Consider the following 55,345-nt stretch of genomic DNA (forward strand, 5'->3'; position numbering starts at 1 on the left):
CCTTTTTCTCTAAGAAAATTAATGGCCAAATATACGGCATCTATAAACTCTTTTGTTGAATTTTTATCTATAACAACGATCTTTCCGTCCGGATCAACATACCGAATAGGATTATTTAAACAATACGCATACGGACTTATCCCATGATATTTCTCAACCAGCGGATCCACGCACATCCAACGGCCGATGGAAGCGTCAAAGTGGCGGGCACCGTAGTCGTACCAGTCCAGCCCGTGCATGCGGTCGAGCTCCTTGCCGTTGTACTTATATCGTTGGGTGGAGGCAATATCTTGGCTCTCCCCCATCAGCCCGCCGAAGGGATAGTAGTGGTTCACCTGCTCAATCGCTCCGTGCTCGTCCACTACCAACCGGTTGTTGCCCAGGTGGTCCCGTACATAGAAGTGATAGGTCGGCGTGAGCTGGGAGATGCCTGTCGTTGAGGCCGGTGGATTTGGGCCTTGCGGATACGCATACGAGATATACCCTCCCTCTATGAGCGTCTGCTTCAGGGAGTCGTTCTCATAGACGAAGTTGCCGCAGTAGTCAGTCCAGGTATGCCTTAAATCAACATTCCCGGCCGTGCCCGTGCCGCCGCTGACTTGTGGGACGGCCTCTAATTTCACGATTATAAAACTGGCACTTTGCATGATAATATACTGAATGACATTCTGAGATAGTTTCTCTTCTAACTGGTTGCTCGTTTCATTAATATCTGTGGCCCCTTTATGCCTTCACTCTTAAGGTCTGTCAGACTATTTTATATGGAAGCGTTGAAGGTATGCCAAGAGTTTTTCTTACCCTATTATAATTTACGAGATAATGGTCCATAAGAAACATGTTCCCTCTTTGAAATTATCCAGAAATATATTCCTTCTTGGTTATTGTCGTATTTGTATGTATTTCTGTATAATAAATCTTGTGGTATTTTGGGGCGTTGTTTTGCAATAATATTTTTTTCATTATAGGTAAAACCGCAAATCATTGAAGGTAACTCGCACCCCTTAGGATTTTCGCATAGAATATCCTTTATGTTGCCACCCTCATCTCTATAATAATAGCCACACCCTAATTCTTTTGTGGTATCAGAAACACAACTTTGTGTTTCTAATATAGAAATACATAATGTAATTATCAAAATAAATCGAATCATTTTATCCATGGTAATATAGGAGTCAATTTCTTGTTACCGTATATGCTAATTTCAAAAGGTTTCCCTTTACCTGCAAGCTTTCTTCCTATCAGCGTTTCTATACTTCTTCCCCAATTAAGCGGATTCCTTGGATTATGCATTTCAAAGTTATATTTATCACTACAATTGACGACAAATCAGGCAAAACTATTCTGACACATCTTGCGATTTGAGTATTGGAAGAAATAAAGGACTGATGTCATTCTTAATATATAACTTATCATTTTCGTAATATAAAAGAGCTGCTCTCTTCATATAGTTTAAGCCTGGATCTATTGTATATACATTGTCGTAGGCGATGCAACTATCCGGAGAGCAGTATGATATCGGCGATTCGACACTCGACGACTTATAGAATTCTCTATTTCTAGAATATATATATACCGTCTTGCCATAGTAAGACATTAGTCGTATAATATATGCTGATTTAATATTGCTATATAAAGGTCCAACCAATAAGCCTTTGGGCTGTTTCGTTCCATTATAAGGTAACCCGTCCACTGGCAAGATTAAATACGATACATGAGAGGAAGCATCTTCCCTGATATACTTTTTTATAGCCCTTATAAAATCTTGTTTAAAGACAGACTCCAATGACATTTTGCAGGTGCAAGATGCCATTAAAATGAAATATATCACTATCGCGATTTTATTCTTGTTCATAATCTTATTTTACTATTTTTGGTAATCGTTTGATTATATCTGAGAGGGTAGTTTTACCTTGTAAGAGATTCGACCTGGACGAATCTCTTTTCATGAGATTCATGGGTAATCCTATCACTTGTCCATTTACATCTGTATATCCACGGATACCATGAATCTGTCCATCGTTTCCTATTGTGAAGACTGGCAAGCTCCCATTATTTTTCGAATAGCCTAAATCTCCATAACTGTTGTCTTCAGGGATATAATAAGAAGGTGTAGACATTCCATCTTGATGTGTATGCACTTGTCCAATTACGACAAATCTTTCATTACCCTTCCTTAGCGTTCCACCAATCAATTTATACCCACCTACATCCATTTTTGTTGTAACATCATCATTCAAATAATCTGGCAAAACTAAAACCTGATTGTTAGATAGAACAAATCCTCCAACTTCTCGACCTACTCCATTGGTCTTATAACGATAATGTTTGTCAGCTTGATTCCACATACGAGAATATCCATCTGTCTCGTTCGAGAACAAAATACTTCCATCACTTCTATATGAAGCAATCCCTCTATGTGTTCTTGATTTAAAAGATTTTCCGATATAGCGCTGTCCCTGTGCCAAATCCTTTTGAGAATGCACATTTGGGCTATATTGAAATGTATCATCTTTGTCCTTATACCAATCTACCCTCATTCCATCAGGATCAATTAACGACACAGGATTATCCAGGCAATACGCATACGGGCTGACATGATAATATTTCTCCGCCAGCGGGTCCATGCTCATCCAACGGCCTATGGAAGCGTCGTACATGCGGGCGCCGTAGTCGTACCAGTCCAGCCCGTGCATGCGGTCGAGCTCCTTGCCGTTGTACTTATATCGTTGGGTGGAAGTGAAGTTCTGGCTCTCCCCCATCAGCCCGCCGAAGGGATAGTAGTGGTTCACCTGCTCAATCGCTCCGTGCTCGTCCACTACTAATCGGTTGTTGCCCAGATGGTCCCGCACATAGAAGTGATAGGTCGGCGTGAGCTGGGAGATGTCCGTCGCTTGGTTTGCCGGACTCGTGCCTTGCGGATACGCATACGAGATGTATCCTCCCTCTACGAGCGTCTGCTTCAGGGAGTCATTCTCATAGACGAAGTTGCCACAGTAGTCAGTCCAGATATGCCTTAAATCAACATTCCCGGCCGTGCCCGTGCCGCCGCTGACTTGCGGGACGGCATCCGGCAATGGGTTGATGTAGTAGTCAGTCCTCAACTTCCGTCCTCCTTATGATTTAATATTAATTTCTATTTTCTGGCAAATATAGGAAAAAATAACAGAAAAAAGCCTTTTCGGCTTGCAATATTAAAAATTTATTGTATATTTGCCGAATAAGATTTGGCGTCAAGTTATACCGCGCACGCAAGTTGATTTGCCGCTGCCGGCAATAGATTTAGGGGTAGATATTATTAACATAAGACTATCGGGGAGCGTGGAACGACGCCTCACTCACACCCCCCCTTAAATATTCAAGAAGCCATGAAACCATTTTTTGCGACATTGATTCTTATCCTATTGTTGCCATTCGGTTTTGCGGAAGCCCAGACAACAAATCCTGCATGCAAGATTACAGGAACCGTGGTGAGCGGAGAAAGCGGTGAGGGGGAAGAGTTCGTAACCGTCAGCATCATGCCCAGCTCGGATGCCAGCAAGGCGATAGCCAAGTGTATAACCAGCAAGGACGGAAGTTTCTCCGTGAGCATTCCTGCCGTGAAGGGCAGCTATACGCTCATGGCGTCGTACCTGGGGAAGAAGGCCGACCCGCTGACATTCAGCCTTGAGGGCGGCGAGAGCGAGAAGAAGATGGATACCATAGAGCTCTTCGACGATGTGAAGATGCTGAGCGGCGTGAACATCGTGGCCCAGAAGCCTCTCGTAAAAATGGATGTAGACAAGCTCTCGTATGATGTTACCGCCGACCCGGATGCCAAGATGGCCAATATTTCCGAGATTTTGCGCAAGGTGCCGCTCGTGGATGTCGACGCCGACGGCAACATCAAGATGAATGGAACCACGAAGTTCCTCATCCTGCAGAACGGACGGAGGTCGTCCATCACCCGCAATCCGAAAGAGGTTTTGCGCAGTCTTCCAGCCCATCTCGTAAAGAACATTGAAGTGATAACCACTCCCGGGGCGAAATACGACGCCGAGGGCATCGGCGGAATCATCAACATCGTGATGCAGCCCAAGTACGAAGGACATCTCACCACTATCAGTACGGGGCTAAACACGCTGGGATACAATGCCGGCGCATACTCTACCACCAAGATAGGAAAGTTCGCCCTCGACGGCTCGCTGTCGTATAACCGCATCACGAACCCCACTGGAGAAGACAACACCCTGCGCGAGAACTACGGGTCGGAGCAGCAGAAATGGCTCAATAGCACCAACGCCCAGAAACAGAAAGACCGCACGGAGTTTGCCAACATCAATGCCAGTTACGAGATCGACACGCTCCGCCTCCTCACCCTTTCCCTGTCCGGAATGGGCGTCCAGCGGCACATGCCTTCATGGGGAACGACCGAGATGCTCAACGCCGACCGCTCGATGCCTGCCTATTCATACACAAGAAACTCCACTCCCAAGAACTCTGTCGTCAACGGCACCCTGGGCCTTGACTATCAGCGCACGAGCCGCAGGAACAAGCGGCGCGTGCACACGCTGTCCTATCAGCTCTACACCTCGCCGTCGCACGACAAGAGCACCACGCTCTACAGCGACCTCGTGAACAACACCCCGCAGGACATCATAGAGGAGATGCAGCTCTACGACAACCGCACCGACGGCCGTAACCGCAGCATAGAGCATACCTTCCAATACGACTTCACCACGCCCATCGGCAGCCGGCAGACCTTCGAGGCCGGCATGAAATACATCCTGCGCAACAACGAGAGCACCAACGATGTGTTCGATGCCAAGGCAACGACCAACGACTATGTGTTCAACGCCTCACGCAGCAACCACTACAAGAACCGCAACGACATCTTCGGCGCCTACCTGAGCTATGTCTTCCGGGGCAAGGTGTTCTCCGTCATGCCCGGCCTGCGCTATGAATACACCTATCAGAGCATTGAATACCTGGCGGGAGCCATCGGCTCCGAGGCCGACTACGACGGCCATTACGCCAACCTCGTGCCGTCGCTGAAGCTCAATTTCACGCTCGGAAAGACCGAGTCGCTCAGGCTGGAGTATGGCATGCGCCTCTCCCGGCCGAGCATCTATTACCTCAACCCCTACTTCAACGACATCAATCCGCAGAACATCAGCCAGGGAAACAGCGACCTCGACGCAGAGCGCAGCCAGTCGGTAAGCGCCACCTTCGGCAAGTTCACCCGCAAGCTCAACCTCAACCTGTCGCTGTCATACACCTTCCTCAACGACGGCATCGAGCGCGTCAGCCACATCGTGGGCGGCGACGGGGAGTATTTCGACAACCGGAAGCACTTCGCCTCGCCCGGTGCCATGTATTCCACCTTCCAGAACATAGGGCACACGCAGCGCACGGCCTTCAACTATTACCTGCGCTGGAACATCCTGCCGAAGCTGAACTGCACGATAAACGGCAGCGTGGCCTATCTTGACACCGAAGACCCTGCCCGCCGATTGCGCAACAACGGCTGGATGGCAAGCGAGTATCTCAACCTCTCCGGACGGTTGCCGGCCGACATCTCCTTCTCCGCAAGGATTGGAGCCAACACGCGCAACATCACGCTCCAAGGCAGCTCCAGCAGCTTCTGGAGCCACAGCCTCTCGCTTTCCCGGGGATTCCTGAAAGAGAAAAGGCTGACCGTAGGCATCAGCGCGAGCGACCCCTTCCGCAAGTGGGTCAGGCGGGACATCGTTACCGAGGGGACAAACTTCCGCAATGTGAACCACCAGAGATACAGCCGGCAGGTCTTCGGCATCAGCGTGAGCTATCGCCTCGGCAACCTCGGACAGTCGAAGACGCGCAGGGCAGCCCACGGAATCAATAACGACGACCTGAAGCGAGGGGAGCCGTAGCAGGCTATCAGACAGGGATGAGCCCGGCACACCGCTGCTGGACGGCCGAACGATAACGGATTCGGAATCTGCCCTTCCACATGTCTTAAGTCCGATTTTATTTTACAAAGTGCTCTAAAATAAGGCCTGTTTCCTCTCCAAGGACAGCCTTGTGGGCGAAAACGGGCTGAATTTTGCGATTTCCGCAATCGCTTGGTTTACAGCATCTTATTGCAAAACATCGATTTCGCAATCACCTCCCGAAAAGCTTTTAGCCGCCTTTTACTTTCCTTTTAGCCACCTTTTACTTTGCTTCTAACGGCTTCCGACCCGCCTTTTAGCCACCTTTAGGTGTGCAAAAAGCCGCCTTTTGTCCCGCAGGAGGTCGCCGTTTAGCTCCAAAAAGGCACTCATAGGTAGCCTCAAGGGGTGTTTCCCGACCCTATTCGGGCATTTCCCGAGGACAGGATTTTTAGACTTTATTTTTACAAACTGCCACCTATGAGAAGGCTTGCGACCTCTTCAGACGGCCTTGGTGGCCGCAGCCAGCCATGCCGTTTCTTCCTCGTCAAGATACGGGGAGAGGCGGTCGAACACCAGTCTGTGGTACTCATTCAGCCATTCCCTCTCCTCCCCGGTGAGCAGACTCATGTCTATCGGCTCGGTTTCGACGGGACAGAGCGTCAACGGCTCAAACTCCAGGAAGGTACCGAACTCGCTCTTCACGGCCTCCCTCGTCAGCAGGGTGTTCTCTATGCGCACCCCGAAGCGGCCCGCCAGATAGATGCCCGGCTCGTCGGTAACGGTCATGCCCGCCCGCAGGGGCGCCGCCACATGCTCCATGCGTATCTGGTGAGGCCCCTCGTGGACACTCAGATAAGAGCCTACACCGTGCCCCGTGCCGTGCAGGAAATTATAACCCTCCTCCCACATCGCCGCCCGTGCCACGGCGTCGAGCTGCGTGCCGCAGGCTCCGTCGGGGAAGCGGAGCGCCTGCAAACGGAGGAATCCCTTCAGCACGAGCGTGTAGACATGCCGCTGCTCGTCGGTTACGGGCCCGAGGGCGATGGTGCGGGTGATGTCGGTGGTGCCGTCCTGATACTGTGCACCGCTGTCTAAAAGGAGCAGCCCCTCGGCCTTCAGCGGCTTGTCTGATGCCTCCGTGGCCTCATAGTGCACGATGGCGCCGTGCTCCTGATAGCCTGCTATCGTGTCGAAACTAATGTCTCGGAAGAGCGGCTGCTGCCGGCGCAGCTCCGTGAGCTTGCGGTCTATGCTTCGTTCGGTCTCCCCGCCGCCCGCCACGGCGGGCTTCAGCCACCGCAGGAACTTCACCATAGCCACCCCGTCGCGGGTCATGGCCCGGCGGAAGCCCGCTATCTCGGCGGCGTTCTTCACCGCCTTCAAGTCTAGAACGGGAGATTTCGCGAAAACCACTCGTGTCCGCACGGGCACAAACTGCGGCAGCAGGGCGTTCGTCTCGTCGGGATCCATCAGGATGTTATACTCGAAATAATCCTTCAGCCCCTGCTCCACCTCCTCATATCCGCCGATACCCACTCCCTCGGAAGCGAGATACTCCGCCACCTCCCGGGGCACTTTCTCCTTATTTATATATAATGTCGTCTTGTCGGAGGCGATGAGCAGATAGGCCACGAACACCGGCACGCAATGCACATCCGTGCCGCGGAGGTTGAGCGTCCAGGCTATGTCGTCGAGTGCCGACAGCAGCATGCCGTCGCAATGCGCCTTGCGAAGCTCGCCACGAATGCGCCGGAGCTTGCTCCCCGTGGTCTCGCCGGCATATTCCAGCGGCTGCAGCTCCACCTTGTTGTGGGGTATCGGAGGCCGGTCGGGCCATATCCGGGTGAGCGGGTCGAAGTTGATGCGGAGGTTGATGCCGCCCCGGGCACGCAGTTCCATGGTCAGCCGCTGCACCGTCGCATAGGAGTTCACGCTCCCGTCGAGCCCCACGATGGCGCCGTTGATATTCTCAAGCTCCGTGCCCAGCCATTCCGCTATCGAGGGCGTGCCCGCCATCTTCAGCCTCATTAGCTGGAACTCCGTGTCCGCCAACTGTTCCTCGGCCGCCAGGAAATAGCGGGAGTCGGTCCATAGGGCGGCTTCCGCCATCGTAACCACCGCCGTCCCGGCACTCCCGTCGAAGCCCGAAATCCACTCGCGGCCCTTCCAATGGTCGGCCACATACTCACTCTGGTGGGCGTCGGTGCTGGGAAAGATGAAGGCATCGAGCTTCTCCATCCTCATCACCTCCCGCAAGGCCTCAATCCTACGACAAATTTCTTCTTTCATGATAGTTTTGCTAAATGGACTTTACAAAGATAGGAATTTTAAGAATTTATCACAAATTTAATGCTGGATAAATGTTTGACATCAAACTTTTTTTGCTAATTTTGTGGGTGAAATACTAAGATGCCTCCCGGCAACGATGTCCTTCGACATGATTTTTGCAGGGAGGCTGAATTACAGAAGATTAAATCTTTAAATATCAACAGTTATGAATTATCTAACAAACGACAAACTCCTCATCGTCGGAGCCGGAGGCATGATCGGTTCCAACATGGTTCAGAGCGCGCTGATGCTCGGTCTTACGCCCAATGTATGCCTGTATGACATCTATGAGCCGGGCGTTCACGGCGTGTTTGACGAAATCCAGCAGTGCGCCTTCCCGGGTGCCAATGTTACCTATACGGTAGATCCCGAGGTGGCTTTCACGGGTGCCAAGTACATCATTTCGTCGGGCGGAGCTCCCCGAAAGGAAGGCATGACGCGTGAAGACCTGCTCAAGGGCAACTGCAAGATTGCGGCTGAATTCGGCGAGAACATCAAGAAATACTGCCCCGAGGTATGCCATGTGGTGGTTATTTTCAACCCCGCTGATGTTACGGCACTCACCGCCCTCATCCACTCCGGCCTGAAACCCAACCAGCTGACATCGCTCGCAGCCCTCGATTCCACCCGCCTGCAACAAGCTCTCGCCCTCGAGTTCGGCGTTCAGCAAGACAAGGTTACCGGCGCGCACACCTTCGGCGGCCACGGCGAACAGATGGCCGTATTCGCCTCACAAGTGAAGATCAACGGTAAGCCATTGGCAGAAATGGGTCTTTCCAACGAGCGTTGGGAGGAAATCAAGCACCACACCGTGCAGGGAGGCTCCAACATCATCAAGCTGCGCGGCCGCAGTTCGTTCCAGAGCCCGGCCTATAACGCAGTCAAGATGATTGAGGCTGCCATGGGCGGAGAGAAGTTCACCCTGCCGGCAGGCTGCTATGTAAACGACGACAAGCTCGGCTTCAAGAATGTAATGATGGCCATGCCTACCACCATCGACGCCACCGGCGTTCACTTCGTGGAGCCCCAGGGCACCCCGGAGGAACTCGCAGAGCTCCAGAAGTCATACGAGCACCTCTGCAAGATGCGTGATGAAATCGTAGACCTGGGCATCGTTCCCGCCGTAGAAGCGTGGAAGAACGACAACCCGAACCTCTAATCAGGCTTAGAGACCGATATCACAAAGGGCAGAATCCACGAAGGTTCTGCCCTTTTTACATGGATATCGCTCATGCCGGCACGGGCAGGAAACCCCAGAAAACGCTAAAACTTGAAGGTTATCGTGCCATAGGGCACACAGTGGTTCTTGATCTTCACCGAGAAGAACAACGCCATGTCTTCTTCCGACGGGTTTCCCATGATATTGTAGAGACCAAACCGCAACAGCAGTTTAGAGCGCCGGAACTCCTTACGGAAGGAATAACTGGCGTCTATGCGGTAACGAAACGGCTCACGGGCGGTGCGGAATGTTTCCAGAGAAGGATTGTCGCCATCGGAGGAATCATAGAGAATCAATCCTGAGCGGAGGTTGCCGCCCAAGGTAACAAGCGACGACTTTCCTATATTATAGGACAAAGCCCCGTTCAGAACATGGGGTATATCATAGGCCGAAGGTATCTTTCCGCGCTCCTTCAGCTCGTCAAACCGCTCATAACTCCTGGACAGCGTATAGGACAGCTGCCAGTTGAACCGCCGCCAGCCATCGTAATAATACAGGCTTACACCGTGGCTGTCGCCCGTGCCCGTCATGATATATTTAGACCAGTCGCTGTCTTCTATATAGACGGAAGGGCGCAAGGCCAGCACATTGACGCGGCGTTTATAGTATGCGGAGAGTTCGAGAATGCCTTTCGGCGTATAGTGTTTCCAGCCTATTTCGAAGTGAGTGGCCGTACTGGGCCTGAACCCTTCTATGCTCGGCATGATGAAATCAAAGGGCGTGGCAACATCGCTTACCCGGATATGATGGAAGAATTGCTCCATGCGCGACAGGTTCGCATACAACAGGTCGTTGTTTCCGAAAGCCCACTTCAACGATATTCGTGGCTGGATACTATTCACATGCCGGTAGTTCCGGGGGATATAGCTTACATAGTTGACGCCGACCAATGCCAGAAGACGCGGCGTGATGCGGATGTGGTTGTCATAGAAAAGGGAGAATTGCTTCGTGGGCTGCCACCGGTTGGCAAGCCCCAGGCCGAAAGCCGTGAGCTCGTACTTCTCCAATACACCCTTCATTCCCCAATGCATCGTATACAAATTCCCCGGCCGATAGGTAAACTGCGTGTTGACATAGAGGCTCCTGATGCCGTTCCGGATATTCCCCACGCTGTCGGCAAGATACTCGTCTGCATAGGCGCGGATGGTATGAAGCGAGTAGGCCAGCGAGGTGGAGTTGGCTATTTTGGGGCTGATCTGGGTATTAAAGTGCAAGGCATAGAGTTGGTTCTCCCAATGCAGGATCGACTGTTTACGGCCATTCTCGGGCACATGATAGTCGTCCGTCGAGTTATAGGCCGACAGTCGGAGGGAGGTTACGGAGTCTAAATCGCAGGAAAGCTTAAGGTTGAAGTCATAGAAAGAGTGATTCATACGGTCGTCCTCGGAAACAAGACCGTCGAAAAAGTCAAGCCAGCTATGCCTTCCGCCTACCAGATAGGAGAGTCGATTCTTGATGACAGGCCCTTCGAATACCGCGGAAGCCGAAGGCATATCCAGCGAAAGCGTATTGACAAACTCCTGTTTGTTGCCGTCGCGCAAGTGTATATCCGTTACGGAAGACAGCCGCCCGTCATACTGCGTGGGAATGAAACCGTTATAAAACGATACGCTCTTCAATGCATCACCATTGAAAAGGGTCAGCATGGAGTTGATGTGTCCGGGGTCATAAATCGGGAATCCCTCCAGCAAGAACAGATTTTCGTCGGTGGCCCCGCCAGAGACGGAAATATTCATGTTGGCAGAAGTCGCCGACACGCCGGGCAAGATGCGTATCTGAGAGAACAGGTCGGCATTGCTGAACGACACCATATTAGACGGCGCCCCTTCTTCCATGTCTTCCACGCTCTTGCGACGATTCACCTGAACGGTCTTTATTTCAAACGGAATGGACGCCAACGGTATATTCACCAAACGACCGTTGTCTTCTACATCCGTGCTGGTTTCATAGGGCGCATAGCCCACATAGCTCACAGACACCTTGCAACGGCCGCGCCTGACACCCACATTAAACATCCCGTTGCGGTCTGTTACGACAAAGGCTTTCCTGCCTACATGGTCAGTGACCATGACCGTTGCGCCGAAAAGCCTTTCCCCGCTGCCTTCCTCGCGTACGATTCCCATGAGGTCAAAAAGCCTCGTTCCAAGGATTTGAATCAGGATTTTCCGTCCCGGCATGGGTATTAAACGATATTCATAGTCTTTCAACACCATGCCGAGAAGCTGACCTATCGTGGCAGATCCCGACACCCTGCAGGCCACATGCCTATCCATCTCGATAAGCGAAGCATTATAAGAGAGTACGACTTTTCCCTCTCGCTCTATCCTGTCGAACCATATACGCACCGTGGCAGGAGAGGCGTCCACCTGAACAGCCTCTTCTGCCACCGAACCCTGGCCACTGGCACCCAGGGCGGCAAATGCCAATAGGATAGTCAACAGTATCTTACGCAAACCCTCGTGCTCCTTAAACCCTGCTTACTTATGTATCCTATATTGAAGTGGGGAGATGGAATCGTAGCGACAGTTGCAGAGCAGGGCGAGCTCCCTGACGGCATCCACGGGCTCCCGTATGTTCATTTTCGTGGTGATCGCATTGTCGCCGACAAGGGCGACATCCACATCGATACGGACATCCATCTCCCTTTCAATCCGGCCGACAGCCTCCCGGATGGGCGTATTCTCAAAGACAAAGGTGTGAACGGCTTTCTCTGGGTCCAACTGAACCTTATAGCCCAGGTTCTCATCCTTCACGGACACCTGTTCTCCCTCCGTGAGTATCACGACCTGATGACCGAGCGAGACCTGCACGCGACCCGTGCTCACCGTTACCTGCTCTTGGCCCGTGGTCTCCGCATCGATGGTAAAAGAGGTACCCAGCACATCCACCCGCAGACGGCCGGCATGCACGGAGAACGGCCGGCCGGCATGCTTCACATCGAAGAAGGCCTTACCCTTCAGGGTTATCTGCCGCCCCGCCGTCTCGCCCTCCTCGGTATATTCCACGGAGGCATCGGGCGAAAGTATCACCGTAGAGCCATCCGGCAAAGTCTTCTCCTGCCTCACGGAAGTATCATTAGCATAGAGCTGCCCATGACTGGAGAACAAACCACCGTAGGTAAAGACCCCTAACAGCAACAGCACCGATGCCGCTATGGCAAGCACGGGATACAAGCTGCGCACGAGCGGTTTGCGCCGGGGAGCCTCCAGACGAGGCTCCACCTTGCGCCATGCTGCCGCAATGTCTAACTTCAGGTTCCTGTCGTCGGAAGACAACTTGACCACCAGCTGGCTCAATCGCCGATACTCCTCTCCGTTCTCTGCCCTGTAAGCATCAAGTTTTTCCTGCTCTCCGGGCGTCAAAGGCTCGTCGGAGAAGTGGCGTGCCAGTATTTCATCTATGTTTATCGCAGTATCCATAAGCTGGTTTTAATTAATTGTGGCAACAATAGGAGGGTGAACGGATGCTTGGCAGAATAGTTCCGGATAATCCTGAAAGCCTTACCGATATGATTCTCCACCGTTTTTTCCGAAATGCCGAGGGCCTCGGCAATCTCTTTATATTTCATTTTCTGCAGTTTGCTCATCATGAAGACATCACGGCATTTCGGCGGCAAGGCCGCAAGCACATGTTCGAGCAGCGACTCATAGTCGGTTCCGGGCTCCTCATCCTCCGGTTTTCCGGACACGGCGATATACTTGTCGTCGATGGAAACGATTGCCATCCGTTGCCGCTGGCGCAGGAAACTGATGCTGTTGTTCCTGACCGCAGTCTTCAGATAAGCCCCCAGTTCCTCGTCGGGAAGCTGATCCTTTGCATGATTCCACACGCTTACGAACAAGTCCTGCACGATATCCTCGCAGTCGTCAGGGTCGGAAACATATCCGTGTGCTATATGGCATAGCACCGGATAATATTTCTCGAATTGCGCCTTGAAATGTTTCTTTCTGTCTGTCTTCATGAGAGTTTTTCATATTTCTTCCCACCTTAGAACTTCAGGCTTACGCCTGCCGTCAGGAAGCCCTTATAGCCCAAGCCGGCCTCTACGAAGCCGCCGACACGGTCGTTACCGACGCGAAGGGCGATAGGATTTACCTGAAAGGCGAAGTCGGTGGAAGTCTCGGCCTTGGCCTGAGCCTTGGTCTTGCCGAGCTCGGTCAGCCCTTTTTCCTTGGTACGGGTGAAGTCTACGCCGGCAGCCACCGTTCCATAGAGCTCTATGATGCCCTTCTTGAAATATACCATTTCGCCTACTGGCATCACGAGGAAGTTCTGCTGCGTCTCCTTCACATCTTTTGTTACCTCCGCGTTCTTGCCGCTCGCATAGCTCACCTTGCTGGACACAGAGGCAAAACCTAAGTCCAGACCTACACGGAAGCGGTTGATGTGATACCTGTAACCCAGCCCGAACACGCCGCTCGACTGCTCGTCCGTACGCTGTGTTCCCGTCAAGGCATCCCCCAGGCCAATGCCCCAGAAGCTTGCGGTACCGAGCGTGAGCCCGTCGCTATATCCGAGCCTGAACTCATTGCGGTTTGCCGAGCCATACTTGCCATCTGACTGGGCTGCCGCCTGACCTAAACTTGCCAACAAGCACAAAGATAGTGCAAAAATCTTAATTTTCATTGCTTTTTATTTTAAATTTGAGTTATTCTGCCAGAAACATCCTTTTTCCAGAGGGTTCCGCCTTAGTAACTCTCACCAATGCGAAAACCCCTATTCAGGAAACTGCCTTTTCTTGAAATCAGGAAATACAGGACTTTTATCATCCGGTTATCCCCTGCCGACCAAGCTATGGATTCCCGAAAAAAGAAAGACGGCCTTCCGGCTGATAAAATCGGCGAATTTGAACGACAAAATCGGCGAAATTGTGCCACAAAATCGCCGATTTTGTCAACCGACTGGTATCCATGAGCATCGTAAGACCTCACCTTCTGCCATCCGAGCCACAACATCCCTCCAAACACACACACCCGGACAAATCTTCTTTTTTCACCTTTTTTAAAAGCGTTTTCCCATTATAATCCGTGGTTTATGCGTACCTTTGCAGGACGAACAAAAAGGTAAAGGCAAAAAGAAAATGAAAATCATCAAGAATAAAAACTACGGAGGAGAACGCCCCTTGTTCGGCATTCAGGACACAAGATTAGAAAACATCATTATCACCGACGGCGAGTCGGGCATCAAAAGCTGCCGGAACCTGGAGTGCGACAACTCCAAGTTCTATGGCAAATACCCCTGGTGGCATGTAGACGGGTCGGTCATCACCCACTGCTACTTCGCCCCCGAAAGCCGTAGTGCCATCTGGTATTCCGACAACATGCAGATGAAGGACTGCGTGATAGACGGGCCGAAGTTCTTCCGCGAGATGCACAACCTCGAGCTGGAGAATGTAAAGATCAACGACGCAGATGAGACTTTCTGGAAGGTAGACGGCCTGAAGCTGAAGAATGTGGAGCTCCACGAGGGCACCTATCCCTTCATGTTCTCGACCGACATCTATGTCGACGGGCTCAAGAGCGATGCGAAATATGTATTCCAGTATTGCAGGAATGTGGAAATCCACCATGCCGACATCCTCACGAAGGACTCTTTCTGGGAGTGCGAGAATGTCGTCGTCTATGACTCCAGCCTCAACGGGGAGTACCTGGCATGGCATTCCAAGAATGTAAAGCTCGTGCGCTGCCACATCAGCGGCGAACAGCCTCTGTGCTATATGGACGGTATCACGCTCAAGGACTGCACCTTCGACGCTGCCTGCGACCGCGCCTTTGAGGACAGCCGCAACATCCAAGCGGAAATCAAGGGAGCCATTACCGAAATCAAGAACCCCGTCAACGGCCGCATCGTGGCCGACGAAGTGGGCAAGATTACCTACGACGAGTTTGCCAAAGGCCACGACTGCACAATAGAAACACGATAGATGAAATACGATTTTGACAAGGAAACCATCCGCCGCGGCACCCAATGCGTGAAATGGGACGAAGCCGCCGACCCTGAGGTGCTGCCCATGTGGGTGGCCGACATGGACTTCGAGGTGGCACCCTGCATTGCAGAAGTGCTCCAGAAACGCGTTGCCCACGGCATATTCGGCTATGCCCTGGTGCCGGAAAGCTATTATGAAGCCGTCATCGGCTGGTTCTCCCGCCGGCACGGGTGGAACATCCAGCGCGACTGGATACTCTATACCTCGGGCGTAGTACCCGCCATGAGCTGCGCCATCAAGGCTCTCTGCATGCCCGGCGAGAAGGTGCTCATCCAGACGCCAGTGTACAACTGCTTCTTCTCGAGCATCCACAACAACGGCTGCCAGGTGGTGGAAAATGAGCTCCGGCGCACGGGCGACACCTACGAGATAGACTTCGAGGATTTCGAGCGGAAGTGCGCCGACGAGAAGACCACGCTCTTCCTGCTCTGCAATCCCCACAATCCGGCCGGACGGGTGTGGTCGAAAGCCGAGCTGCAGCACATGAACGACATCTGCATGAGGCACGGCGTGCGCGTCGTCAGCGATGAAATCCATTGTGAGCTGGTGATGCCGGGCTGCGTTTACACGCCTTTTGCCGCCGCCGCCGACGACTGCCAGCGCAACTCCATAACGCTCTCCTCGCCCTCAAAGAGCTTCAACACCGCCGGACTTCAGATTGCCAACATCGTCTGTCAGGACGCGGAAGTCCGACGGAGAATCGACCGCGCCATCAACATCAACGAGGTCTGCGATGTCAATCCGTTCGGCCCCATCGCGCTCGAGGCGGCCTATAACGAGGGCGAGGAGTGGCTCGACGAGCTCAACCAGTATCTTTACCAAAACTATCTTGCGCTCAAGGAGTTCTTTGCAAACCGCCTGCCGCAGCTTCAGGTGATGCGCCTCGAGGGCACTTATCTGGTCTGGGTAGACATCAGGAGCCTCGGCCTTTCGTCCGACGGGCTGACGGAGAAGCTGCTCAACGAGGGCAAGGTATTTGTCAACAGCGGCACGATGTATGGCCGCAAGGCGGGCGAAGGCTACATCAGAATCAACATTGCCTGTCCCCGAAGCCGCATGCTGGAGGGACTGGAGCGCATCGCCACCGTGATTGGAAAGTTGAATAAGAAGTAAGGAACAAGAAGTAAAGAATATGCTCAATCGCAAAGATTTCCGTTTTGAGATATGCGCCAACGGCGTAGAGAGCTGCATCGCCGCACAGGAAGGCGGCGCCGACCGTGTGGAACTGTGTGCCGGCATTCCGGAGGGAGGCACCACCCCGTCGTATGGTGAGATAAAGCTTGCCCGCAAGGTGCTCACGAGCACCCTCCTACATGTCATCATCCGTCCGCGCGGAGGCGACTTCCTCTACTCCGAATTGGAATTGCAGCGCATGGAGGAGGACATCGACATTGCCCGCGAGCTTGGTGCCGACGGCGTGGTCTTCGGGTGTCTGCAGGCCGACGGAAGCATCGACATGGAGGCCAACTGCCGTCTGATGGCACACGCCAAGGGACTGAACACCACCTTTCACCGTGCCTTCGACCGCTGCAACGACCCCGAAAAGGCCTTGCAACAACTCATAGGTCTCGGATTTAACCGGGTGCTCACCTCCGGACAAAGGCCTACCGCTGCCGAAGGAGCCGACCTCCTGCGACGCCTCAACAAGCAAGCCGCCGGAAGAATTACGATTCTTGCGGGCTGCGGAGTCAACGAGAAGAACATCAAGGAGCTGCACGACAAGACCGGAATCCACGAGTTTCATTTCTCCGCCCGCGAACGGCGGAAAAGCGGGATGCAGTACTCCAATCCCGAAGTGTATATGGGTGCCAAGGGTGCCGACGAGGAATCGCTCGACTACACCACGGCCGCACGGGTTAGAAAGACAATAGCCGCATTGCTCGATTGAGCCCGCGGCTATTGTCCTTGGTTATTTTTCCGTGAAATAATTCACTTTCACTTCCTGCCCATTCTTATCCAGCACCCTCAGCCGGAGCTGTCCGCCATTGTGGTCGAAGTAGCGCACATAGAGCGGATGGAGCCCCCGCTTCATGGCATGCTGCCCTATAATCTCGCGCGCAGAATGCTCCCCGTCGTTGTCTACGACCATCTTATCGTCAATTTTCAGGTAGCTCCCGTCATCGGAAAGCAGGGCAAAAGTATAGATATCGTCGGCCGGCACCTCGACATATCCGGTTATAATGAGCCCGATATTGCCGCTTGCCTCCTTGGGGATGCTCACTTCCGGCACCTCATAATGCCCGTTGAGCTTCACCTTGTCTATGCCTGCACAGTCCGCGCCATCGTAGTCATACCACGCGGCCTTCAGTCCTGGCTTCACGGACGGCATACTCACGGCCGGCGCAAAGTCCTCGCGAATCCAGCTGGCTTTTACGAAATCGCCCTTGCGTCCTTCCTTCGTGAAGGTGCGGAAGGTGAAGTCGATAGGCTCCGTAACCGCAAAGGGGCCGGTATAGAGCTTGGAATCTGCCTGCGGAATGCTGCCGTCGGTGGTATAGCGGATGACGGCCGACGGATCCTGACATTGCAGGTTCACCTCCCCGCGGTCGGTAAACACATTGGTATTATAGAATCCGGTGAGGTCGGGCGTGCGATAGTTCACGCCCAGAAGGTGCAGGCGGTCATAATGGCCGGCCAGTCGGTGCTGAAAGTCTTGCAGGTTCATCACCTCCGGACGGCTCCATCCCAGCTCCGCAACGGCTATCATCCGTGGGAAAGCCTGATACCACATGCGCTCGAAAGTGGGCACCCACTCCGTCCAAAGACAGCCCTGCACACCGAGCACAAGGCCTTTTTCCGCATCGGTAAGCCCTCCGCCCAAGGGGTTGAAAGCATAAATCTTCGGAATGGAGTTCATGTCTTCCTCATAATCTATATAGAATTCTTTATTAGGCGCACAAATAAAGCGATTGCCGTGGGAGGTTGCCTGCTTGGGAGCCAGCGGCTTCCAACTGCGCCACCACATGATGGTAGAGGTGGGCGTAAGGCCTCCCTCAATGACATCATCCCATGCCAACATCTCCTTTCCGTTGGCATTGAAGAACTGCTCCATATAGTTATTGAACCAGGTCTGTAACTGCGGCTCGGTCGTCAGGCCGTTTTCCTTCATGCGTTTCTGGCAATCGGGGCATTCTTTCCAGTACTTCATGTCCGCCTCGTCGCCGCCGATATGCACATATTTTGAGGGGAAGAGCCCGAAGACCTCCCGCCATACATCCTTGCAGAAATCGAGCATTTTGTCCTTGCCCGGGCACATCGGCGTGGTGAAGAGCTTGCCCCAGCCCGTCTTCTTGAAGCAGGAGATCCCGTCGTAATTGGCTATGGCCGCCAGACTATGCCCCGGCATGTCGATCTCTGGGATGACCTCTATGCCCCGCACGGCGGCATAGTCTACGATTTCCCGAATGTCCTGCTGTGTGTAATAACCGCCATACTGCTGCTCGCCGGCAGCGGTGCGGCGGATTTTCGAGGGCTGAATCTCCAGTTCCGGATTGTCCTCCGCCTTGGCACGAGCCATGCAGATGGAGTCTTGATTGTTGAAGGTGCGCCACGCCCCGTTGCTCGTTAGCAGCGGATACTTCTTTATTTCGACGCGCCAACCTTGGTCATCGGTAAGATGCCAGTGGAATTTATCAATCTTGTAGAGAGCCAGTACATCAAGCAGAGCTTCCACCTCGGCCTTCGTGAAGAAGTGGCGGGAGCAGTCGAAGTGCATACCTCGCCAGTCGAAACGCGGTTCGTCGGTAATGGATACATAAGGCAAAGTCCAGCGTTTACCCGCAACAGGCGATAAAGACTCTATCTCCCCGGCAAACAACTGGCGCAGGGTGGCAATGCCGTTGATGACTCCCCGATAGGTGTTTCCCTCTATCCGCACGCCGTTCTTATGCACCCGCAGAGTATAAGAACCCTTCTTACCCGCAGCAGTAAGTGCCAGCTGGATGGTGCCCTTACCCTTCTTCAGCTTCATCGGATAGCCCGTGGCCTTGCCGATCATGCGCGACAGATAGTCGGCAGCCGGCCTCAACTGTGCGTTCTCGTAGCTGATGGTAGCACCTTTCGACAATACGAACTCGCCTGTTCCCCACTCCACCTTGACGGGCTGGGGAATCAACGCAGGCCTCTGGGCCATGGCCGTCATGCCGAGTAGCAAGAGGCACAGCGAAACAAAAAGCTTAGTATATTTCATAATTACAGGTTTTTATTCTGTACAAAGTTAGCAAAAAAACTCCAGATTCTGCCTGTGAAACCCGTAAAAGGTAAAAAGCTCTTGAATAAAACATTCCTTCCAGACCATCATTTAGCGTTTTTTTTCATAACTTTGCCTCATCCTTAATTCAAATATTTATGTCCGAAATGAAAAAGATACTGATATTCATCTTCTGCAGCTTGTCGCTGGCTGCACCGACCCAGACAAGTCAAAGTCATATCCGTGATAACATATCCGACTACACAAGCTTCCTGCAAGGGCAGACGACTACGCCCTACGACTATATCAAAGGCAAGTTCAGGGACTACGATGTGGTAGCCCTCGGCGAGGACCATTGGGTCAGCGACCACATGAAGTTTCTGTCCTCGTTCCTCCAAGAAGCGGAGAGCGACACCACATTTCACATCGACGCGCTGGCCTGGGAGAGCGGAAACATCATAGACCAGGGCAAGGCCGACACCCTCATGGCAGCCCCTTCCTTCCGAGAAGAGCTGGCCCTCCAGATACTCCGGGATGCCGCCGACACCTACGGATGGCCGTATCGGGAGGCCGTAGACGCGCTGAAGGCACTGTGGCACTACGCCAAGGTGCAGAAGAAACGCACCCGTCTCCTGCTCTTGGACCCGCCCTATATGCTTCAGGCTCTCGACGGAGAGAAGTATCATTTCACGCTCAGTCGCGACCAGTCGATGGCCAACCGGATAACCGGCTACATCCAATCCGGGCGCAAAGTGCTGTTCTATGCGGGTTCCGCCCATACGCAAAACCAGTTTCACGCCGTCTTCCTGCAGAGATACGGGCGGTATGCCGTCCAGGCCACGGCGGGCAAGATACTCAAGACGCTCTATCCCCGCAAGGTCTTCTCCATCAAGTTGTGGGGCGGGCTCATGGGCAGCAACGGCTATATGCCCAGCAACGACTCCTTCAGATGGCAACGATGCGGCGACGGGAAAGCCGACGAGGCCTTTGAGCGCAACGGCAACAAGCCCTTGGGATTCGACATCGCCGACAGTCCGTTTGCCGACATGAAGGTCAACGACTACTTCCATTTCTCATACACCGAGCAGATGCTGAGCACGACCAACGGAAGTCCTTTCCGGGAGGCGGAGACCCTGAAAGACCGGATAGACGGCATCATCTTCCTCCATTCCGTCAGCAAATTCACCATCCCGCACATAGAGCCGTCCGTCTTCAACGATGCCTTCATCCGACGAATCGGCAAGCGCACGGGCGGAAGCGTCAAGTCTCTTGCCGATGTCTATGCACTCATTCAAGAAAAACACCCTACCCTGGCACCCGAAATCGAGCGGCTGAAGACACTGCCCAAACAATAGGAAGAAAAGCGAGGGGCGGTTCGCCAGATTCCTAACAGCCGTCAGGAGCCTGACAAAATCGGCGATTTTGTCCCATGATTTCGGCGATTTTGTCCTTCAATCTCGCCGATTTTGTCAGACGGACAGCGGCCTTTTAGAAGACGGCCGCCCATTCTTCGGTATGTCAAAAACCATAGAAAACAAAAAAGGGAGCCGTCTCCGGCTCCCGAATCTCTTATCTACAGGACTAAAGCGATACATCCGAGAGTATCTTCCGGGTGGCTCCCGTCATGCGTTCCACAAACTTTCCGGCCGCCTCACCGCTCTGTTTCAGGAAGTCGGCATCCGCCTCTAAGCGGGTCATCAGCTTCCCGAAGCTCGCGGAGTCCTGAATCTCGAAACCGCCTCCGGCTGCCAGCAGCCCCTGCGCCTCCTGAAACTTCTTATTGTTGGGGCCGAAGATGACGGGCATGTCCCATACCGCCGCCTCGAGCACATTGTGTATGCCGACGCCGAATCCACCGCCTACATATGCCACGCTGCCGTAGTGGTAGATGCTGGAGAGCAGTCCGAAGCAGTCGACAATCAGGCAGTCGGCCTCCCCTGCACTCTCCTCCGTGGCCTGCGTATAGCGCACGGTCTTGCGGTCGAGGCGGTCGAGAATCTGCTTCAGGTGTTCCTCCCCGATGACATGGGGCGCTATGATGAGCTTCCAGTCCTTGCGCGCATTCAGGTAGTCGATGAATATCTCCTCGTCGGGAGGCCACGAAGAGCCGGCCACGAAGACCTTCGGAGCTGCGTCGCTCACGCTTACCCCCTGTTCGGGAGAGCGAGGGCCGCTGCCGACAAAGGCCTCAACGATGGGCAGCCGTTTGGCTGCCGCCTTGATTTGGAGCACCCGGTCGAAGCGGGTGTCGCCGACCACCGTCACGCAATCAATGCCGATGGTATGGAGCAGCGACTTGCTGATCTTGTTCTGCACATAGAAATGCGAGAAGCAGCGGAGCACGCGCCCGTAGGCCGATCCATACCAGCGGAAGAAAATCTGGTCGCGACGGAAGATGCTGCTCACGCTGTAGGTGGGTATGCCGCGATACTTCATGATGTGCAGATAGTTGTACCAGAACTCGTATTTGATGAAGAACGCCATCACGGGACGCACCGTGCGCAGGAACTCACGGGCGTTGCCGACGGTGTCGACGGGCAGGTAACAGATGATGTCCGCTCCCTGATAGTTCTTCCGCACCTCGTAGCCCGAGGGCGAGAAGAAGGTAAGGAGAATCTTATACTGCGGGTGCTCGGCGCGTATCTGCTCCATCAAAGGGCGTCCTTGCTCAAACTCCCCGAGCGACGCTGCATGAAACCAGATGTACCGGGCATCAGGGTCTACCTTCTCGCGAAGCACCCGCACAGCCTCGCGCTGCCCCCGCCACATCTTCCTCACCTTATCGGAGAAGAGGCTTGCCACGGCGATGCCGAACTGCATCAAATACATTAATATATTATACATACCTATAACCTGACGCTATCTTCCGATGAGAAAAGATGGTTAATGGGGCTATTTCAATATTTCGATGGCCTTCTTCAGGCGGCGGAGAGTCTCCTGCTTGCCCAGGAATGCCGATATATCAAACATTCCGGGACCCTTGCCCTCGCCCACGAGAGCGAGCCGGAAGGCGTTCATCACATCGCCAAGCTTGTAGCCTTTGTCCTCCACCCACTTGAGGACGACGGGCTCCTGACCCTCGATGCTGAAGTCGTCGATGCCCTCGAGAACGGCCATGAGCTCGGTCATCTGCCGGGAGGAATACTCCTTCCAGCGTTTGCGTACGGTCTTCTCGTCATACGCCGTCGGGGCGATGAAGAAGAAAGAGCACAGCGGCCAGAGCTCCTTGACGAAGCTCACGCGGTCTTTCATCAGATGCACCACCGTCGTGATGCGCTCCATGCTCTCGTCAATGCCGTTGTTGGCAACAATCGGGGCAAAGAGGCCGGCTATCTCCTCGTCTGACTTGCGGAGGATATACTCGTGGTTGAACCATATTCCTTTCTGATAGTCGAACTTCGCCCCGCTCTTAGAACACTTGGTGATGTCGAAGGCCTGAACCAGCTCGTCGAGCGAGAAGAGCTCCTGCTCCGTGCCCGGATTCCAGCCCAAGAGGGCAAGGAAGTTGACCACGGCCTCGGGAAAATATCCGCTCTCGCGGTATCCGGAGGAGACTTCGCCGGTCTTGGGGTCGTGCCATTCCAAGGGGAAAACGGGAAAACCGAGGCGGTCGCCGTCGCGCTTGGAGAGCTTGCCCTTGCCTTCCGGCTTCAGCAGCAGGGGCAGATGGGCGAACCGGGGCATGGTGCCCTCCCAGCCGAAGGCCTTGTAGAGCAGCACATGCAGGGGTGCGGAGGGCAGCCACTCCTCGCCTCGGATAACATGGGTGATCTCCATCAGGTGGTCGTCCACTATGTTCGCGAGATGATAGGTGGGCAGTTCATCCGCGCTCTTATAGAGCACCTTGTCGTCGAGAATGTCGCTTTTCACATGCACGGAGCCGCGAATCAAGTCATCCACGACAATCTCCTGGCCGGGTTCCACCTTGAAACGGACGGTGTATTGCTGGCCGTCGGCAATCAGGCTCTCCCATTCCGACGAAGCTATCGTCAGCGAATTGCGCATCTGCATGCGGGTATGGGCGTCATATTGGAAGTTCTGGACCTCAGCACGCTTGGCCTCCAGTTCCTCCGGCGTGTCGAAAGCGTAGTAAGCCTTACCCTCATCGAGAAGCTGGCTGACATATTTCTTATAGATTTCCCGCCGTTCGCTCTGGCGATAAGGACCGTGAGAGCCGCCGAAGCTGACACCCTCGTCGAACTTGATTCCCAGCCAGCGGAAGGCCTCGATAATATATTCCTCGGCTCCCGGGACGAAGCGGTGGGAGTCGGTATCCTCTATCCTGAACACAAAGTCGCCCCCGTGCTGCCTGGCAAAGAGGTAATTAAAAAGGGCTGTACGCACTCCCCCGATGTGCAGAGGACCTGTGGGACTTGGTGCAAAACGCACGCGGACTTTTCTTTCTGACATTCTAAAAAATGAAGGTAAGTTGTAATTTTTGTGCAAAATTACTATTTTTTTTCGAGTATTGCGTATTTTTTTCGTATTTTCGCAAGGTAAACTATATTTATAAGATATGAAGTTCAACTCTTTAGATAATCACTATTGGCGTAATCTGCTGACGCGCATCATACTGGTATCGCTCACCATCCTGCTCATCGTGTGGTTTCTTCCCCGCAACGAGGGGCCAAGTTTCCGCTACGATATCAATAAGCCCTGGATGTACGGATCATTCATTGCGCGCTTCGATTTTCCCATTTATAAGACAGAGGAGACCATCAAGGCACAGCAAGACTCCATGATGAAGGCCTTCCAACCGTATTACAACTATGACCTGAAAGTGGAGACCGAGCAGCTGAACAGGCTCCGACAGGACTTCAAGGATGGGTTTCCGGGACTTCCGCGGGAATATGTCTCGCTGGTCATAGCCCGCCTGCACAGGCTCTATCAGGCCGGAATCATGAACGCACCGGAGTATGGGGTCCTCGCGAAAGACTCCTCCAACATGATTCGGGTGGTCAATGGAAAGGAGGCACAGAGCCTCCAGATCAAGTTTCCCTACTCCACCCTGACCGCCTACAACATGCTTTTCAGCGACGATCGGCTGGCGCCCCTGAAGCCGATATTGCAGAAATTCAACCTCAATGAATACATCGAGCCCAACCTGCTGTATGACAAAGAGCGCAGTGAGACGGAACTCAACGACTTGCTCAGCGGCATATCGCCCGCCAGCGGGATGGTGCTCAGCGGACAGAAAATCATCGACCGGGGCGAAATCGTGGACGAATACACCTACCGGGTGCTCTCTTCCTTCGAGCGGGAGCTGCAAAGACGGAGTGCCGCGACTACCGAAATCACCTCCACCATCATCGGACAGCTCATCTATGTGAGCATCATGGTGCTGCTCTTCTCGTTCTACCTATGGCTCTTCCGCAGGGATTACTTCGCCAAGCCCCGCAGTATCACCATGCTCTATGCGATGATAACGATATTCCCCATCATCGTCTCCATCATGATGACGCACAATTTCTTCAGCGTCTACATACTTCCGTTCGCCATGGTGCCCATCTTCACGCGCATCTTCATGGACTCCCGGACGGCATTCATCACACATGTTACGATGATACTCATCTGCGCGGCCGCCGTCAAATACCAGTATGAGTTCATCATCGTGCAGATTGTGGCGGGACTCGTGGCCATCTATTCCCTGCGTGAACTTTCCCAAAGGGCACAGGTTCTCAAGACAGCACTCTTCGTTACACTGGCCAGCGCCTCCATTTACTTTGCCCTTCAACTCATGCAGAGCAACGATATAGCCAAGCTGGACCAAAGCATGTACTATCATTTTGCCGTCAATGGGGTGCTGCTCTTGCTGGTCTACCCGCTGATGTACCTTATCGAGAAGCTGTTCGGCTTCACCTCCAATGTTACGCTCTTCGAGCTTTCCAACACCAACAAGGGCGTTCTCCGGGACCTGAGCGAAGTCGCTCCGGGCACCTTCCAGCATTCCATCACCGTGGGAAACCTGGCTGCGGAGATTGCCAATAAGATCGGGGCGAACAGCCTTCTCGTGCGTACGGGAGCGCTATACCATGACATCGGGAAGATGGCGAACCCCGTCTTCTTCACCGAAAACCAAGCAGGCGTGAATCCGCACGACGCGCTCACCTCGCTCGAAAGCGCCCGCATCATCATCGGACATGTAATGGAAGGCGTGAAGACGGCGGAGAAGAACAATCTTCCCACGGTCATCAAGAACTTCATCCTCACGCATCACGGACGAGGGCTCGCCAAGTATTTCTATGTGAAAGAGCAGAATGCGCACCCCGGTGAGACCATAGACAAGACCCCGTTCATGTATCCCGGCCCCAACCCGTTTACCCGCGAGCAGGCCATTTTGATGATGGCCGACACCGTGGAAGCGGCCTCACGCTCACTTTCCGACTACACCGAGGAAAGCATCAGCGACCTCGTCAACAAGCTCATAGACCATCAGGTGGCCGACGGATACTATAAGGAGTGCCCCATCACCTTCCTGGATATCGACCAAAGCAAGAAAGTTCTCATTGAGAGACTGATGTCCATCTACCACACGCGCATCCAATATCCCGAACTGAAGAAAAAAACCGAGGCCGGAGAAGAAACCCCTCGGAGAGAACACTATTATCAGGGAAAAAACCAGAAATAAGCTTTTATTCATGCACAGATTTCCAAATTTGTGCATGAATATAAGGTTTTATAGTTAACATTTATAAAAATAGTAAAACAAAAAGGCGTATTATAGAACACAATTCGTAACTTTGCGGACAAATTTTTACAACTTTTTTAGAATGATTAAATTAAAATTTGCCTGCTTAGCGATTGTTTTCTTTATGGCAGGCACGACCACCATGAGAGCTGGTGGCATCCTGACGAATACCAATCAGAGTATTAGTTTTCTTCGAAATCCCGCCCGCGACGGTGCCATCGGCATCGACGGAGTCTACTCGAATCCAGCCGGAGTGGCCTTTATGAACGAGGGTTTCCACATAGCCTTCAACTGGCAGTCGGTATGGCAGACGCGCACCGTAACCACCACGAATCCCCTCTTCGCCTTAGGAGTGCAAAACGATGCTGCCACGAGCAAGACCTATAAGGGATACGCAAGGGCTCCTTTCCTGCCTTCCCTTCAGGGAGCCTACAATAAAGGCAGGTGGTCGCTCCAGTTCAACGCCACCATTACAGGCGGCGGAGGCAAGTGCGAGTTCAAGCAGGGCATCGGTTCCTTCGAGGGGGCTGTCGGCCAGATTGCCAACTCCCTGAAGCCGCTCGGGGCGACGGGATACGACCTGAACAGCTACATGCAGGGCAAGCAGTTCTATTTCGGGCTCACCGTCGGTGCCGCATACAAGGTAAACGAGCATCTCTCCGTCTACGGCGGTCTGCGCGCCCTGTACGGCATAGCCACCTACAAGGCCAAGATTTCCGACATACGCGTCAACACCGCCAACGGCCTCATACCGTTCGGTACCTATCTTGACCAGACCAACGCTTATCTGGCCGGCAACCTCGCCCAGGTACAGGCAGGGCTGAACCAACTGAAGCCCATCATCGACGCCCAGGGCGAGAATGCTCCCGAGCAATACCTCACGCAGTATAAAACCCTCCTTGCCACTCAGGCACAGCTCACCACGACACAGGCTTCGCTCACCCAGCTCGAGGTCTATCGCGAGGGTGTGAACCTCCAGTCCGACCAGACAGGCTTCGGCATAGCCCCCATCATCGGCGTGGACTACAAGACCGGGAACTTCAACCTTGCCGCCAAATACGAGTTCCGCACGCGCATGTCGATGAAGAATAAGTCTACCGTCGACGAGGTGATGGCCATCGAAGCGGTAAACCAGTTCCGCGACGGGACCTCCGTTCGTGAAGACAACCCCGCCCAGCTGGCCTTCGGAGCACAGTGGAGCGTACTGCCCAATGTGCGCCTCAATGCCGGCTATCACCACTTCTACGACGCCGAGTCGAAGAAATACGCCGACAAGCAGAAACTTCTCGACGGCGGCACCAATGAGTATCTCGGCGGCGTAGAGTGGGATCCCGTGGACAATCTCACCGTGAGCGGCGGATTCCAGATTACCAAATACGGCCTCACCGACAGCTACATGAACGACATTTCATTCGTCGTAGACTCCTGGTCGTTCGGCCTCGGAGCCAAGTATCAGGTATCCGACAAGGTGGCCGTCAACGCAGCCTACTTCCAGACCAACTACGGCGACTACCGCACGGCACCGTCGGCAGCAGGAGTGCAGAACTCCTTCACCCGCACCAACAAGGTGCTCGGCCTCGGCGTGGAAGTGGACTTCTAAACAAGAACAAAAACCACAAAACCTATTAAAAACCATGGCCGGCGACGCTACATGCGCCACCGGCCTTTCCTGTTTGCCGTCAACAGGCTGACGAAATCGCCGATTTTATAATATAAAATAAGTGATTTTAAAAGGTAAAATAAGTGATTTTACAATGCAAATTCACTTATTTTACTGAACAGAAAGCAGCTAAAAGGAATTTAAACAGCCGCGATTAACCCGACGGGAAGCGGTCAGAGAGGGTCTACATCATAGTATATCTGGAGGGCGGCATAGCACTTGTCCTGCATCATCTGCCGCTGGGCGAGCCGCAGATACCCGCGTGCCCGTTCCAGGCTGATGCCGCTTTCGAGCTTGATGACCAGCTTGCGGATGTGCAGGGCCTTGACACGAGCCACGGCAGGCTTATCCGGCCCGAGCACCCGCTCCCCGAACCATTGGCGCAGACGGCTGCCCAGTTCAATGCCCGCCGTGTCGACCACCTCGGCCTTGGCATGCTTCAGGTAGACATAGACGAGGCGATAGAAAGGCGGATAGCGGAAGAGCCGCCGCTCCTCCAGCAGGTCTCTGAAAAAACCCTCGTAGTCGTTGCTCACCACCTGCGCTATCACGGGCAGGTCGGCATTCTTCGTCTGTAGCAATACCAAGCCGCGGCGGCCTTTCCTGCCGGCCCTCCCACTCACCTGCGCCATCATCATGAAAGCATGCTCGTAGGCACGGAAGTCGGGATAGTTGAGCATGGAGTCGGCATCGAGAATGCCCACCACGCTCACGCGGTCGAAGTCAAGTCCCTTGCTGATCATCTGCGTTCCCACGAGGATATCCGACTTGCCCCGGGAGAAGTCGCTGATGATGCGCTCGTAGGCAGTACGCGTACGGGTGGTGTCAAGGTCCATGCGCGCCACCCGGGCCTCGGGAAAGAGTTCCCTGATCTGGTCTTCTATCTTCTCCGTGCCGTATCCCCGCCCGCGAATCTCGGTACTCTCACAATTCGGGCACACCGCCGGCACCTGATAGGTAAACCCGCAATAGTGGCAGGTGAGCAGGTTGGTGTTCTTGTGAAGGGTGAGCGACACATCACAGTTGGAGCACTTCGGCACCCATCCGCACACCTTGCACTCTATCATCGGGGCGAATCCGCGCCGGTTCTGGAACAATATCACCTGCCGTCCCTGGCCCAGAGCCTCGCGGACGGCCGTAAGGAGCTGCGGCGAGAAAGGCCCCTTCATCATCTTGCGGTGGCGGAGGTCTTTCACATCCACCACCTTTATTTCGGGCAGTTCCATGCCCTTATAGCGTGTCTTCAGCTCCACGAGGCCGTACTTTCCCCGACTTGCGTTATAGTAGCTCTCCATCGACGGGGTGGCCGTCCCCAGCAAGGTCTTCGCCCCATACATGCCGGCAAGCATGATGGCGGCCGACCGCGCATGGTAACGGGGTGCCGGATCCTGCTGCTTGAAGCTGGTCTCATGCTCCTCGTCGATGATGACCAGCCCCAGGTTCCGGAACGGCAGGAACACCGCGCTGCGGGCTCCGAGGATGATGTCATAGGGATTCCGGGAAAGCTGCTTCCGCCAGATTTCCACGCGTTCGGCGTCGCTATACTTGGAGTGGTAGATGCCGAGCCGGTTGCCGAACACCTTCTGGAGCCGCTCCATAATCTGAACGGTGAGCGCAATCTCGGGCAACAGGTAGAGCACCTGCCGGTGCTGCCGCAAGGCCTGATGGATGAGATGGATATAGATTTCGGTCTTCCCGCTGGAAGTAACCCCGTGCAGCAAGACCACAGAGTGCTTCATCATCTGCATCAGAATGCGGTTGTAGGCATTCTGCTGCGGCTCACTAAGGGGCTTGATGTTGCCGAAGTCGGGCTCAAAGTCCAGGTTCAGCCGCCCCACTTCCCGCTCGTAGGTCGTGAGAAAGCCCCGGTCGACGAGCGACTTCAGGTTGGCCGAGGTGCAATGGCTCACATTCATAAGCTCTTCGCGCGATATCTCGCGAATCTCCTCCTGGGGTTCCGCGCCCTCGAGGGTGTCCCAGTGAGAGAGGGCAAGATAGTCGAGGAGCACCTTCTGCTGCTTCTGGGCTCGCCCGAGCATGTTCAGCGCGATGTGCAAGGCCTCCTCTCCCTGATATTTTTGCGGCAGGGCTACAAAGGTTTCGGTCTTCGGACGATAACCGTCCTCGGCCTTCAGGCCTGAGGGGAACGCCGCCTTGTAGACCTCGCCGAGGGGCGACATATAGTAGTCGGCTATCCATTGCCAGAGCCTCAGCTGCTGCGGGAGGAGCATCGGCTGCCCCTCGTCGAGCACGGCCATCACCTCGCGCACCTCAAACTGCGGCTCTCGGTCGTGCACCTCGCTGGCAATGGCGGTATAGGTCTTACTCTTGCCAAGGGGCACCAGCAGGCGCACACCCGGCTTCACCTGGGCTTCCATCGCATCGGGAACGGCATAGGTGAACACTCCCTCCAGCGGCAAGGGCAGTATGACATCGACAAACTTCATTGTGGCAAAGGTACACCAAACCGAGCAGAACGCAAAACAAATCCCGCTTTATTTTCCCCAGATGGAAGATACGGCGTACTTCATGAAAAGTAATCCAGATAGAGGAAATTATGAAACGCGGTCTTCCACCTGATAAACTCGCGCTTTATGGCATTCCAAGAGCAAATCCCCGAAATGTTTTCCGGCAGAATCCGCCAATCCCCAAAAATCTTAATGCTTGAATAGGGCTCGCTGATTTCTTGACGGGTAATGCTCTGTATCCGCCTAAAGCCTCTTCGCAATTTCGATTGCCCTGGCCAAAGCCTCGTCCTTCGGCACTTCATAATCCGGCAATGTGCCGTGTATATCATTCTCGTCGGCGCCATATTGCCAGAAACGCTTGTAGGAGACGGAAGCCTTCAGTCCGGAGACAGGGAGACGATACATAAGCACATCCCCGAAGCAGACATTCATCCCGCCCGTCTCTTCGCCGATGACCTTCCCCATGCCAAACACCTTGAAAGCCCATGCAAACGAACTTGCGGAAGAGAAGGTGCGGTTGCTGGTGAGCAGATAGACCCTGCCCTTGAAGTGTCCCTCTTTCTCTGTCAGAGGCCTAATCATATCACTGTCCTGAACTTCCATATAATACCAGCCTACATTCTGCTTCCAGTCCATGAGCCTTTGAGTGGTGGGCGTAACCCGCGCAAGCTCCTTTCCAAACTGATTGAAAGGCCTGGGAGAGATATAGCGGAACAATATATCCCCGACTTCCGAGTTTCCCCCGCCATTCTCGGTGATGTCTATAATCAGGCTGTGGATATTGTTTTCGCGCAATGTTGTAAACATAGAGTCGGCAAAGACCTTCATCCGCTCAGGGTCGTTAAACCCCTTGAAGTCCATGACCGCCACCTTGTCTTCGGAAAGCAGGCGGAAGCTATAACTCTCTGGTGCGGCCACGGCCCGCTTCTCCCTTTGCTTTTTCAATGCAAAAAGCTCGTGATTGGGACAGGGAGCAAGCGTAATCCGGCGAGGCTTCCCGCCGCCCGGCTCCTTGTATTCTATTTTATAGGAATCCGCAGAATAGAGCAGGAAGAAGAGCGCAGGGAAGTCGTTACGCACCCTCTGCATCCTAAAGGCCTGCGATTCTCCACTCTCATAATCCAGCATCCGCTCTATCATCTGCCGGGCTGTAACATCATTTATCGCAAGGATTTGCGCCCCTTCAGGAATCTTGTTACCCAAACTGAATGAAACCGTAACGGCATTGTCCGACCCGACCTCAAGGGAAAGCGGTATCCTGGGGGTATCCTTTTTGAAAGCATCATTATATGGAAAAAACAATGAAGTGTGCCCATCGCCAATCCTTACCACAAGAGGCTGTATGGCTTTGTATAATTGCAGGGTAGATAACGAGTCCGGCAAGGCGGCCTCTATCTGGTTCACCATCTGCAGGAAAGCGCCTTGCCCGCAGACGGAAAACAGATTAGGATGTATCTCGCTGAGGTTATAGATGAGCGATTCGATATCGAATACGGCCTGTTTCCTTGACAACAGGCTTCCGGATTTCAACCGCAACTCGGGTGAAGGGTTGTCAATAGAATAGAGACTGTCGTCCTGAGCCTGTGCTTTTATCGTGCATACAACGAGCAGAAACAACAAAATGGATCGCAGCAGATTTTTCCTTTTCATGACTTATACAAATATTAATGATTATATATTTCCACTTGGACGCGGGCTTATCCTTGCCTTATGCCCATACCGTGGCGGCAAGGAGTGCGATGACAAGTATAAATAATGTATGCGCAAACATATTTTGAATGGCTTAAAAAACCGTTCTCTCTCATTGAGGTGTAAAGGTAATGAAAATTCTATAACGAGTAAAGAAGTTCGGGGAAATTAATATCATCTGGGAAGATTTTTCTTTTCTACAGGTAGAGAAATGCACGATTTATGAGATTTTTTGTTTATTTTTGTAGCATTATAAACAACAAGAACATGAAGAATAGAATCTTATTAACAATCCTTTCGGCCCTGTTCGTCCTGAACGGCAACGCACAGGGCAAGGACACTTTCTGGCTGGGTGCCGACATCAGCGGCACCACCGAGCTGGAGGCACGCGGCGAAAAACTCTATAATGCCAAAGGTGAAATCCGCGAGAATACCGCCCTGATGAAAGAACTCGGTCTCAATGCAGTAAGACTCCGGGTATGGGTGAATCCCCGGGGAGGCTGGTCGGGCAAGGAAGATGTGCTCCAGATGGCCAAACGGGCACGCTATTACGGTATGGCGATAATGATTGACTTCCACTACAGCGACTGGTGGGCAGACCCAGGGAAACAACCGGTGCCGGGTGTATGGCAATACCTGAAATACGACGAGGTGAAGCTTCAGATCGGACAGTACACGCAAGAGGTGCTGCAGTTGCTCAAGGACAACGACATCGAAGTGAAATGGGTACAGGTGGGAAATGAGACTACACATGGATTCCTATGGCCCATGGGGCGGGCAGAAGACAACATGGAACAGTATGCCGGGCTCACCCAGGCGGGCTATGATGCCGTGAAAGCCGTATACCCCGCCGCTCAGGTCATCGTCCATCTGGATGCGGGATGCGACCAGAAACGCTACGACTTCATCTTTGACGGCCTCCGGAAATACGGCACCAAATGGGATATCATCGGCATCAGCGTATACCCCCACTGGGACATCGAGGCCAAACTCGAGAAAGACTATAAGGGAACCATTCGCGATTTCACGGCCAACATCAAGCATCTCTACCGTAAATACGGAACGGAGAGCATAGTCGTAGAAACAGGCGTAGAATCCGCCAAGCCTGTAGAAGGAAAGAAAATACTCTCCGAAATCATAGAGGCGGCCGAGCACAAGACCGACGGTCACTGCCACGGAGTGTTCTATTGGGCACCGGAATTGGAAGGAGGCTATCCGCTGGGAGCCTTCCAGAACAATCGGCCTACAGTCATCATGGATGCCTTCAAACGATGAGCATCCCTGGATGGAGCAGTCTCCCCACCAGATGCCTGTCGGTTCAGAAGGCTGTATGCACCGTCTTTTCATTTTCCCGGAAACATCTTCCGGGATTTTTTTCCGTTTCTGTCTTCATGGCAAAAAAATGTCTCCCCCAGTGTAAAAATCACCCCCTGTTGCTCCGGATTCCGCTGCACTCTCTTTCTTAAATTATGCTAAACATACTGTCGGAGTAAGTAGTTTCCGTCTCTGAAGTGTAGTATATATAGAGTTGTGAAACTCTTTTGCATTTTAAGCATATAATCATTTAAGTTAGATTTAAGTAAGAAATTACTTATTTTAAAAGGAAACCATACCGCCGAGATGACGACCGTGGCTTTCAATTCTATCCCGGATAATTATCCGGGATTTTTCCCTACTTTTCCGCCCGCAGATGCCTTCTCTCCCGGAGATACTCCTGCCAGCAATAAATCTTATAGCAACCAAGTGCGTTTCTGAAATTATTTATATCTTTGTACTGAAAAAATCTCCTGAATCGTGTAATAATATACCTCGGCAACAGTCTTAGAAGTAACAGATCACAACACATGGAAGATTCAGAAATGGTAAAACAAGTCCTCGTGCACCAACGCATGGGCAGCTTTGAAGACATCGTGCGGAAATATTCTGGCATGGTTTTTTCCAAAGCACTCGGCATTGTCAAGGACGAGGAACTCGCAAAGGAAATTTCTCAGCAGACTTTCATCAAGGCTTACACCCGCCTCGGCAGCTGGAGCGGCAAGGGAACCTTAGGGGCGTGGCTCTCCTCCATCGCCCTGCACCTGGCACTGAACCATCTCGACAAGGCACGGCGACGACGCACACAAGCCCTGGAGCACGATTTTCCCGACACGCCTTACTCTGATGAGCACGAGGAAAAGCTGCTCCAGATGGAGGCTGCTGTCAATGCCCTGCCTGAGCAAGACCGCCAAATCATCCGGCTCCATTATTATAAAGGGGTAAAGACCGATGACATTGCCAGACAGCTTAATCTCTCACAAGCGAATGTACTGGTGCGCCTGCACCGAATACGCGAGCACTTAAAATCAACAATCAAAGCACAAGACCATGACCGATAAAGAACTAAACCAACTGATGAGAGAAACCTTTGAGCGGCAGAAGCTGCTCGAAGACATCAACCAGAGCATCATGCAGAACCTGCGGAAAACCAGCCGCAGGGAGCGTGCCCGCAAGTGGCTGCACCTGCCGGCATTATGTTTCGGACTTCCCCTCTTCGTTATGCTTATGCTCTATTGCGCCTACAAAGCCGTTGTGCAATCGGGATTTTCCCTGCCCGTTACCTTTGCCATGCTGGTATTCGTCATCTCTATTATCTGGACAGGATACCAGATGTTTGAAAACTTTTCTGTCCGAGCGATGTAATAATCCTGTAGCCGACAGGTCTTTTAAGTAGAAGTTTAACCATTTAAAATATTAGATTATGAATACTTTTGAAGCTGGAGCCATCATCGTAAGTATGGGTATCTTGTGTGGAATCGTAGCAATTGTCAGCACCTTCCTTGTGATATACCACAAAAAAAGGAACGAACGCATAGTCCGGCAGTCGATTATCGAGAACCATGTAGACGCCGAAACAGCCAAACTACTGATAGAACCTACCAAGAACAAGAACAGTAAGTATAGCGCCCTAATGTGGGGATGCTCGCTGATAGGCCTTGGGCTGGGCTGGGGAACAGACCTCCTGTTGGACCTGAGTGAAAAGAGTCTCGGCTATTATATCGTTCTCGCCGTGGGTGTAGGTATCGGCCTTCTCGTCTATTTCATCATCAAGTCGAAGCTGGAGGCAAGACAACAAATCAAGGAAGAGGAAGAATCTTAACTCTTAAAATAAAAATCTCTTTTTGAAACCAAGGCCTGCGGGAAGTGATTCCAGCAGGCCTTTTCTTGCTAAATGCCTTCCGGGGCACAACCAACTATCGCCGTCGTGCCCCGCCAAGGCTATTCCACCTCTATTTCCAGCATGCTCCCCGTAGCCGAAAACTCGGGGGCATAGGCGCATTGAGCCGTAATGCTGCCCGATGAATAGTGACCCGCACGATCCACGAAGTAGGTATTCTCTATTGTCCAGTGCCCCTTGTGGAGCTTGTCGAAGAAGTAATGGGTAGCCACATCTTTCGTCGCACAGTAGCAGCGCAGGGTATAGTCGTAGCCGCTCATTTGGTTGGTAGGTTCCAGACAGGCCGGCCGCTTGTCTACTATCTGCACGAAGTCGAGGTCGCGCTCGACATCGAGCATAATACGGACAGTTACCTTATCTCCCACCTTCAGGGCTTTTACCGGTTTCTGCCCGCCGACGGCAATCACCTCGCCATCCTTCAGAATTTCCCTTTTTACCTGCAGTTCCGTCCCGGAGGACTCCACATTTCTCACCTCCTTTACAGCCTGCAGATAGAGCGTACCCCAGCTGGTTCCGGTCGTTTTCTTGTCAATGGTAACCTGGGTAGCGGAATCAGGCTGCATCGTAGCTCGCACATAACCTATCTGCGGCGTAGCCGCCGAAGTCTGGAGAGTGCCGTCGGAGGAAATGGAAACAGGTGGCACACCAGCCACAAAGGCATTTCCCCGTCCTGCCACGAAGGCATTCACGGCATCTACCGTTACCACTGGATTCTCCCAATACTGGGCTCGCTTCTCCTGTAACAGCCACTGCTGCATCTGCCGAATGGTAACGCTGTCGTCGGGCGTTATCATCCGGATGGCCTCGATGGCCGCCGTCTGGGTGGGTATCTTGTAGTTGCGCCAGGTATAGCCGGCTCGCTTCGTGTCGAAGTAACGCCCCATATCTTCACGGTAGACGGTATGCTGCTTCAGGCTCTCCACATAATCCAGAGCCTTCGCTTCACGGCCTGCACGATGGAAAATAATGGCACCCAAGGCTCGTGAGAACATGCTCTGCAACGACTCATCGCCCTCTATGAGCTTAACGAGATAGGCATTGGCATCCTGCACCGACGGCTTGAGCCGGGGCTGTTCCATGGCGCAGAGATAGAGATATTCCAGCCAGTCAGACGAGAGCTGCTGCGCGCGGTGCCCCTTCATGCGGGCTACTTCTTTTTCAGCGGCCGCTCCCATATAGCCGAAAGCCGACGAGAGCATCGCTCGGGTGTCGGCCTGCTGCCCCAAAACTGTGTTCAGCCGCACCAATGCCTCTGCCGTGGCAAGGGTTACAAAGAAACTTCCGTCCATGCCCTTAAACCAGCTCCACGAGCCGTCGGCATTCTGCAAGCGGCGCAGCTGACGCAGGTTGGCTCCCAGTTCCCGATCTATCCGGGCGCGTTTGAAGAAGTTCACGAGCTCCTCTTTCTGACGAGTCTCTCCCTTGGCCTCGGCCACCCATGGTGTCTCGTTCAGCAACAGGTTTCTCAGGTTTTCATTCCTTTGGAGCGGACTTACCATCGTCGTGTCCTTCGCCCATGCCTCCACGGCCTTACGAATGTCGGGCGAGGAAGTGAGAATATGGCGCGCAAGGGAGTTGACATAATAGGCTCCCGACTGACAGAGGGCGCAGTCGTCAAACGGATGGGCATACTTGGCGAGTGCCGGCAGCAACAGCCACGAGGGGTTGGAGGTGTATTCCACCGTCAGGCGATTGGATTCATCTTTCTCTGGGAACAGCTCCCGCAGGTCAAAAGTCTTTTTCTCCGGCTGCTGCTGGGTGAAGGTAAGAGTCTGCGTTACCAGTTCCCGATTAGACAGCACGGGCAGATAATGCTGCTCACCATCGCTCGTACCGCCTGCCGAGGCTACCACCTTACAGATAAGTAGGGCTGGATCGGAAGGTTTGGGGGCATAGCTGAACTTCACTACTTGCTGCTCACCGGCGGGAGCGGAGAAGTCCTTACGCTGCTCATAGACCACTTGCTCGGTTTCGGCATCCAGCAGTTGCAACAGGGCGGAGCCGCTGAGAGCATGGTCAGAAGAGTTGAAGATTCGGGCAGAAAGTGTGCCTTCGTCGCCCACACGAAGGAAACGAGGCTGATTAGGCTGCACCATAAAGTCCTTGCGCGACACAGCCTCCGACTCCAGAAGGCCGTAACGCACATCACGGGTGTGGGCCAGCCCGAGGAACTTCCACGCCGTGATGCTTTCCGGAACGGTGAAATTGAGGGTGATATTGCCATCGGAATCGGTTGTCAGATGCGACACGAAGAAAGCCGTCTCGTTCAGGTTTTCACGCACAGGAACGGCTGCCAGGGCAGCGGCATCGGGCTGCACGCTGCTCACCGAGTCGGCTTCACTAAGCAGGCCAAGTATTCTGCGAGGATCCTCTGGCGACCTGCTGCCATAGATACCAGGTAAAGAACCCGAAAGGGCGTCCACCAACCTCTCGTCGGAATCCCGCTTAATGACGGGTGCCGTGAACCTTACCTTGCGCACGACAGAGCCTACCATGCTCGACTTCCTGTGCACTACATAGCCCGTTACAACGACCTCATCGAGCCCGTTACCGTCATATGTCATCTGTACATTCAGGATTCCCGTAGCCACCTTTTGCCGCTGCGAGAGGCAGCCAATGTAGGAGAATTCGAGCACCTCGCCCGCGAAGGCCTTGATGGAATAGTGCCCGTCGATGTCAGTGGCGGTGCGTCGGTCAGTACCCAGAACCCGCACCACGCAGCCTATGAGCGGATCGCCATTGTCATCGCTGACGACTCCACGCACCTGACCGAGCACGCCGCCGAGGTTCAACTGATTCAACACAAGGCTTGACTCGGGAATCGGGTTGAAGCCAACGGATGCCCCCACAAAAAGTGCCCTGCTATCACGATACCACCACTCCACACGAGGCAGACGGTTATAGAGATTCGGGAAGAATTGGAAAGCATGCTCCTCGTTGATGCGGTCGAGCGACTGGTCGTAGAGCGTAGCCATCAACTGCGCCACGGCAGGCCGCCCGTCGGGAGTAGCGACATGAAGACTCCACTCCTCGGAAGTGCCCGGACGGAGCCGATCGCGGAAAGTGTTCCACTTCATGATCAGTCGCTTGTCGGGTAGTGGAGCCTCTATCCGGAAGTCATGGGTATGTGCCCGTCCGTTGCGATACCATCCCACGGCTACCACTATGCCATCGCCGTAAGCCTCGCGATACAGGAATTTCCGGGTACAGATGGAATCGCTGAAGTCCATTGTACCGCTCTCCAGCAGCTTGTCTTTGGCAAAAACGGCGTAATAGGCATGTATATCCTGCTCGGAGGAACCGATGCTGACAGTTACGGGCACCTGGTTTTGCGGAGCAAACTCTGAAAGATTCTGATAGAACCACTCGTCCGCGGCATAGCACGGACGGGTGGCCTGTGGGTCGAACACCACCAAGGTGCGGCGAAGGGTATCGCCCTGGCAGGCAGCCAAAAGCTTCAGCCGTCCCGCCTTAATACCTTGAGGAAGGTGCAGACCGCCCTTGTCGCCAGCCTTCAGGAGGAACTTCTCGCCATCAATGCCCTTATACCAGTAGACAATATCGGCCTTCACAGGAATGCCTTTATTGTTAAGCGGTGTCAGGGAAAGCCTCTTCAGGCGGTCCGAAGTAACCCTGTCGCCATTTCTGAAGTTGGCCGACAGTTCTACGGGCTTTGCCTTCAAGGGAAATTCCAGATGCTGCTCATAGCTCTCGCCAGCCATATCCGTAGTCTTCACCTCTACTTCATAGGCACAATATCGGTTGTCGTCAAACTCCACATCGGCAGTCAGCGGTATCGGCAAAGTGAAGTTGCCATGCTCATCGGAGACGGTATTCAAAGAGGTCGGAGACGGCGACTCGTCTTTCTCGGAACCGCTCGGAGCCCTGAATCTCACGGTATATTCCACCGCCGCACGCTGCACAGGCTCGCCCATGAGGCTCTTGGCATGCCCCTTCAGGCGCAGCGTGTCGCCAGGCTGATAGACACAGTCCACCTTGTCGATGGACACTTCGAAGGTAGGACGCTTATACTCCGCTACCTGGAATTCCACGCTCTCATCATCGCTATCTATAGAATAGGTACCCGTAAGACCTGACTTTGGCAATTCGAAATCGGCACTACAAGTGCCGAAATCGTCGGTTACGACCTCTTTCTCTGCCAACATCTGGCTGTTGGCATCATAGAGCTCGAGCGTGATTTTCTTCTTCGTCTTCACCTTCAGCTGATGATGATACTGATCATAATAGATGCCTGCGACATGAACAGTCTGCCCCGGACGATAGAGGTTTCGATCCGTAAAAAGACTCATACGGGCTTCTTTCTCGTAGTCGGAATCAACATAACCATAGCCGCCTGACAAATACTCAAAGGGACTGGCGGCATCGGCGGCCGTATAAATCCATACTTTCTTCTTATTATCTTTCAGCAAGAGCTCGCCTTTACAGTCGCACTTCCACACCTTCTCACCCTGTCTGACAAAAGCAGAAGGCACAGGCCGACCTGTAACGGCGCTGACGACAACCATCTTGAACCTGTTCCCCTTGGGCACTCCGAGCGACAACAGGCGCAGGTCGCTGACACGAAGGACATCCTCCCGGATCTTATTCGACACATCTGGAGAACTGACACGAATCAGGTAAACGCCCTTCAGCAAAGGAGGAAGGAGCAAAGAATCTTGACAGGCAGCATACTCCGTAGAAGGAGAATAATTACGGGAAAGGCAATGGGAAGGCATCTGCTGTAGGTAGCCCATGGAGTCCAAGGCTTCGAAAGAACGCTTCTCATAGCGCAATTGGTCGTATTCCGTCGCCGGCATATTTATCTTATAGACCACCAGCTGCAGCCTGTGGAGGTTGGTATAGTTTACCCGCAGCCTGACCGTATCCTGCGTAGTCAGGAGGTTTTGAGGACAACGGAGTTCATAACTGGGGGCCGTCAGGAGGGCTTTCTGGTTCTTCAGGTATTCCAGATGCGAATAGCCGGAATAACGATTCAGAGCTTCCGTTAGATATTCATAGCGTTGCTTTACTGAGATTTTCTTGTCGCCGGCCATCACTTTATAACGCTCCGTAGCTATTTCGGCCGCCAATTCCAAGTCGGAATAGAGACTTTGCAGGGAATCCAGCGAATGGAGATAAGTCCGGCGAAGCCGCTTTGTAAACCGGGCAGGACGACGCTGACGAAGCCATTCAAGACCCGTCAAGAGGGCGGCAGGACGGTTGTGGACCTGCGTGTAATAGGCATTGAGAGCTTTGAAATCACCCAAATAATAGCCGATGACACTCAAGAGGTCATTGCCGAAATACCTCCCGTCAGGGCCTAACTCCACGGCAGGAGCGAAATCGGCAGCCTTTGCGGAAGCCAACAAGGGCATATTGGCCAACGCGAGACGGTTATAGAGCGTGTCATTGGGAATTTGGTTGTGCAAGAAAGCCGCATAAATACTGGCCAACAGAGGCTTGCGGGTTCTCAGGGAAGCCTCCTTCTGCTTGAAGACTTCCACAAAAGACGCAACGCTGTCGGGGGAAAGAACCGCCGAAAGGTTGCTTCGCTCTATCTGAGCCCGTAGCAGATTGCCATAAGACAGTTCTTTTTCAGCCTTCGATTCGATCTTCCGTAAGATGGAAATTGCCGTCCGTGGCTTCATTTCCAAGTTTGAACTGAACTGCACCCACAAGTCTTCATAACTCTGACCCTGAGCGGACACGGCCAATAACAGCAACAGACAGGTAAAAAGAAGTTTCTTCATACAAAGCACGCCAATAAAAGGTATAACAATAAGAAGCAACCATAAAAGCTACTTTCTGGTTTTCAGATATCTGTGATAGATAACGAAAAAAACAACCTACTATTGTATCAAGAACTGCTATTTTTTCTTATATTTGCAGCTGAATATCTATCAACAATACACTATGGGCATCAACTTTTGCAGAGCAAAGCGCTTGTTAGTACTCCAATCGCTGTTTCTTTTCGCATTGGCAGGAATGGCACAGAAAGACTATAACACAGAGTTTCAGCACCTGTTAGAGAAAGGAGACACCACGGCTATGCACCATCTGCTCGCTGAATGGGAGCGGACAGGAGAGGCCTCGGGCGACTTATATGCCGCTTGGGCTAATTACTACTGGGCCAAGGCACAAGAGTCAGCACTCCAGATGACAACTCAGAAACCCAACAATGGAGAGGCGTTGGAACTACAGGATAGCACGGGACAAACGAAGGGATACATCACAGGCACAACGATTTATCACGACTCTTACCTCCAAAAGCTCTTCAACAAACTGGACGAAGGCATCGGGAAATATCCGAACCGTCTCGACCTTGCTTTCGGGAAGGTGCACATCCTACTGCAAACAGGGTGCGGGGAAGAGGCAGTAAAAGAAATCGGAAAGGTATTGGAACGCACTAGAAAGAATAAAAAACAATGGAGTTGGGCGCAAGATCAACCTACGCCGAAGGAGGGGGAAGAGTTTCTCAGGGACTGCTGCCAGGACTATTTCTCGCAGATTGTCGATATGGGCAACGATAGTCTGTCGATGCAATTTGCTGAAATGTTGCTCGCCTATTATCCCACCCATATTCCCTTCAGGACTAACAAGGCCAGTCTGATTGCTCAGAAGGGAAATTACGAGGAGGCACTCAGCCAGTTCCTGGCCATCCACAAGGACGCACCCGACGATTTAATCGTTTCCTACGACATCGCCTATCTATATGAGCAACTGGGTAGGAAGGCCGAAGCCGTCAGATATTACATCCTCTTGAAAGACTCCAATGATGCCGAATTTCAGGAAATTGGGCGCAAGGCTGTTCAAGAATTGACTGCCAAGGAAAAGCAGGGAGAGAATTGAAGAAGAGATAAGGAGTGAGCCTCCCAGTCAAGAGATATACCAATAATAGACGGCACTATCCATCCCAGTAGGGAAAAAGCGAGGAGCGAGTTCCTAAATAAATTATCTTCCATCAGATTGACAGCCTTTCTTTGAAATTGCTGTCGCCTTCTCCAATTGATTTCTTACTCATTACATGAAGATTTCAAGGATTGTTTTTGTGTTTCTGCCTATATTCTTGAGGCGACACCCCTATACGATTCTTGAACATACGGGAGAGATTCTTCGGACTGCCAAGACCGACCTCAAGAGACAAATCCTCTATGGAATCAGAACTGCAGACTAACAATTGAGCCAACCGTCGTACACGCAGACTGATTACATACTGATGAATTGGCTGCCCCGTCTCTCGCTTGAAGATTTCCTCAAACAGACGCCGCGACATAGGTACCATTTGCAGAAGGCTTGCCACGGACAAATCTTCTGAAAGATGCAAATGAATATAAGAGAGCACTTTCAGAATATACTTATTCTTGGTAGCGAAAATATCCGTGGACTGACGCTCTACAATTTCATTAAAGCCAACTATCACATCCCTGATCTCGGTTTCTGTTCCACGCAACAGCTCATTTATATAAGTAGCAGCCTCATAGCCCGCATGGAAGACATCGAGGTCCAGACTGGAAAGAGACGGATAGGAAAGACTGCAGGTTATCTCGTCATTGTCAACCCCCAATACGGCAATATCAACCGGTACACGGATGTTCAACATACGACATACCTCCAGTATGGTATTAGCACGGGTGTCGTCGCAGGCAAATATAGCTGTCGGATGAGGCAACGCCCGTATCCATTCGACCAAAGGATCTGAATCGTAGTACCATAGATTTTCCAATGGTTGTTTCTGATAGTCAGACACTTCCTCACCCATACCCAGCTCTTGCAACCGAATACGGAATCCCCTGCCACGCTCTTCGGACCAGACCGCATCTTCATAACCATAGAACGCAAAGTTTCGGAATCCCTTACTGACAAAATAATCAGCCACCTTGCGACCCTGAGAAAGATAATCGCCCGTGAGATTCGGTATTGTGTCGAAACGCCGCTTAAAGTCTTGGGCCAGCGCAATGATTCCATGCCGAGGGAACATGCCGACATCATCCGAAGAATCAAACTGTCCGATAATTGCATCAGCCTTCCAGTGGCAGGCCCAATTGACTACACCCTCAAGCCCATGCTCTATGCGGAAAGAAGTAGGCATGCGGCACACGACCCATGGCTCTCGCCCACGGGCATATTCCTGTATACCCTTCAGAAGGTTTGAGGCATAAGCTTCTGTAAAATCCGATAACAGTATAAGTCGAATCATTTCACTTTCAAAATGTATTTCTTAACATTCCAGCCATCAAGGAGGAGGTTATACTTTTCCTGCCTTCCGCCCTCAATCGTACAAGTTATCTTACGCTCAGTATGAGGCTCCAGAGATACATAATTATCTGTATAGTGGGCAGGCACCACGAGGCACCCTTGCTTGTCGGTCAAAGCCATACGCAGAAAGAATGCAACGATACCAGACTGGTTAGTCAGACGAATCGTAAGAACTGTCTTTCCGCCTGCCGTCTGCCGGTCTACTTCCATTGCAACAGTTGCTGTAGGCATTTCCGACAACGACCTATAGTCAGCATAATGGCTGATTGGCGTGGATATCCAGTCGGAGGCATCCCAGTCATAGACATCCATGTCTGCTGTTAGCGCATAGTCGTTACAAGCGATTACATGGCCTTGACTATCTTTCAAATACAAGAAGAGAAAGGCATTACCAGAGAATTCTGGTAGAGGGAAAACATCCTCTACGGCAAAAGATTCCGCATTGAATGTCTTCTGTTCAGAACCGATACAGTCGCCCCCAAGGCTATATAGTTTTGCCTCGGCAGTCAAGGTTTCTGGCAGAAAGGTTTCATTGACAGCTACTATTCGCTTCCGACCGTAATCATAGATAAGCTGTAGGGAAGCATTACCCTTCCGGACTGAATAATATGAAGCATTCGGAACCAGATAGTGATCATAAAGCTGCCAGTAAAGTCCAGGACGCGCAGCATTGAGCATCCACTGAATAATCCCCGTCGTTTTCGGGATGTTCACGCGGAATGCCTCAAACATAGCCCGTGTACTCTCGTAGTTAGCCAAGTCGGCCTTATGAAGAAAATCATATAAATTCTGTGGAGTACCATAGCGAGCCTCCACAACTTCCTGCAACTTATCAAGTTTGCCCATGGAAGAGGCAGAGGCTGTGCAATGATAGCCCCATACAGAGGATATCGGCCAGGGATTCTTACCAAGCATACGCTCCAAAGACTCGCGCTGTGGCAGCTGAGCTCCAATGCCCGTCTCGGTATTAAACCCGATGGCACCCCCTGGAGCCTTGTGTGAATACCAATAGGATGGGCCGACATAGTCGTAAGGGCCTGCCATTTTCATGCCTGCCGTGCCCGACAGCTGAGTCTCCAGTTTCTTGGCAGAAGTTATATACGGACGGCTTGGATCTATCCGCCGGAGCAGACGACGATATTTTTCTTCCAAAGGCATACACGGAATCTTATCGCTGCCTACAAACCAACAGATTATACTTGGATGACGACGCAACCATAGTACCTGATCATGTAAGTATCTAACCATCAAGCTGATATCTTTATCAGAAGTCATGCCACCATAAAGCTCATCGCAGGGCTTTCCAAGGTATTCCTCCCATTCCCAATGACAAGTCCAGCCCGGAAGAACCATTATACCAAGGCTATCGCAGAGTTCAAAGACATCCTGTGAATTTCCCCAGATATTCTCCATCCGGATGGCATTCAAGTTCATATCAGACACATAGCCAAGTTGCAACCTATAGGTCTTAGGAGTATCCCTCATGAAAATATCGTCAGTCCATCCTGCGCCACGCACAAGCACTCTGCGCCCGTTGAGCGTGAAACCACGATTACCCTCTTCCGTGAAAAAATCTCCTATTTCGCGTATTCCGAACCTGAATGTAAAAGAATCCTCTATTCTCTCGCGACTAACAAATTCCAATTTCATTCTATAGAGTGTCGGTGTACCCATATTATGACACCACCAGAGTTTCGGGTTCATAACATACAACTGAGGCACAGCATCAGAAGTGAGATTCAGCAACTTCTCCTCACCACCCTTCAAGGTAACTGGAACCTGGAAGCTCCTACCATCGAAAGAACCACGAAGAAAACCGGAAATCTCACACTGAGAGAAATTTCTGACTCCAACCGATAATTGCAGCCAAGCTTCTTGAAGCGTAGTTGCATTAACCTCACTCATCACAGAAGGATCCTTCAGCATAACATCCCCACAGGTAATGATGCTGACTGGGCGAATAATTCCCAGACTCTCATCGGCCGGGCGGGGATTCCAGTCCACATAACCAGCATTAGGCTCTCCCGCGCGAGCCCTTGACACCTCTATCTCCAGTAGATTGACATTCTTCACCTTCTCAGTAATATCCAGAGTATGTCGAGTATAAGTTCCACAAATCTCCGTGCTGTCAGCAATCAATTGACCATTTAGTCGGACATTGGCTCTGTAGCTGATGCCATCCAATTGGAGAATTACATGTCCAGCAAGCTCTGCAGGGGAAAGACGGAAGGTACGGGTATAAGTCCAAGGCACATCAAAGCGTGTCCGATCAATATTCTTATAGGCTGTGCCTTCCAGCAATCCTGGGTATTCTCCATTATCGGTGAGCACGCCCATTACTGTAGAAGGCACAGTTGCCTTGTATTTTCCCTGCAGCACCCATCCATCATGAAGAGGAATCACCTTAGCTTCCATTAAAAGACATGCCTGCAGAAAACACGCAACCGAGAATACCCTTAATAGATTTCTATTCATAGCTTTTTCTTACATTGACTCACATAACGATGCTGCACCGAAAAGAGCCGCATCATTCAGACCAGTTGGGAAGACCTTTAAACGCTCAGCCAATTTGGCATAAGGGAATGATGCTATTTCTTTCCACATGAATTTCTCGAAAAGATCGAAGCCTGAAGCAATGCCACCACCGAAGATAACAGCCTCTGTATCATAAGTAAACATTACCGTTTTAATAAATCGCCCGATATGGATTCCGAATTCATTCCATACTTCCTTGGCCATCTTGTCTCCTTGACGAGCGGCCCGACCCACATCCCGAGCTGTACATTCACACTTATTAAGGAAATAATGACTGCTACAATAATGCTCTATATCGGAATCCTTATAAGAGAGCGAACCCAATTCACCTGCTCCGTCATTACAGCCACGATAAAGTTGCTTGTCTATGACTACCCCTGCTCCAAGTCCAGTACCTAATGTAACCCCTAAGAAGTTATTGTAGTTGCGACCTTCGCCAAAATGAGCTAAACCAAGAGCGAAACAGTTAGAATCGTTATCCAGAGAGACTGGTACATGAAAAACATCTTCTAAACAAGCCTTGAGAGGAACCTCCTTCCAAGAAGGTATATTCGCAACATTGTAAACAATACCCTCCTTGCGATCCATTACAGAGGGAATGCCTGCTCCAATAGCTGTAACCTCAGGTGTTTTCACTCCTCTGACAAGTTGAACAAGAACATCGAGCACCTCTTGCTGAGACCCGGCTGACGGACAAGATACTGTTTTCTTACAGAGAATCCTATCGCCGTCTATGAGGGCAGCACGCATATTGGTGCCACCCATGTCAATACCTATGTTCACTCGTTAGTTGAATTAAAATAGAAACATTTATTTATGCGTAAAAGTTGTACCTGCAATTGATTTCTAACCATTTAGTGGAACTTTATTCATTAAGTATTATCATCGCTATGCGCAACTCCAATGCAAAGTTCCGGAAAATTCTCGAAAGTTACAATCATTTTGCAGGATATCAAGTAAATGATAAGGGAAATATTCCTTGCCACGGTGTTATACCCATATTCTCCATAGGTAAGCAGTAACACTTTCCATCTATTTTTTGAATATTCTAACATAGTCCACTTCCATTTCGCTGGGAAAAGCATGATCGTCTACACCGTACATTCCTCCCCAGTCTCCGCCAACAGCAACATTGAGAATAAGATAAAGGTCGTGATTGAATGGCCAGATTTGAGGATCGGATTTATCTTCAGGATTGAAAGTGAGATATACATTACTAGGATGATCAATATAAAACTCTATCCCTTGATCGGTCCAGTTCATCCCATACACATGGAAATTCTTTTCCACATCGCCTAAGTTGCTGACAGAAGCAGTAATCTTGTCTTCTGGCTTGCCGGATAGCGTATGAGATGTGTGAACAGTAGTATAGATTATATTCTTGTCGCATCCCACATATTCCATCATGTCAAGTTCTGAATAGGCTGGTTGAGCCGCAGTACCGTAAAACCAAATAGCAGGCCACATGCCTACTCCTCCCGCAAGTTTAGCTCTTACCTCCACACGGCCACGGTGGATTTCTTTTTTGCCTCGCGTAGTGAGTCGAGCCGAAGTATAGTCTCCGATTTTCTGTCCAACCCCTGTTTTGATAGCTTTGATTACCAATTTTCCATCTCGAATGAAACTATTTTCGGCACTATTCGTATAGTTCTCCCATTCATGGTTGCCCCATTTCCCAATACCGGTTTCATAATTCCACGCCTGCGGATCTATCTCTGGCCCATTAAACTCATCATTCCACCAGAGAGCCTCATGCTGTAGCTCATACCATGAGTCGTTCTGGATGTGGATGGTTTGAGTGCCTGTTGCTTTCTTCTTTCCGTCGGTCATAGTCAATGTTATGTCGTAAGATCCAGCTTTTGGAAAATAACGGGTTACTCTTTTACCTTCATATGTGCCGAGTCCCTGCCCGAAGTCCCACGAGCAAACGGTTGACGGCAACACCTCTTGTGCTTCAAAAGTGATGAAATTGGAGCCTGAGCTGTCGTTCAGAACTATGAATCTGGCATTGGACTTAGCCAGAGCTGTATCCTGTGAACTACCACAGGATACAGCAGTTAAGGCTGCATAAAGAATAATCAGTTGTGAGAATGTTTTCATTATGGATTCATTTGATGGTCGATAGCGTCTAACAAAGAGTTAGGGGAAGAAGCGTCATAATCAAGTAGCCACATGAACATGCCTAATCCATCAGCATTCTTAACGAATGTCGACTTGCTGGCCACGCTGTTTTCAGCTCCTGATACACCTACATAGAAAAGGTTGCCGATTTGGCTCTTCGAGGGAGCGTCCGGATTGTTCTTTACTATATCAAGATAGGTGGGATAGCTCAGATATTGGTCTATCGTGCCCCATGTCGGTGATACACCGGCTGGAATAGCATAGTTGACTCCAAATCCGCCTATGCCCACAAGCATCTTGCTGGCCGGTATGCCGGCTGCATTGGCAAATCGGCCTAGATTATCGCTGACTTGCCAGTCAGGGGCATGAGGAACCGGACTCAAATCCGTCCCGCCAAACAGCATCAAATTGACCCAGTCAAGCCGGTCGCAGTTGCCCAGGAAATAGAATTCATAGTTGTTCCAGGCTTGTGGCACGGAAGCCGTAATGAAGAAATGGTCGTAGGGTGCTTCTCGTTCTGCAGGGAAAGTCTCTCCCAACTCTTTAAAGAAGTCTACAAGACCATTATGATCCTTCAGCGTTCCAGCATCGTTGTTCAGGTTATTGATATAAATGTTTATACCATCCAGCCCATAAGTTGTTACAAATGACTTGAGCTGTGATATCAAGGCTGCTCGCTTATCCTTGTCAATGAGTACATCGTTAAAGAATGTATCATTATAACTACCGTTGCCCATTGGGAAGGAAATGTTTCCTGTTACATCAATGAGGACATAAACCCCATTGTTATGAGCATTGGAAACCAGGCTTTTCAGGTTGGCAAGTGCCGCAGCGTCAGGCATAGCAAATGTCCCTGACTCATCACCGACAATAAGTCCTTCTATCATCAGATGGGTAATCTTATCCCATTTGATTTGTGCTACATTAATAGCGGTAGAGGCAGCCCCCATCACCACATGCTCATAGGTTTTCGGTACGAATGGCTTGATGATAGAAACATTGGCTGTCCGGAAGTTGACGATGCCGTTCCGTTCTGCCTCCAAACGGAGTACGAACGGATCGGCTGATTTTATAATATATTCAAACTGGGTTCCTTCGGCCACTTGCTCGCCATTAATCAGCCACCGGCAGGTAGTCTCGTCGACAGGTGATACTTGGGCATTGAAACGAATCGTATCGCCAAGATTATAAATGAGGTTGCCTACCCAATCCATGCGGATATACGGAATCTCATCGTCAGCAAATGTTGGATCGCTGACCGAATTATCACAAGCTCCAAAAGTGAGGGCTGTAAGTATTATGAAAAGAAAATATTTTAAATGTCTCATAACGATTTTGATTTATTGTTTATCCCACCAAACAGGTGTCGTCCAGTCGTAAGGCTGTATCTTCTCTATGGCGGCATTATAGTTTTCTGGATTTTTAACTTGTTCATCTGACGGATAAAGTAATCTGCGTGGGAATTGTCCGTTTGACTGATTGCGGGCAGCATCACGATTGAGAAATTTTATTTTAGGAATCCCGGTTCTACGCCAGTTGGCAAACGACTCAAAAGGATTTAACAGGTGCTCTACCCATATTTGCATGTTGATTTGTTCGATGCCGGTAGTTTCTTTATAAGGGTTAGCTTTGATGAATTTATCAAGATCCGTATCAGAAACTGCGGGAGCACCGTAGAGCGTCATCTGTTGTACGGCAGCTTGTAGTCCTTTCGTAAAATGCTCGGCAGCACTTCCTGTTCCCAGATTCCAGCGTTGGGCACATTCGGCCAGCAAGAATTCTGTTTCAGCATACGACATGTTGATGTAGGGTGCATCGTAAGCAGTTAGCCATTTGGAAGGCTGCAGGTAAGTCAGTCGAGCAGGCACTACAACATTGGCACCGTTCACTTCAATAGTTACATCTTGTGTAGGACTGTTGGGATCATCATCATAGTTTTCCCAATCAAAACGGTCTGTAGGCCTTGACATTTCAGTCCAGTTACCAACTTTCTCGTAAATCTTCTGTGTGATATCAGTCGCATCTGCATCTTCCAGATAGCATCCTCCATAAATAGTGATGCGTGGATCCTGGGTTTTCTCCATATAGGCTATCAAGTCGCGGGCGATACGGAAATTGTGAGGATCGGCCATGAACCGGTTTGACAAAGCATTTCCTCGTCCTGGACCTTCGCTTGGGTTTGCAAAATTCTCATAGTGAATGGCACAGATGTCATCATTACTCTGCATCACACCATTGGCTATGGCTTTCGTTGCTTCAGCCTTGGCTAAGTCGGGCATCACCTTGATGAGCCTGAGTGCCAGTCTCAGGTGGAGTGAATTACAATAGCGTTTCCATTTTGTGATATCGCCATTGAAATACTGATCGTAAGTGATGAGGTCGCCATTGACATCCAATTCCTGGTTAGCTATGTCCAGTTGGTTGAAAAAATCGGTATATATATCCTGTTGGGCATCATATTTGGGTTTAAGTATACCACTATAATAACCATAGCCAGCTTCCGAATAAGGTATGTCGCCATACATATCTGTCAGTTGGGCATAGACATAAGTACGCATGATACGCCCGATGGCATTGATGTTCTTTAGGTTCGGATTGTCTTTGGAGCGTTCCACGATGTCGACAAGTCCCTTGGCCATTCGGCCATAGCGTTGATACCACATCTCGCCCATATAGGAATCATTCTTAATGCCCAGGCACCCATATTCAGTAGTGCCCCAGTCGCCGCACCATTGGTGGGTCCATCCGCCTGGATACATCATATAGCGATGCCATTCCTGGTAGTCATTGGTAAGCATCATCTGCAAGTCGGGTAATATCAGGTTCGGATCCATATCGGTAGATTTGGTAGGATCCTGGTTGATGTCTCCAAAGTCATTGCATGACAGCATGGGAAGGAGACAGACAAAAGCCATGCATATTATTTTTATTTTTTTCATTATAGTCATTTGTTTAAAGGGTCAACTTAACGCTAAAGCCAAAGTTCCTTCTTGAAGGAAGCGAACCGTATTCAAAGCCCTGGCCATTGCTGTTAGAGTAATTGGACTCAGGGTCAACATTGGGAATATCAGAATAAATCGTCCAGAGGTTTCTGCCATAGAGTGAGAATACTACACTCTTGAGAGGAGTACCGAGAAGCCAGCTGTCGGGTAACTGATAGCTCAGTGAAAGTTCTCGAAGCTTCACAAATGAAGCATCATAGATAAAAGGTTCCGGAGTATTAGCACTTTCGAAATATGCCCAGTATTTTTGAGGGTCCACTGGTGTCTTGTTAGGCTCATAGACAGGATTTTCTGGTGTCCCGACATTGACAACGCCTTTCCCGATGAATCCTCCTGTTGGTGTCCAGTCATTGATGGTGAGGTTAGCTTGTTTTCTAAGTTCTTCAGAATAATACCAACTGTCTCTGCCTTCAAGCGTCTCCTCAGAGGTTCCGTTGAGATGCGACATCATGGCACTCATAGAGTAGACATCAGCCCCCCACTTCACATCAAAGAGTACACTCAGAGACAATCCTTTCCATGTAAAAGAAGTACCTATACCAGATGTCCAGTCGTAGACACCATTGCCTAGAACTTCCAGTTTATCACCCACCACAGGATATCCGCTGCGGTCGAATATGACTTGCCCGTCTTCTGTGCGAGCCATCTTCTTGCCGACAATCACACCGTAGGCTTTTCCTTCAATAGCTTCTATCATGGCTCCAGCCCAACGAGCTTCTGCCAATGGATAGGCTGTAAGCTCTGGATGCAGGCTTTTCACCTTATTACTATTTTTGGCAAAATTGATGAAAGCATCCCATTTCAAATCTGGTGTTTCAATAATAGTACCATTTAACCCAAGTTCAATACCTTGGTTGATGATCTCTCCACTATTTACCGTGGCTTGTGTAAAGCCTGTTGTGGTCGAGATGGGGAGATCCATTATCTGATCTTGAGTTGATTGATGATAATAAGTAAAGTCGAGGTTCACGCGATTGTTGAAAAACTTGAGCTGTGTACCCAATTCATAAGAATAGGTGCGGGTGGGTTTCAAATCATGGTTAGGCACACCTGTGGAAGATATCTCACCTAACGGCTTACCGTTGAATGTATAGGGTTTCACGCCATAGTTCAAGCTCAGGCGATAGGGGTCGGTATCACCACCAACTTCGGCCCATGAAGCCCTTAGTTTTCCAAACGAGAGAATATTGTTCTTGGGTATCAGCTTGGTGAAGATGAAACTGCCGCTTATTGAAGGATAAAGGTAAGAGTTTCGTCCTTTAGCGAGCGTAGAAGACCAGTCGTTGCGAATAGTAGCATCAATGTATAAGAAATCCTTGTAGGCAAAGTTTATAGCACCATACACCGACCTCACTTGCTTGCGACCTTTATAATAGTTGAGTGAATGGGTTACATAATTACCAATACTTTCCATACCGGGAATAATCTGATCATTACCACTATTATTGAAAGTTTCTGAATTGAAGAACATAAGGTTGCCACCCACAAAGGCGCCAAGGTCTATCACATCATTCAGCTTCGTGTCATAGCGTAAAATAGCTTCAAGGTTGGTTTCCTGAACATCCGTAGAAGTTTCCGCCATGGCACCTTGTGGAGCGGTAGGAGTGTTGATGCCTTGAAATTCTGTCATACGGAATTTATAAAAGTCGGTTCCTGCCCGTCCTTGTAGAGTAAGCCCATCTATAATATGATAGCGTAGTAACATATAGCCCATCACTCGGTCTTTCTTAGAGTTGTTGCTCATGTTATTGATAGACCAATAAGGGTTGATGCGATAGATGTTTCCGCCGTTCCAGTCGCGGTATTTACCATACTCGTCTTCATAATTGGCAAGCCAGTGCTGATCGAAGTTTGGAGCCAGGCCGATAAGACTCAGGCCAATATTATTGGGTGAGTCGGAAAGAGCCGGCCGATTATCCACCGATTCATGGATATAGTTGGCGCGGCCTTCAATGTCGAGCTTGTCGAGCAGTTTGGCTGACCCCTTTATCATAAACGAAGTACGCGACATATCGGAACTTGGCACGATATCCCAATTGCGCATATCAGAAACAGAGAAAAGTAAATTAGCTTTTTCGCCCGCAGCTGTTAGCGACAGCGAGTTTGTCAGGGTTGAACCTGTGCGGAAGAAACTGGATATATTATTCTTGACATTACTATAAGGTTTTGTCGAGCCGTCAAAGATATAGCCTTGAAGTTTGCCATCAATTTTGGCACCCCATGCGCTTTGCGACACGCCTCGGCCTACATCCTTTGTTATTGGCAACTCGCCGTTGCGTCCGTAGCCATACACACGCTGATAGTCATCAAATTCAGAGAGTTGGTTTACAAAATCGACGCTACTACTGAAACTGATGCCCAGTCCTTTCTTCTTGGCTGACTTAGTTGTAATGAGTACTACACCATTACTGGCTCGCGAACCATAAAGGGCGGCAGCGGAAGCTCCTTTCAATACAGATATGTTATCTATATCGTCGGGGTTGATGGCTGACACACCGTCGCCCATATCATAGCCTCCCCACATACCAGCCCCTCCCAACTGTGAGTTGTCCATCGGTACACCGTCAACTACATAGAGAGGTTGATTGTTGCCGTTTAGTTCGCCGTTACCGCGTATTACTACGCGCGTAGAGCCTGACGGTCCGGCAATGGTCGACGAGATGTCAACACCGGGTATCTTGCCAGACAAAGCTCCCATTGCATTGGTTGGGCGAGTCTTCGCAATCTCGTCGCCCTGAACTTCGGTTATTGCATATCCCAACGCCTTTGCCTCACGGCTCATGCCCAATGCGGTAACGACGACCTCGTTGAGGTTCTTAGAATCTTCGGCCAATTGTATATCCAATGACTTGGTTGAAGTGATTTTGATAATGCGGGATTTGAATCCGATGTAAGAAAATTGTAGTTCGCAGGGAATTTCAATTCGAATCGCAAACTGCCCATTCGCATCGGTGGTGGTGCCAGTTTTAGTGTTTACTTGTACGACGCCAACACCCACAAGTGGTTCTCCGTCTGTTGCGGAAGTGACTCTACCCGTTATTCTGTTTTGGACTTGGGCTAAACAGCTCACTCCGAAACATAACAGAATTAATGTAGTTGCCAATTTAAGTTTCATTTGCATGGTAGGTTGATTTATTATTAATTCTTTAAAAAATATCCTCATAGCCTATTACAAGCCGTCAGTTTAATAATGTCTCTATACAGCAGAATTTATCCGAGGCAGCAAGCATCACACTTGAAATTCTCTACTGGTTGAACCCAAAATACCGAAAACCACCTGCATTGACTCACAGGGAATCCAGAAAAACTGTCGAGGCAGTATTCTCCCAACTGAATAACCACCCCATAATGATATTACTACTACCCAAACAGCTAACTGGCTTCTTTGCGAGAAAGGCCGTTAAAGTCGCCACTTTTACGATACTCCAGTATTTTATTTTTAGCAACCATAGGCCTATGAGGTTAGTCAAGCATTCGTGTCTTAATCCAATCAATGGACATATATTTAGGTTTTTATGAAACAAAAATAGTCAATACAAGGCAATGGACTTACCTGTTTTGCGTATTAATATCTTCTTTTTGTGCAAATATAGTAAATATAATCCAAACATCGGGCAAGCTCCGGGGAGAATCTCACGGGCCGGGGACCGGCTGCACGCACAAGGACAAACGCCGGGACGGCCAACAGCCGGCGCCGGCAGGGAACATGCCTGCACCGCGGGTCTGAAATCCGCAAAATCGCGAGAAACCGGAAATGGGTCAAGATGCCCAAGGTGTTGGAGTTCAAGTCTCACAAATAACCTCCTTCACACCCTTTACTCCATACTCTCTTTAATCTGTTAATCCCTAATCTTGTAAATTTCCCCTGTTCTTGAGGCGGAGGTGCTCCCTCCCTGCAGGGGATAGGCTGGGGAGAGGCCACGAAAAAGAGCCCCCCGGGACTGAAGATGTCCCGGGGGCTCTCGGTTTCAAAAGGGGGCGGCGGCCTACTCTCCCGCATTGCACTGCAGTACCATCGGCGCTGGCGGGCTTAGCTTCTCTGTTCGGAATGGGAAGAGGCGGGACCCCGCCGCCACGGCCGCCCGGATGGGGCGACACG

At 51.3% G+C, this 55,345-nt stretch carries 34 protein-coding genes and 1 rRNA gene; 13 read left to right on the forward strand and 22 right to left on the reverse strand.

Features of this window, described 5'->3' with window-relative positions:
* The 3 genes from BM114_RS10580 to BM114_RS14745 form a co-directional block, all read right to left on the reverse strand.
* Positions 1 to 647: RHS repeat domain-containing protein (locus BM114_RS10580; RefSeq protein WP_143089308.1), on the reverse strand; the 647-nt coding region annotated here is incomplete at its 3' end.
* Between the two features lie 155 nt (positions 648 to 802).
* Entirely contained in the window at positions 803 to 1,159 is a 357-nt protein-coding gene (locus tag BM114_RS14150) for a hypothetical protein (protein WP_143089309.1), read from the reverse strand.
* Positions 1,160 to 1,856: 697 nt separating this feature from the next.
* Complete coding sequence (locus BM114_RS14745; protein WP_092113280.1) at positions 1,857 to 3,101, reverse strand: RHS repeat-associated core domain-containing protein; 1,245 nt, start codon at positions 3,099 to 3,101, stop codon at positions 1,857 to 1,859.
* Positions 3,102 to 3,365: 264 nt separating this feature from the next.
* Here BM114_RS14745 and BM114_RS10595 point away from each other — a divergent pair, with 264 nt between their 5' ends.
* Positions 3,366 to 5,888 (forward strand): TonB-dependent receptor domain-containing protein, encoded by a 2,523-nt coding sequence (locus BM114_RS10595; RefSeq protein ID WP_092113282.1) that lies wholly within the window; start codon positions 3,366 to 3,368, stop codon positions 5,886 to 5,888.
* Positions 5,889 to 6,389: 501 nt separating this feature from the next.
* Here the strand turns inward: BM114_RS10595 and BM114_RS10600 are convergent.
* Positions 6,390 to 8,180: an aminopeptidase P family protein gene (locus BM114_RS10600; RefSeq protein WP_092113284.1), complete on the reverse strand. Its 1,791-nt coding sequence runs from the start codon at positions 8,178 to 8,180 to the stop codon at positions 6,390 to 6,392.
* Between the two features lie 205 nt (positions 8,181 to 8,385).
* On the opposite strand from BM114_RS10600, the gene BM114_RS10605 reads away from it, so the two are divergent.
* On the forward strand, positions 8,386 to 9,378 hold the full coding sequence (locus tag BM114_RS10605) for a malate dehydrogenase (protein ID WP_092113286.1): 993 nt from the start codon (positions 8,386 to 8,388) through the stop codon (positions 9,376 to 9,378).
* A gap of 104 nt (positions 9,379 to 9,482) precedes the next feature.
* On the opposite strand, the gene BM114_RS10610 is transcribed toward BM114_RS10605, so the two are convergent.
* Genes BM114_RS10610 through BM114_RS10625 form a run of 4 tightly spaced genes read right to left on the reverse strand, consistent with a single transcriptional unit; the run spans position 9,483 to position 14,064 of the window.
* On the reverse strand, positions 9,483 to 11,891 hold the full coding sequence (locus BM114_RS10610; protein ID WP_092113287.1) for a TonB-dependent receptor: 2,409 nt from the start codon (positions 11,889 to 11,891) through the stop codon (positions 9,483 to 9,485).
* Between the two features lie 24 nt (positions 11,892 to 11,915).
* Positions 11,916 to 12,857, reverse strand: coding sequence for a FecR family protein (locus BM114_RS10615; RefSeq protein ID WP_092113289.1), 942 nt, complete (start codon positions 12,855 to 12,857; stop codon positions 11,916 to 11,918).
* Positions 12,842 to 13,399: an RNA polymerase sigma-70 factor gene (locus BM114_RS10620; protein WP_092113291.1), complete on the reverse strand. Its 558-nt coding sequence runs from the start codon at positions 13,397 to 13,399 to the stop codon at positions 12,842 to 12,844. The genes BM114_RS10615 and BM114_RS10620 overlap by 16 nt, the downstream gene beginning before the upstream one ends.
* A gap of 26 nt (positions 13,400 to 13,425) precedes the next feature.
* Positions 13,426 to 14,064, reverse strand: coding sequence for a hypothetical protein (locus BM114_RS10625; protein ID WP_092113292.1), 639 nt, complete (start codon positions 14,062 to 14,064; stop codon positions 13,426 to 13,428).
* 454 nt (positions 14,065 to 14,518) lie between these two features.
* Between BM114_RS10625 and BM114_RS10635 the strand changes: the two genes are divergently transcribed.
* Genes BM114_RS10635 through BM114_RS10645 form a run of 3 tightly spaced genes read left to right on the forward strand, consistent with a single transcriptional unit; the run spans position 14,519 to position 17,312 of the window.
* The gene (locus tag BM114_RS10635) at positions 14,519 to 15,361 is read left to right on the forward strand and encodes a DUF3737 family protein (RefSeq protein ID WP_092113295.1); all 843 of its coding nucleotides are present in this window, start codon (positions 14,519 to 14,521) and stop codon (positions 15,359 to 15,361) included.
* Positions 15,362 to 16,537 carry a MalY/PatB family protein gene (locus BM114_RS10640; protein ID WP_092113296.1) on the forward strand — a complete coding sequence of 392 codons (1,176 nt, stop codon included), beginning with the start codon at positions 15,362 to 15,364 and terminating at the stop codon, positions 16,535 to 16,537.
* 19 nt (positions 16,538 to 16,556) lie between these two features.
* Positions 16,557 to 17,312, forward strand: a complete 756-nt coding sequence (locus tag BM114_RS10645) for a copper homeostasis protein CutC (RefSeq protein WP_092113298.1) — start codon at positions 16,557 to 16,559, stop codon at positions 17,310 to 17,312.
* Between the two features lie 21 nt (positions 17,313 to 17,333).
* On the opposite strand, the gene BM114_RS10650 is transcribed toward BM114_RS10645, so the two are convergent.
* Positions 17,334 to 19,613, reverse strand: a complete 2,280-nt coding sequence (locus tag BM114_RS10650; protein ID WP_092113299.1) for a family 20 glycosylhydrolase — start codon at positions 19,611 to 19,613, stop codon at positions 17,334 to 17,336.
* Between the two features lie 167 nt (positions 19,614 to 19,780).
* On the opposite strand from BM114_RS10650, the gene BM114_RS10655 reads away from it, so the two are divergent.
* The gene (locus BM114_RS10655) at positions 19,781 to 20,968 is read left to right on the forward strand and encodes a hypothetical protein (RefSeq protein ID WP_143089310.1); all 1,188 of its coding nucleotides are present in this window, start codon (positions 19,781 to 19,783) and stop codon (positions 20,966 to 20,968) included.
* Positions 20,969 to 21,194: 226 nt separating this feature from the next.
* On the opposite strand, the gene BM114_RS10660 is transcribed toward BM114_RS10655, so the two are convergent.
* Both BM114_RS10660 and gltX read right to left on the reverse strand, forming a co-directional pair.
* Entirely contained in the window at positions 21,195 to 22,457 is a 1,263-nt protein-coding gene (locus BM114_RS10660) for a 3-deoxy-D-manno-octulosonic acid transferase (RefSeq protein ID WP_092113302.1), read from the reverse strand.
* 48 nt (positions 22,458 to 22,505) lie between these two features.
* Positions 22,506 to 24,023 (reverse strand): glutamate--tRNA ligase, encoded by a 1,518-nt coding sequence (gene gltX, locus BM114_RS10665; RefSeq protein WP_092113303.1) that lies wholly within the window; start codon positions 24,021 to 24,023, stop codon positions 22,506 to 22,508.
* A gap of 106 nt (positions 24,024 to 24,129) precedes the next feature.
* On the opposite strand from gltX, the gene BM114_RS10670 reads away from it, so the two are divergent.
* Positions 24,130 to 26,241, forward strand: coding sequence for an HD family phosphohydrolase (locus BM114_RS10670; protein WP_092113304.1), 2,112 nt, complete (start codon positions 24,130 to 24,132; stop codon positions 26,239 to 26,241).
* A 142-nt stretch (positions 26,242 to 26,383) separates the two neighbouring features.
* Positions 26,384 to 27,901, forward strand: a complete 1,518-nt coding sequence (locus BM114_RS10675; protein ID WP_143089311.1) for an OmpP1/FadL family transporter — start codon at positions 26,384 to 26,386, stop codon at positions 27,899 to 27,901.
* A gap of 233 nt (positions 27,902 to 28,134) precedes the next feature.
* Here the strand turns inward: BM114_RS10675 and priA are convergent, their stop codons facing one another.
* Entirely contained in the window at positions 28,135 to 30,408 is a 2,274-nt protein-coding gene (gene priA, locus BM114_RS10680) for a replication restart helicase PriA (protein ID WP_092113307.1), read from the reverse strand.
* Positions 30,409 to 30,672: 264 nt separating this feature from the next.
* Entirely contained in the window at positions 30,673 to 32,079 is a 1,407-nt protein-coding gene (locus tag BM114_RS10685; RefSeq protein ID WP_092113308.1) for a S41 family peptidase, read from the reverse strand.
* 306 nt (positions 32,080 to 32,385) lie between these two features.
* On the opposite strand from BM114_RS10685, the gene BM114_RS10690 reads away from it, so the two are divergent.
* From BM114_RS10690 to BM114_RS10705, 4 genes are all read left to right on the forward strand, one after another.
* Positions 32,386 to 33,393: a glycosyl hydrolase 53 family protein gene (locus BM114_RS10690; RefSeq protein WP_092113328.1), complete on the forward strand. Its 1,008-nt coding sequence runs from the start codon at positions 32,386 to 32,388 to the stop codon at positions 33,391 to 33,393.
* Between the two features lie 569 nt (positions 33,394 to 33,962).
* Positions 33,963 to 34,493: an RNA polymerase sigma factor gene (locus BM114_RS10695; protein ID WP_092113309.1), complete on the forward strand. Its 531-nt coding sequence runs from the start codon at positions 33,963 to 33,965 to the stop codon at positions 34,491 to 34,493.
* Entirely contained in the window at positions 34,483 to 34,797 is a 315-nt protein-coding gene (locus BM114_RS10700; RefSeq protein ID WP_092113311.1) for a hypothetical protein, read from the forward strand. Before BM114_RS10695 ends, BM114_RS10700 begins: the two co-directional genes overlap by 11 nt.
* A 58-nt stretch (positions 34,798 to 34,855) precedes the next feature.
* A complete protein-coding gene (locus tag BM114_RS10705; RefSeq protein WP_255406493.1) occupies positions 34,856 to 35,254 on the forward strand; it encodes a DUF6249 domain-containing protein in 399 nt (132 codons plus the stop codon).
* A gap of 119 nt (positions 35,255 to 35,373) precedes the next feature.
* On the opposite strand, the gene BM114_RS10710 is transcribed toward BM114_RS10705, so the two are convergent.
* Positions 35,374 to 41,082, reverse strand: coding sequence for an MG2 domain-containing protein (locus BM114_RS10710; RefSeq protein ID WP_092113314.1), 5,709 nt, complete (start codon positions 41,080 to 41,082; stop codon positions 35,374 to 35,376).
* Between the two features lie 235 nt (positions 41,083 to 41,317).
* Between BM114_RS10710 and BM114_RS10715 the strand changes: the two genes are divergently transcribed.
* Positions 41,318 to 42,181: a tetratricopeptide repeat protein gene (locus BM114_RS10715; RefSeq protein WP_143089312.1), complete on the forward strand. Its 864-nt coding sequence runs from the start codon at positions 41,318 to 41,320 to the stop codon at positions 42,179 to 42,181.
* Positions 42,182 to 42,365: 184 nt separating this feature from the next.
* Here BM114_RS10715 and BM114_RS10720 read toward each other — a convergent pair whose 3' ends face one another.
* The 8 genes from BM114_RS10720 to rrf all read right to left on the reverse strand — a co-directional run bounded on the left by BM114_RS10720 (position 42,366) and on the right by rrf (position 55,332).
* Positions 42,366 to 43,529 carry a substrate-binding domain-containing protein gene (locus BM114_RS10720; protein WP_092113317.1) on the reverse strand — a complete coding sequence of 388 codons (1,164 nt, stop codon included), beginning with the start codon at positions 43,527 to 43,529 and terminating at the stop codon, positions 42,366 to 42,368.
* Positions 43,526 to 46,063 carry a glycoside hydrolase family 2 protein gene (locus BM114_RS10725; protein WP_092113319.1) on the reverse strand — a complete coding sequence of 846 codons (2,538 nt, stop codon included), beginning with the start codon at positions 46,061 to 46,063 and terminating at the stop codon, positions 43,526 to 43,528. The genes BM114_RS10720 and BM114_RS10725 overlap by 4 nt, the downstream gene beginning before the upstream one ends.
* Before the next feature lie 9 nt (positions 46,064 to 46,072).
* The gene (locus tag BM114_RS10730; protein WP_092113321.1) at positions 46,073 to 46,906 is read right to left on the reverse strand and encodes an ROK family protein; all 834 of its coding nucleotides are present in this window, start codon (positions 46,904 to 46,906) and stop codon (positions 46,073 to 46,075) included.
* 249 nt (positions 46,907 to 47,155) lie between these two features.
* Complete coding sequence (locus tag BM114_RS10735; protein ID WP_092113323.1) at positions 47,156 to 48,223, reverse strand: family 16 glycosylhydrolase; 1,068 nt, start codon at positions 48,221 to 48,223, stop codon at positions 47,156 to 47,158.
* Positions 48,223 to 49,572: a glycosyl hydrolase family 18 protein gene (locus BM114_RS10740; protein WP_092113325.1), complete on the reverse strand. Its 1,350-nt coding sequence runs from the start codon at positions 49,570 to 49,572 to the stop codon at positions 48,223 to 48,225. Before BM114_RS10740 ends, BM114_RS10735 begins: the two co-directional genes overlap by 1 nt.
* A 12-nt stretch (positions 49,573 to 49,584) precedes the next feature.
* Positions 49,585 to 51,183 (reverse strand): SusD/RagB family nutrient-binding outer membrane lipoprotein, encoded by a 1,599-nt coding sequence (locus BM114_RS10745; RefSeq protein WP_177207094.1) that lies wholly within the window; start codon positions 51,181 to 51,183, stop codon positions 49,585 to 49,587.
* Positions 51,184 to 51,196: 13 nt separating this feature from the next.
* Complete coding sequence (locus BM114_RS10750) at positions 51,197 to 54,409, reverse strand: SusC/RagA family TonB-linked outer membrane protein (RefSeq protein WP_369808423.1); 3,213 nt, start codon at positions 54,407 to 54,409, stop codon at positions 51,197 to 51,199.
* An 810-nt stretch (positions 54,410 to 55,219) separates the two neighbouring features.
* Positions 55,220 to 55,332: ribosomal RNA gene (gene rrf / locus BM114_RS10755) — 5S ribosomal RNA — on the reverse strand.
* Positions 55,333 to 55,345: the final 13 nt, after the last annotated feature.

This window comes from Prevotella sp. KH2C16 (assembly GCF_900113305.1).
In the GTDB taxonomy this organism is placed as follows: domain Bacteria; phylum Bacteroidota; class Bacteroidia; order Bacteroidales; family Bacteroidaceae; genus Prevotella.

What these genes read in the sequence shown, in the direction of transcription:
- BM114_RS14150 (WP_143089309.1), bottom strand. Translation starts at nt 1,159, where the DNA reads ATGGATAAAATGATTCGATTTATTTTGATAATTACATTATGTATTTCT.
- BM114_RS10595 (WP_092113282.1), top strand. Translation starts at nt 3,366, where the DNA reads ATGAAACCATTTTTTGCGACATTGATTCTTATCCTATTGTTGCCATTC.
- BM114_RS10600 (WP_092113284.1), bottom strand. Translation starts at nt 8,180, where the DNA reads ATGAAAGAAGAAATTTGTCGTAGGATTGAGGCCTTGCGGGAGGTGATG.
- BM114_RS10605 (WP_092113286.1), top strand. Translation starts at nt 8,386, where the DNA reads ATGAATTATCTAACAAACGACAAACTCCTCATCGTCGGAGCCGGAGGC.
- BM114_RS10615 (WP_092113289.1), bottom strand. Translation starts at nt 12,857, where the DNA reads ATGGATACTGCGATAAACATAGATGAAATACTGGCACGCCACTTCTCC.
- BM114_RS10620 (WP_092113291.1), bottom strand. Translation starts at nt 13,399, where the DNA reads ATGAAGACAGACAGAAAGAAACATTTCAAGGCGCAATTCGAGAAATAT.
- BM114_RS10625 (WP_092113292.1), bottom strand. Translation starts at nt 14,064, where the DNA reads ATGAAAATTAAGATTTTTGCACTATCTTTGTGCTTGTTGGCAAGTTTA.
- BM114_RS10635 (WP_092113295.1), top strand. Translation starts at nt 14,519, where the DNA reads ATGAAAATCATCAAGAATAAAAACTACGGAGGAGAACGCCCCTTGTTC.
- BM114_RS10640 (WP_092113296.1), top strand. Translation starts at nt 15,362, where the DNA reads ATGAAATACGATTTTGACAAGGAAACCATCCGCCGCGGCACCCAATGC.
- BM114_RS10645 (WP_092113298.1), top strand. Translation starts at nt 16,557, where the DNA reads ATGCTCAATCGCAAAGATTTCCGTTTTGAGATATGCGCCAACGGCGTA.
- BM114_RS10650 (WP_092113299.1), bottom strand. Translation starts at nt 19,613, where the DNA reads ATGAAATATACTAAGCTTTTTGTTTCGCTGTGCCTCTTGCTACTCGGC.
- BM114_RS10655 (WP_143089310.1), top strand. Translation starts at nt 19,781, where the DNA reads ATGAAAAAGATACTGATATTCATCTTCTGCAGCTTGTCGCTGGCTGCA.
- BM114_RS10660 (WP_092113302.1), bottom strand. Translation starts at nt 22,457, where the DNA reads ATGTATAATATATTAATGTATTTGATGCAGTTCGGCATCGCCGTGGCA.
- gltX (WP_092113303.1), bottom strand. Translation starts at nt 24,023, where the DNA reads ATGTCAGAAAGAAAAGTCCGCGTGCGTTTTGCACCAAGTCCCACAGGT.
- BM114_RS10670 (WP_092113304.1), top strand. Translation starts at nt 24,130, where the DNA reads ATGAAGTTCAACTCTTTAGATAATCACTATTGGCGTAATCTGCTGACG.
- BM114_RS10675 (WP_143089311.1), top strand. Translation starts at nt 26,384, where the DNA reads ATGATTAAATTAAAATTTGCCTGCTTAGCGATTGTTTTCTTTATGGCA.
- priA (WP_092113307.1), bottom strand. Translation starts at nt 30,408, where the DNA reads ATGAAGTTTGTCGATGTCATACTGCCCTTGCCGCTGGAGGGAGTGTTC.
- BM114_RS10685 (WP_092113308.1), bottom strand. Translation starts at nt 32,079, where the DNA reads ATGAAAAGGAAAAATCTGCTGCGATCCATTTTGTTGTTTCTGCTCGTT.
- BM114_RS10690 (WP_092113328.1), top strand. Translation starts at nt 32,386, where the DNA reads ATGAAGAATAGAATCTTATTAACAATCCTTTCGGCCCTGTTCGTCCTG.
- BM114_RS10695 (WP_092113309.1), top strand. Translation starts at nt 33,963, where the DNA reads ATGGAAGATTCAGAAATGGTAAAACAAGTCCTCGTGCACCAACGCATG.
- BM114_RS10700 (WP_092113311.1), top strand. Translation starts at nt 34,483, where the DNA reads ATGACCGATAAAGAACTAAACCAACTGATGAGAGAAACCTTTGAGCGG.
- BM114_RS10705 (WP_255406493.1), top strand. Translation starts at nt 34,856, where the DNA reads ATGAATACTTTTGAAGCTGGAGCCATCATCGTAAGTATGGGTATCTTG.
- BM114_RS10710 (WP_092113314.1), bottom strand. Translation starts at nt 41,082, where the DNA reads ATGAAGAAACTTCTTTTTACCTGTCTGTTGCTGTTATTGGCCGTGTCC.
- BM114_RS10715 (WP_143089312.1), top strand. Translation starts at nt 41,318, where the DNA reads ATGGCACAGAAAGACTATAACACAGAGTTTCAGCACCTGTTAGAGAAA.
- BM114_RS10720 (WP_092113317.1), bottom strand. Translation starts at nt 43,529, where the DNA reads ATGATTCGACTTATACTGTTATCGGATTTTACAGAAGCTTATGCCTCA.
- BM114_RS10725 (WP_092113319.1), bottom strand. Translation starts at nt 46,063, where the DNA reads ATGAATAGAAATCTATTAAGGGTATTCTCGGTTGCGTGTTTTCTGCAG.
- BM114_RS10735 (WP_092113323.1), bottom strand. Translation starts at nt 48,223, where the DNA reads ATGAAAACATTCTCACAACTGATTATTCTTTATGCAGCCTTAACTGCT.
- BM114_RS10740 (WP_092113325.1), bottom strand. Translation starts at nt 49,572, where the DNA reads ATGAGACATTTAAAATATTTTCTTTTCATAATACTTACAGCCCTCACT.
- BM114_RS10745 (WP_177207094.1), bottom strand. Translation starts at nt 51,183, where the DNA reads ATGAAAAAAATAAAAATAATATGCATGGCTTTTGTCTGTCTCCTTCCC.
- BM114_RS10750 (WP_369808423.1), bottom strand. Translation starts at nt 54,409, where the DNA reads ATGAGGATATTTTTTAAAGAATTAATAATAAATCAACCTACCATGCAA.